The sequence below is a fragment of the Streptomyces sp. NPDC002870 genome (genome assembly GCF_042888505.1).
GTDB lineage: Bacteria > Actinomycetota > Actinomycetes > Streptomycetales > Streptomycetaceae > Streptomyces.
The window spans coordinates 56030-113700 of sequence record NZ_JBIAPW010000004.1; the positions used below are offsets into that span (position 1 = coordinate 56030).

At 71.0% G+C, this 57671-nt stretch carries 45 protein-coding genes and 1 riboswitch (2 of these 46 running past the window's edge); of the genes, 13 read left to right on the top strand and 32 right to left on the bottom strand.

Annotated elements, in window-relative coordinates; all coding sequences use genetic code 11:
• The 6 genes from ACFYWY_RS06880 to ACFYWY_RS06905 form a co-directional block, all read right to left on the bottom strand.
• Nucleotides 1-812, bottom strand: the 5' portion of a protein-coding gene (locus ACFYWY_RS06880) for an aldehyde dehydrogenase family protein (protein WP_389180855.1). Its footprint begins 682 nt before the window's first position; only the first 812 of its 1494 coding nucleotides appear in the window; it begins with the start codon at nucleotides 810-812; its stop codon lies beyond the left edge, outside the window.
• Nucleotides 813-1112: 300 nt separating this feature from the next.
• On the bottom strand, nucleotides 1113-2102 hold the full coding sequence (locus tag ACFYWY_RS06885; RefSeq protein WP_389180857.1) for a malate dehydrogenase: 990 nt from the start codon (nucleotides 2100-2102) through the stop codon (nucleotides 1113-1115).
• Between the two features lie 221 nt (nucleotides 2103-2323).
• Nucleotides 2324-3406 carry a DUF2690 domain-containing protein gene (locus ACFYWY_RS06890; protein ID WP_389180859.1) on the bottom strand — a complete coding sequence of 361 codons (1083 nt, stop codon included), beginning with the start codon at nucleotides 3404-3406 and terminating at the stop codon, nucleotides 2324-2326.
• 342 nt (nucleotides 3407-3748) lie between these two features.
• On the bottom strand, nucleotides 3749-4969 hold the full coding sequence (locus ACFYWY_RS06895; RefSeq protein WP_389180862.1) for an NADP-dependent isocitrate dehydrogenase: 1221 nt from the start codon (nucleotides 4967-4969) through the stop codon (nucleotides 3749-3751).
• Between the two features lie 125 nt (nucleotides 4970-5094).
• A complete protein-coding gene (locus ACFYWY_RS06900) occupies nucleotides 5095-5925 on the bottom strand; it encodes a DUF3017 domain-containing protein (RefSeq protein ID WP_389181518.1) in 831 nt (276 codons plus the stop codon).
• A gap of 260 nt (nucleotides 5926-6185) precedes the next feature.
• A complete protein-coding gene (locus ACFYWY_RS06905; RefSeq protein WP_389180865.1) occupies nucleotides 6186-7052 on the bottom strand; it encodes a bifunctional methylenetetrahydrofolate dehydrogenase/methenyltetrahydrofolate cyclohydrolase in 867 nt (288 codons plus the stop codon).
• A 287-nt stretch (nucleotides 7053-7339) separates the two neighbouring features.
• Between ACFYWY_RS06905 and ACFYWY_RS06910 the strand changes: the two genes are divergently transcribed.
• Complete coding sequence (locus ACFYWY_RS06910; protein WP_389180868.1) at nucleotides 7340-7960, top strand: hypothetical protein; 621 nt, start codon at nucleotides 7340-7342, stop codon at nucleotides 7958-7960.
• Between the two features lie 159 nt (nucleotides 7961-8119).
• On the opposite strand, the gene purH is transcribed toward ACFYWY_RS06910, so the two are convergent.
• Together purH and purN are read right to left on the bottom strand one after the other, a co-directional pair.
• Nucleotides 8120-9688 (bottom strand): bifunctional phosphoribosylaminoimidazolecarboxamide formyltransferase/IMP cyclohydrolase, encoded by a 1569-nt coding sequence (gene purH, locus ACFYWY_RS06915; protein ID WP_389180871.1) that lies wholly within the window; start codon nucleotides 9686-9688, stop codon nucleotides 8120-8122.
• A complete protein-coding gene (gene purN / locus ACFYWY_RS06920; RefSeq protein WP_389180874.1) occupies nucleotides 9685-10320 on the bottom strand; it encodes a phosphoribosylglycinamide formyltransferase in 636 nt (211 codons plus the stop codon). The genes purH and purN overlap by 4 nt, the downstream gene beginning before the upstream one ends.
• A gap of 277 nt (nucleotides 10321-10597) precedes the next feature.
• Here purN and ACFYWY_RS06925 point away from each other — a divergent pair, with 277 nt between their 5' ends.
• Entirely contained in the window at nucleotides 10598-11395 is a 798-nt protein-coding gene (locus ACFYWY_RS06925; RefSeq protein ID WP_389180878.1) for a hypothetical protein, read from the top strand.
• Between the two features lie 14 nt (nucleotides 11396-11409).
• On the opposite strand, the gene ACFYWY_RS06930 is transcribed toward ACFYWY_RS06925, so the two are convergent.
• Entirely contained in the window at nucleotides 11410-13125 is a 1716-nt protein-coding gene (locus tag ACFYWY_RS06930) for a DUF6350 family protein (protein ID WP_389180881.1), read from the bottom strand.
• A gap of 116 nt (nucleotides 13126-13241) precedes the next feature.
• Between ACFYWY_RS06930 and ACFYWY_RS06935 the strand changes: the two genes are divergently transcribed.
• Nucleotides 13242-14525: a sigma factor-like helix-turn-helix DNA-binding protein gene (locus ACFYWY_RS06935; RefSeq protein ID WP_389180884.1), complete on the top strand. Its 1284-nt coding sequence runs from the start codon at nucleotides 13242-13244 to the stop codon at nucleotides 14523-14525.
• A gap of 119 nt (nucleotides 14526-14644) precedes the next feature.
• Here ACFYWY_RS06935 and sucD read toward each other — a convergent pair whose 3' ends face one another.
• The 8 genes from sucD to ACFYWY_RS06975 form a co-directional block, all read right to left on the bottom strand.
• Entirely contained in the window at nucleotides 14645-15529 is an 885-nt protein-coding gene (sucD, locus tag ACFYWY_RS06940) for a succinate--CoA ligase subunit alpha (protein ID WP_389180887.1), read from the bottom strand.
• A 21-nt stretch (nucleotides 15530-15550) separates the two neighbouring features.
• Nucleotides 15551-16729 carry an ADP-forming succinate--CoA ligase subunit beta gene (gene sucC, locus ACFYWY_RS06945; protein ID WP_389180890.1) on the bottom strand — a complete coding sequence of 393 codons (1179 nt, stop codon included), beginning with the start codon at nucleotides 16727-16729 and terminating at the stop codon, nucleotides 15551-15553.
• A 322-nt stretch (nucleotides 16730-17051) separates the two neighbouring features.
• Nucleotides 17052-18050 (bottom strand): hypothetical protein, encoded by a 999-nt coding sequence (locus ACFYWY_RS06950; RefSeq protein ID WP_389180893.1) that lies wholly within the window; start codon nucleotides 18048-18050, stop codon nucleotides 17052-17054.
• 109 nt (nucleotides 18051-18159) lie between these two features.
• Entirely contained in the window at nucleotides 18160-19032 is an 873-nt protein-coding gene (locus tag ACFYWY_RS06955) for a hypothetical protein (RefSeq protein WP_389180896.1), read from the bottom strand.
• A 93-nt stretch (nucleotides 19033-19125) separates the two neighbouring features.
• Entirely contained in the window at nucleotides 19126-20307 is a 1182-nt protein-coding gene (locus tag ACFYWY_RS06960) for a VWA domain-containing protein (RefSeq protein WP_389180900.1), read from the bottom strand.
• Nucleotides 20304-22937: a DUF5682 family protein gene (locus tag ACFYWY_RS06965; RefSeq protein ID WP_389180903.1), complete on the bottom strand. Its 2634-nt coding sequence runs from the start codon at nucleotides 22935-22937 to the stop codon at nucleotides 20304-20306. Before ACFYWY_RS06965 ends, ACFYWY_RS06960 begins: the two co-directional genes overlap by 4 nt.
• Nucleotides 22934-24058: an AAA family ATPase gene (locus tag ACFYWY_RS06970; RefSeq protein ID WP_389180905.1), complete on the bottom strand. Its 1125-nt coding sequence runs from the start codon at nucleotides 24056-24058 to the stop codon at nucleotides 22934-22936. The genes ACFYWY_RS06965 and ACFYWY_RS06970 overlap by 4 nt, the downstream gene beginning before the upstream one ends.
• Before the next feature lie 120 nt (nucleotides 24059-24178).
• Nucleotides 24179-24616, bottom strand: a complete 438-nt coding sequence (locus ACFYWY_RS06975) for an MmpS family transport accessory protein (RefSeq protein WP_389180908.1) — start codon at nucleotides 24614-24616, stop codon at nucleotides 24179-24181.
• A gap of 133 nt (nucleotides 24617-24749) precedes the next feature.
• On the opposite strand from ACFYWY_RS06975, the gene ACFYWY_RS06980 reads away from it, so the two are divergent.
• On the top strand, nucleotides 24750-26150 hold the full coding sequence (locus ACFYWY_RS06980; RefSeq protein ID WP_389180911.1) for an SWIM zinc finger family protein: 1401 nt from the start codon (nucleotides 24750-24752) through the stop codon (nucleotides 26148-26150).
• Between the two features lie 16 nt (nucleotides 26151-26166).
• Nucleotides 26167-27852, top strand: coding sequence for a DUF5691 domain-containing protein (locus ACFYWY_RS06985; protein ID WP_389180914.1), 1686 nt, complete (start codon nucleotides 26167-26169; stop codon nucleotides 27850-27852).
• Between the two features lie 436 nt (nucleotides 27853-28288).
• Here ACFYWY_RS06985 and ACFYWY_RS06990 read toward each other — a convergent pair whose 3' ends face one another.
• Complete coding sequence (locus ACFYWY_RS06990; protein ID WP_307661610.1) at nucleotides 28289-28702, bottom strand: cobalamin B12-binding domain-containing protein; 414 nt, start codon at nucleotides 28700-28702, stop codon at nucleotides 28289-28291.
• Between the two features lie 385 nt (nucleotides 28703-29087).
• Between ACFYWY_RS06990 and ACFYWY_RS06995 the strand changes: the two genes are divergently transcribed.
• Entirely contained in the window at nucleotides 29088-29930 is an 843-nt protein-coding gene (locus ACFYWY_RS06995; protein WP_389180918.1) for an esterase/lipase family protein, read from the top strand.
• Nucleotides 29931-30262: 332 nt separating this feature from the next.
• On the top strand, nucleotides 30263-31885 hold the full coding sequence (locus ACFYWY_RS07000; RefSeq protein ID WP_389180921.1) for a M23 family metallopeptidase: 1623 nt from the start codon (nucleotides 30263-30265) through the stop codon (nucleotides 31883-31885).
• Between the two features lie 136 nt (nucleotides 31886-32021).
• On the opposite strand, the gene pcrA is transcribed toward ACFYWY_RS07000, so the two are convergent.
• Entirely contained in the window at nucleotides 32022-34463 is a 2442-nt protein-coding gene (pcrA, locus tag ACFYWY_RS07005) for a DNA helicase PcrA (protein ID WP_389180924.1), read from the bottom strand.
• A 307-nt stretch (nucleotides 34464-34770) separates the two neighbouring features.
• A riboswitch (cyclic di-AMP (ydaO/yuaA leader) is annotated at nucleotides 34771-34934 on the top strand.
• A gap of 2 nt (nucleotides 34935-34936) precedes the next feature.
• Between pcrA and ACFYWY_RS07010 the strand changes: the two genes are divergently transcribed.
• Nucleotides 34937-36127 (top strand): NlpC/P60 family protein, encoded by a 1191-nt coding sequence (locus ACFYWY_RS07010; protein ID WP_389180927.1) that lies wholly within the window; start codon nucleotides 34937-34939, stop codon nucleotides 36125-36127.
• A gap of 85 nt (nucleotides 36128-36212) precedes the next feature.
• On the opposite strand, the gene ACFYWY_RS07015 is transcribed toward ACFYWY_RS07010, so the two are convergent.
• Nucleotides 36213-36566 (bottom strand): hypothetical protein, encoded by a 354-nt coding sequence (locus tag ACFYWY_RS07015; protein WP_389180930.1) that lies wholly within the window; start codon nucleotides 36564-36566, stop codon nucleotides 36213-36215.
• A 389-nt stretch (nucleotides 36567-36955) separates the two neighbouring features.
• Here ACFYWY_RS07015 and ACFYWY_RS07020 point away from each other — a divergent pair, with 389 nt between their 5' ends.
• Entirely contained in the window at nucleotides 36956-38011 is a 1056-nt protein-coding gene (locus ACFYWY_RS07020) for an NlpC/P60 family protein (RefSeq protein ID WP_389181521.1), read from the top strand.
• Here ACFYWY_RS07020 and ACFYWY_RS07025 read toward each other — a convergent pair.
• The 3 genes from ACFYWY_RS07025 to ACFYWY_RS07035 form a co-directional block, all read right to left on the bottom strand.
• Nucleotides 38008-39129, bottom strand: a complete 1122-nt coding sequence (locus tag ACFYWY_RS07025; RefSeq protein WP_389180933.1) for an alpha/beta hydrolase — start codon at nucleotides 39127-39129, stop codon at nucleotides 38008-38010. The two genes, ACFYWY_RS07020 and ACFYWY_RS07025, sit on opposite strands and share 4 nt — an antisense overlap.
• A gap of 70 nt (nucleotides 39130-39199) precedes the next feature.
• Nucleotides 39200-39895: a LuxR C-terminal-related transcriptional regulator gene (locus ACFYWY_RS07030; protein ID WP_389180936.1), complete on the bottom strand. Its 696-nt coding sequence runs from the start codon at nucleotides 39893-39895 to the stop codon at nucleotides 39200-39202.
• Nucleotides 39892-41193 (bottom strand): PspC domain-containing protein, encoded by a 1302-nt coding sequence (locus ACFYWY_RS07035; RefSeq protein ID WP_389180939.1) that lies wholly within the window; start codon nucleotides 41191-41193, stop codon nucleotides 39892-39894. Before ACFYWY_RS07035 ends, ACFYWY_RS07030 begins: the two co-directional genes overlap by 4 nt.
• 152 nt (nucleotides 41194-41345) lie before the next feature.
• On the opposite strand from ACFYWY_RS07035, the gene ACFYWY_RS07040 reads away from it, so the two are divergent.
• Complete coding sequence (locus ACFYWY_RS07040) at nucleotides 41346-42662, top strand: PspC domain-containing protein (protein WP_389180942.1); 1317 nt, start codon at nucleotides 41346-41348, stop codon at nucleotides 42660-42662.
• 168 nt (nucleotides 42663-42830) lie between these two features.
• On the opposite strand, the gene ACFYWY_RS07045 is transcribed toward ACFYWY_RS07040, so the two are convergent.
• The 3 genes from ACFYWY_RS07045 to ACFYWY_RS07055 all read right to left on the bottom strand — a co-directional run bounded on the left by ACFYWY_RS07045 (nucleotide 42831) and on the right by ACFYWY_RS07055 (nucleotide 45687).
• Nucleotides 42831-43352 carry a DoxX family protein gene (locus ACFYWY_RS07045; protein ID WP_389180945.1) on the bottom strand — a complete coding sequence of 174 codons (522 nt, stop codon included), beginning with the start codon at nucleotides 43350-43352 and terminating at the stop codon, nucleotides 42831-42833.
• A 137-nt stretch (nucleotides 43353-43489) separates the two neighbouring features.
• Nucleotides 43490-44662: a hypothetical protein gene (locus tag ACFYWY_RS07050; RefSeq protein ID WP_389180949.1), complete on the bottom strand. Its 1173-nt coding sequence runs from the start codon at nucleotides 44660-44662 to the stop codon at nucleotides 43490-43492.
• A gap of 236 nt (nucleotides 44663-44898) precedes the next feature.
• Nucleotides 44899-45687, bottom strand: a complete 789-nt coding sequence (locus ACFYWY_RS07055) for a class II aldolase/adducin family protein (protein ID WP_389180952.1) — start codon at nucleotides 45685-45687, stop codon at nucleotides 44899-44901.
• Between the two features lie 69 nt (nucleotides 45688-45756).
• On the opposite strand from ACFYWY_RS07055, the gene ACFYWY_RS07060 reads away from it, so the two are divergent.
• A complete protein-coding gene (locus ACFYWY_RS07060; RefSeq protein ID WP_389180955.1) occupies nucleotides 45757-46197 on the top strand; it encodes a cupin domain-containing protein in 441 nt (146 codons plus the stop codon).
• A 62-nt stretch (nucleotides 46198-46259) separates the two neighbouring features.
• Here ACFYWY_RS07060 and guaA read toward each other — a convergent pair whose 3' ends face one another.
• Nucleotides 46260-47840 carry a glutamine-hydrolyzing GMP synthase gene (guaA, locus tag ACFYWY_RS07065; protein WP_389180958.1) on the bottom strand — a complete coding sequence of 527 codons (1581 nt, stop codon included), beginning with the start codon at nucleotides 47838-47840 and terminating at the stop codon, nucleotides 46260-46262.
• Nucleotides 47841-48151: 311 nt separating this feature from the next.
• Between guaA and ACFYWY_RS07070 the strand changes: the two genes are divergently transcribed.
• Together ACFYWY_RS07070 and ACFYWY_RS07075 are read left to right on the top strand one after the other, a co-directional pair.
• Complete coding sequence (locus tag ACFYWY_RS07070; protein ID WP_389180961.1) at nucleotides 48152-48478, top strand: chorismate mutase; 327 nt, start codon at nucleotides 48152-48154, stop codon at nucleotides 48476-48478.
• Nucleotides 48479-49179: 701 nt separating this feature from the next.
• Nucleotides 49180-50157 (top strand): LPXTG cell wall anchor domain-containing protein, encoded by a 978-nt coding sequence (locus ACFYWY_RS07075; RefSeq protein WP_389180964.1) that lies wholly within the window; start codon nucleotides 49180-49182, stop codon nucleotides 50155-50157.
• A 73-nt stretch (nucleotides 50158-50230) separates the two neighbouring features.
• Here ACFYWY_RS07075 and ACFYWY_RS07080 read toward each other — a convergent pair whose 3' ends face one another.
• The 5 genes from ACFYWY_RS07080 to ACFYWY_RS07100 all read right to left on the bottom strand — a co-directional run.
• Complete coding sequence (locus ACFYWY_RS07080) at nucleotides 50231-52036, bottom strand: GMC oxidoreductase (protein ID WP_389180967.1); 1806 nt, start codon at nucleotides 52034-52036, stop codon at nucleotides 50231-50233.
• A gap of 29 nt (nucleotides 52037-52065) precedes the next feature.
• A complete protein-coding gene (locus ACFYWY_RS07085) occupies nucleotides 52066-53682 on the bottom strand; it encodes a succinic semialdehyde dehydrogenase (protein ID WP_389180970.1) in 1617 nt (538 codons plus the stop codon).
• A 329-nt stretch (nucleotides 53683-54011) separates the two neighbouring features.
• Nucleotides 54012-55547, bottom strand: a complete 1536-nt coding sequence (locus ACFYWY_RS07090) for a serine/threonine-protein kinase (RefSeq protein WP_389180973.1) — start codon at nucleotides 55545-55547, stop codon at nucleotides 54012-54014.
• Nucleotides 55548-55576: 29 nt separating this feature from the next.
• Nucleotides 55577-57211, bottom strand: a complete 1635-nt coding sequence (locus ACFYWY_RS07095) for a serine/threonine-protein kinase (RefSeq protein ID WP_389180976.1) — start codon at nucleotides 57209-57211, stop codon at nucleotides 55577-55579.
• A 294-nt stretch (nucleotides 57212-57505) separates the two neighbouring features.
• Nucleotides 57506-57671, bottom strand: the 3' portion of a protein-coding gene (locus ACFYWY_RS07100; protein ID WP_389180979.1) for a protein kinase. The gene runs 2582 nt beyond the window's last position; the window shows 166 of its 2748 coding nt (coding positions 2583-2748); its start codon lies beyond the right edge, outside the window; the stop codon is at nucleotides 57506-57508.

Consider the following 57671-nt stretch of genomic DNA (forward strand, 5'->3'; position numbering starts at 1 on the left):
CCCTCGTCGCTCTCACACGCATCGGCGAAGACGACATTGGGGTTCTTGCCGCCGAGTTCGAGGGCGACCTTCTTGACGCTGTCGGCGGCGGCGCGCATCACCTTCGTACCGCTGGTGAGCCCGCCGGTGAAGGACACGAGATCCACGTCGGGGTGCTCGGCGAGCCTGGCCCCTACCGTGTCGCCCGCGCCGGTCACGATGTTCGCGACACCGGCGGGCAGCCCCGCCTCCCCGAGCAGCTGGATCAGCTCGACAGTCGTCAGCGGCGTGATCTCACTCGGCTTGATCACAAAAGTATTGCCCGCGGCCAGCGCCGGGGCAATCTTCCAGCTCGCTTGCAGAAGCGGGTAGTTCCATGGCGTGATCAGGGCGCAGACCCCGACGGGTTCATGCACCACCACGCTGTGTATCTCGTCGGACCCGGCGTCGACGACTCGCCCGCCGCTCTCGTTCATGACGAGGTCGGCGAAGTAGCGGAAGGCGTCACTCACGCAGTCGACGTCGACGCGGCCTTCCTCGACGGTCTTGCCGGCATCCCGGCTCTCCAGCAGCCCGAGCGCTTCGCGGTTGCGCTGGAGCAGGTCCGCGACCCGCCGCAGCAGCGCGGCCCGCTCGGCCACCGGCGTGCGGGACCACTCCCCCTGATCGAATGCCGCTCGCGCGGCGGCGATCGCGGCGTCGGTGTCCTCGACTCCGCCCTCCGCAACGACGGCCATGACGGTCGCGTCAGCGGGGTCGAGTATCTCGCGCGCGGCGCCGGAGGAGGCTGCGCGCCACTCTCCGCCCACGTGGATGGTCTGTTGTGCCGACACGTCGCGTTTGACCTTCCGTTCCCGATATGTTCCACGCTGGTGATAGCCAGCGGACGGGTCGCCTGCCCAAGGGTTCGGAAAGCATGCGCCTCACTGTCTCAAAGTGGCCCGTATCACTCTGCCGTGGTGGGGCAGGCATACTCCGGTCTCACGAAATGCGGTGCGTGCCACGAACAGCAGCACTGCAGTCACCGGGTTCACGACGGCGGGACGGACGGCGAACCCTGCCCGGGGTTCCGCGAATCACGAAACCGCCCCCGGCAGCCAGTCGGCTGCCGGGGGCGGTCGGGGTCAGATCCCTCAGATGAGGCCGAGCTCGCGGACCGCCGCGCGCTCCTCCTCCAGCTCCTTCACCGACGCGTCGATCCGCGCACGCGAGAAGTCGTTGATGTCCAGGCCCTGGACGATCTCGTACTTGCCGTCCTTCGTGGTGACCGGGAAGGACGAGATCAGGCCCTGCGGCACGCCGTACGAGCCGTCCGACGGAATACCCATGGAGGTCCAGTCGCCCTCGGCGGTGCCGTTCACCCAGGTGTACACGTGGTCGAGCGCGGCGTTCGCGGCCGACGCCGCCGAGGACGCGCCACGGGCCTCGATGATCGCGGCGCCGCGCTTGGCGACGGTCGGGATGAAGGTGTCGGCCAGCCACGTCTCGTCGTTGACGACCTCGGCGGCGTTCTTGCCGGCGATCTCCGCGTGGAAGATGTCCGGGTACTGGGTCGCCGAGTGGTTGCCCCAGATGGTGAGGCGCTTGATGTCGGTGACGGCGGCGCCGGTCTTCCGGGCGAGCTGCGAGATCGCGCGGTTGTGGTCGAGGCGGGTCATCGCCGTGAAGCGCTCGGCCGGTACGTCCGGGGCCGCGGCCTGCGCGATCAGCGCGTTGGTGTTGGCCGGGTTTCCGACGACGAGGACCTTGATGTCGTCCGCGGCGTTGTCGTTGATGGCCTTGCCCTGCGGCTTGAAGATGCCGCCGTTGGCGGAGAGGAGGTCACCGCGCTCCATGCCCTTGGTCCGCGGACGGGCGCCTACGAGCAGGGCTACGTTCGCGCCGTCGAAGGCGACGTTCGGGTCGTCGGTGATCTCGATGCCGCGCAGCAGCGGGAAGGCAGAGTCGTCGAGCTCCATCGCGGTGCCCTCGGCGGCCTTGAGGCCCTGCGGGATTTCAAGAAGGCGCAGCTTGACCGGCACATCCGCGCCGAGCAGGTGGCCGGAGGCGATGCGGAAGAGCAGCGCGTAGCCGATCTGGCCGGCCGCGCCGGTCACGGTGACGTTGACGGGAGTGCGGGTCATGGCGATCTCCGTAAGACAGCTGGCGGTGGGGGTCCCTGCCCCTGGTGCTGGACGGCTCTTCGCACCGGTTCCGTACGCTTTTGAACGTACGCTCCGAACGTCTTGAACGACGATCTGAACGGACGTTCGATCGGACGTTCTGAATCTTGACGTGAAGAGACATCCAGCGTCAGGCTATCGGACCCGCGACCCCGTACTCCCCCGCCCCCTTGTGGCGCGGCTCACTGCTGCCCGGTGCAGCCGGTGACCCCCGTCTTGAGCGTCGCGCAGGCCTTGGCCTCGGCCGGCGCGGCCACCGCGGTCATCGGGGTGTACGCGTCGTTGTCCGCGTTCACCAGCTCGTTCTGCGCACCCTTGCCGGCCGCGCTGATCTGCACTGCGTCGCCGGGGACCGCCCGGGTGATACGGGCCCAGGCCGCCTGGCAGGTCTTGCTGTAGCGGACCTCGATGAACGCCTTGCCGACGGTCGCGGACGAGACGGTCTTGGCCAACTCGCCGCCGCAGCCCATCCCTTCCGGGTCCTTGCCCGTGCAGTCCTTGCCGCTGCACTTCACGCCCGCGGGCAACTGCGGACTGCTGGTGGCCGGGGCTGCCGACGGGGGCTTGGCAGCGGGCTTGCCGTCCGTGCCGTCCCCGCCGAGGTCGGTCAGAAGCACGGCGGCGGCGATCACCAGCAGCGCGCCGACGAGGCCGGCGAAGAACATGGTGACTTTGCGCTTGCCGTCTCCCTGGTGGTCGGGGGAGGGTGCGGCGCTCAACGGCGCGGTCGGCGGAGCGGGGTGGCCGGGACCGCTCTGCGTCGGCACGTAGGGGGTAGGGCGCTGCGGCTGCTCCCGGCTGCTCGGGTCCCAGCCGCTCAGGTCCCAGCCGCTCGGGTCCCGGCCGCTCGCATCCCGGCCGCTGGGGCCACTGGGGTCCGCGGACGCGGCCGTCCGGCCGCCCGGGGCAACCGCCTGCGCCGGGCCGAACTCCCCGAGCGCCGCCCGCGCCTGGGATATCCGTATCGCTTCCATCGTCATGTCGTGGCGCATCTCGGAACGGCTCCAGGCGCGCTCCGCGAGCTCCCACATGGTGGTCAGATGGCCTGTGTTCGTCCCGGTCACCTCGGCCAGCGCGACGATCGCGCCCCTGGGCGCGAGCAGCCGCCCGTTCAGATACCGCTCCCACGACGTCTTGCTGTATCCGGTGCGGTCCGCGACGGCGGCGATGCTCAGCCGGCTGCGGTCGACAAGCCGGCGCAGCTGACTGGCGAACTCCCGGACCTGCGGGTCCAGTTCCTCCGGCAGTGCCTTCCAACGAGGCATGTACTTCCCCCCTTGTCCCCTTTTCCCCCCGAACGGACTACCCAATGGGATGCGCAGGCCCAGGATGTCAGTTCCTGTTATCGGTGTGCACGGGAGCATTCGGGATGGACTGCACGCCCCGTCGCGCGCCCCGCCCCGCCGCGCAGCCGCCCCGCCCGTCGCGCACGATCACCGCGTGGCGGAATGGTCACCTCCGTGCCACAGGCCCCTGTCGTCCCTTGTTCGCGCTTGGCGCGTCCATGACTCTTGAAAACACGACGGCGCCCGTCCTCCCTCGGGGGAGAGGACGGGCGCCGTTCCCTTTGCACCGGATCGGCGCCGCCTCAGGCGGGGACGCCTCGATCAGGCGGACGCCATCTTCTTCTGCAGGTTGGCGTCGAGCACGTCCAGGAACTGCTCCGTGGTCAGCCACGGCGCGTCCTTGGAGATCAGCAGTGCCAGGTCCTTCGTCATCTGGCCGGCCTCGACGGTCTCGACGCAGACCTGCTCCAGGGTCTCCGCGAAGCCGGTGACCTCGGGGGTGTCGTCCAGCTTTCCCCGGTGGGCGAGACCACGGGTCCAGGCGAAGATCGACGCGATCGGGTTGGTCGATGTCGCCTTGCCCTGCTGGTGCTGGCGGTAGTGGCGGGTGACGGTGCCGTGCGCGGCCTCGGCCTCGACGGTCTTGCCGTCGGGGGACATCAGGACCGAGGTCATCAGGCCCAGCGAGCCGAAGCCCTGCGCGACGATGTCGGACTGGACGTCGCCGTCGTAGTTCTTGCACGCCCAGACGTAACCGCCCTCCCACTTGAGCGCCGCAGCGACCATGTCGTCGATCAGGCGGTGCTCGTAGGTCAGGCCCTTGGCGTCGAACTCGGCCTTGAACTCGGCGTCGAAGATCTCCTGGAAGATGTCCTTGAATCGACCGTCGTACTTCTTGAGGATCGTGTTCTTCGTGGACATGTAGACCGGGTACTCACGGGCCAGGCCGTACCGGAACGAGGCGCGCGCGAAGTCGCGGATCGACTCGTCGTGGTTGTACATGGCGAGCGCGACACCGGCGCCCGGGAACTCGTGGACCTCGAGCTCGATCGGCTCGGAGCCGTCCTTCGGGGTGAAGGTCATGGTGAGCGTGCCCGGGCCGGGGACCTTCAGATCGGTGGCGCGGTACTGGTCGCCGAAGGCGTGACGGCCGACGACGATCGGCTTGGTCCAGCCCGGGACGAGCCGCGGCACGTTCTCCATGATGATCGGCTCGCGGAAGATCACGCCGCCGAGGATGTTGCGGATGGTGCCGTTCGGCGAGCGGTACATCGCTTTGAGGTTGAACTCCTCGACCCGCGCCTCGTCGGGCGTGATCGTGGCGCACTTGACGCCGACGCCGTACTTCTTGATGGCGTTGGCGGCGTCGACGGTCACCTGGTCGCTGGTGGCGTCGCGGTGCTCGATACCCAGGTCGAAGTACTTCAGCTCGACATCGACGTACGGCTGGATCAGCTTGTCCTTGATGAAGGACCAGATGATGCGGGTCATCTCGTCGCCGTCGAGCTCGACGACGGGGTTGGCAACCTTGATCTTGGCCATGAGGTGGAACATCCCTCTCACGCTGCGGCGGGGTCGGAGATGTCAGCGACGTCAGTGATGTTGTGGTCTCGGACTCGTCGATGTATCTCGTCGTCAAGATACTCGACAGGGTGCGACAAAGCGGGCTAACGCACGGTGAAGTGCACGGCGTCCTCCAGGAACGGAACGTCCAGCCACGGCTTCGGCTGCGTCACCAGCGCGAGCAGGACGATCAGGATGCCGAGCACTCCGTACGTGACCATGTCGGTGAAGCGGGAACGCACCGCGAGCATGCCCACGGAGGGCAGCATCCGGCGCAGCACTGCGCCGGTGAGCAGGGCGACGCCGATGAGGATGGTGCCGACCCGGAAGGCGTCGGCGAAGCCGTCGGTGCCGACGATCACGAGGCCGAGCCCGGCGAGCGAGAGCACTGTGAGCAGGGGCCACTGCCGCGCGGGCGCGGGAGCCCCGCCGGGAGCGGCCCGCCCGCCGCCTTCGGGCCTGGCGGTGTCGCGGGTGAGGGATGGCGGCCGCCGCGAAGGGGCCTTGCCGGGTGCGGCGGATTGCGAGGTGTCGGGGTACCCCGCATCCACGGCACGCGCCTCGATGCCGCTCCGGTCGCCGTCGTCAGGGCGGCCGGGCCGGGGATGGACGGCCGCGGCGAGCGCGGCGGCGACGGCGGCCCCGACGTCGGGCGCGGTGCGCTTGTGGTGGGGGCGGTCCTGCCCGCCGGGGCCGGTGGCGGCCGCAGATTCGGCAGCGGCGCGGCCGTCGGCGATACCGGAGGTGTGGCCCTCAGCCCGCGGCTCGGGCGCGGTCACGCCGTCGGCGTCACGGGCCGCGCGGCCATCGGCCTTACCGGCGGCGTGGCCCTCGGGCCCCGGCTCGGGCGCGGTCACGCCGTCGGCGTCACCGGCCGCGCGGCCATCGGCGTTACCGGCGGTGCGGCCCTCGGGCCCCGGCTCGGGCGCGGTCACGCCGTTGTCGTCACGGGCGGCCCGGCCGTCAGCCCCCGGCTCGGGGGCCGTCACGCCGTCGGCGTCACGGGCCGCGCGGCCGTCAGCCCGCGGCTCGGGGGCCGCGTCCGCGGTGCTCGTGTCCGGCTCGGCCTTCGCCGCCGATGCAGTGGCCCCGTCGGCAGCGGACGCCGCGCCCTCTGCGAGCGGCGCGGCCGCACCGCGATCGTCCGCCCCCGCTTCGTCGTTCGTGCGTACGCCCATGGGCTCAGCCTTCCCGGTCAGCCCGCGGCGGCGACGGCGGCACGCTCGGCCGCCTCGACGACGTTGACCAGCAGCTGCGCGCGGGTCATCGGGCCGACGCCGCCCGGGTTCGGTGAGATCCAGCCTGCCACCTCTGCGACGCCCGGGTGGACGTCGCCGGCGATCTTGCCGTCCTCGTCGCGGCTGACGCCGACGTCGAGCACGGCCGCCCCCGGCTTGACGTCCTCCGGCTTGATGATGTGCCGTACCCCGGCCGCCGACACGATGATGTCGGCCTGCCGCAGATGCATGCCCAGATCGCGGGTGCCGGTGTGGCACTGCGTCACGGTCGCGTTCTCGGACTTACGGGTCAGCAGCAGCGGGATCGAGCGGCCGACGGTGATGCCGCGCCCCACGACCACGATGTGCGCGCCCTTGATCTCGACGCCATGGTGACGCAGCAGCTGGATGATTCCGTACGGAGTGCACGGCAGCGGCGCCTCCACGCCCAGCACCAGCCTGCCCAGGCTCATCGGGTGCAGCCCGTCCGCGTCCTTGGCCGGGTCCATCAGCTCCAGCACACGGTTGGTGTCGATGCCCTTGGGGAGCGGGAGTTGGACGATGTAGCCCGTGCACTCGGGGTTGTCGTTGAGTTCGTGGACGACCGCCTCGATCTCCTCCTGCGTGGCGGTGTCCGGCAGTTCGCGCTGGATCGACGCGATGCCGACCTCCGCGCAGTCGCGGTGCTTGCCGTTGACGTACCAGCGGCTGCCCGGGTCGTCCCCGACGAGCAGGGTCCCGAGGCCAGGGGTGATACCCCGTTCCTTGAGGGCCGCCACGCGGGCGGTCAGGTCGGACTTGATCGCGGCTGCGGTGGCCTTGCCATCGAGAATCTGGGCAGTCATGGACCCATCCTCGCGGATGGACCCGCCCCGGTTCCAATTCGGGCCGCGACTGGACAGCCGCCGGGCAGTCACCGGGCCGTCTCCGGCCGCCTCCCGGCCCCCCGCCAGGACATCTTGAGGTTGCACTTGCACAACACATGTGGTCCCCGACTGGACAAAATGTCGACCTTAATACCACGATGAGCCGCGCAGTACCGCGGCAGTGTTGGGGGGCAAACCGCTGATCTTGTGACGTTCCTCCGCTCGGACCGCGTCGTCCCCGCACTTCCCAACGGAGGAAATCCGCCATGAGCTTCGGCGACCCGAACAACCCGTACGGGCAGCAGCCCCCGCAGGGTCAGCCCAACCCGTACGGCCAGCCGCAGGGCCAGCCGCAGCAGCCGGGCTACGGCTACCCCCAGCAGGGCCAGCCGCAGCAGCCCGGTTACGGCTACCCGCAGGCCCCGCCGGTCCAGCCGTACGGCGGTGGCTTCCCCGGCGGCCCGACCGAGATGCCGGGCGGTGTGAAGGCAGCCCGCGTGATGCTCTTCGTCATCGCCGGCCTGCAGGTCATCGGTGCGGTCCTGTTCGCCATCACCGGCGCGGCCATCAGCAAGGCTCAGGACGACCCGACCCTCAAGGACGACGTCCAGTTCCAGGACCTCGCCGACTTCTCGACCGGCGCCATTTACGGTCTCGCGCTCCTCGTCCTGCTGTGGGGCGTGCTCGCCGTCTTCCTGGGCGTCAAGTTCAAGAGCGGCGGCAACGGCATCCGCATCACCACGATGGTGTTCGGCATCATCACGGCGATCCTGGGCATCTACCCGTTCGTCATCGTGGGTCTGGCGCACACGGTGCTCGCCATCCTGGTGACGGTGTTCATCGGAAAGTCCGACGGCGACGCCTGGTTCAGCCGCCCCCAGCACTGAACCAACTGAACCATTTGACTGCACGAAGGCCGTAACACTCGCCGGCCGGCGGGTTTGCGGCCTTCGGCCGTTCTCACGTCCCGGCCGCGTAGGCCGACAGAGCAGACAGCGCGGACGGCCCGCCGGGAATCGCCGACGGGCCGTCCGCAGATGTGCGTGTCAGTGGAAGAAGTGCCGCGTGCCTGTGAAGTACATCGTCACGCCCGCCTTCTTCGCCGCCTCCACCACCAGCTCGTCCCGCACCGAACCGCCCGGCTGCACCACGGCCTTGACGCCCGCCGCGACCAGGATCTCCAGGCCGTCCGGGAACGGGAAGAACGCGTCGGACGCGGCGTACGAGCCCTGCGCGCGCTCCGCCCCCGCGCGCTCCACCGCGAGCTTCGCGGAGTCGACGCGGTTGACCTGGCCCATGCCGACGCCCACGGACGCGCCGTCCTTCGCGAGCAGGATCGCGTTCGACTTCACAGCGCGGCAGGCCTTCCAGGCGAAGGCGAGCTCCGCCAGCTGCTCGCCGGACAGCGCCTCGCCCGTGGCGAGCGTCCAGTTGGCCGGGTCGTCGCCCTCCGCCTGGAAGGCGTCGGACTCCTGTAGCAGCGCACCGCCGGAGACCGGCTTGAGGTCGCCGGGCTGCAGCGGGGTGCCCTCCACCCGCAGGACGCGGATGTTCTTCTTCCGGGCCAGGACCTCTACCGCTCCGTCCTCGTACGCCGGTGCGGCGATGACCTCGGTGAAGATGTCCGCGACCTGCTCGGCCATCGCCACGCTGACCGGGCGGTTGACGGCGATCACGCCGCCGAACGCGGAGAGCGGGTCGCAGGCGTGCGCCTTGCGGTGCGCCTCGGCGACGTCCGCGCCGATCGCGATGCCGCACGGGTTGGCGTGCTTGATGATCGCGACGCAGGGCTCCTCGTGGTCGAAGGCGGCACGGCGCGCCGCCTCGGTGTCCACGTAGTTGTTGAAGGACATCTCCTTGCCGTGCAGCTGCTCGGCGTTGGCGAGCCCGCCCGGCCGCCCGTCGGTGTAGAGCGCGGCGGCCTGGTGAGGGTTCTCGCCGTACCGAAGGGTGGCCTTGCGCTCCCACGCGCCGGCCAGGAACTCGGGCAGGGTCGCGCCCTCCTCGGGGGCGTACGCGTTGGTGAACCAGGACGCGACGGCCACGTCGTACGCGGCGGTGTGCTGGAACGCTTCCGCGGCCAGACGCTTGCGCGCGGCCAGGTCGAAGCCGCCGGCCTTGACGGCGTCGAGCACATCGCCGTACCGCGCCGGGCTGGTGACGACCGCGACCGACGGATGATTCTTCGCCGCCGCGCGGACCATCGACGGGCCGCCGATGTCGATCTGCTCGACGCACTCGTCAGGGGCGGCGCCGGAGCGAACGGTCTCCTGGAAGGGATACAGGTTCACGACGACGAGGCCGAACGGCTCCACGCCCAGCTCGGCGAGCTGCTCACGGTGCGACTCGAGCCGCAGGTCGGCGAGGATCCCGGCGTGCACGCGCGGGTGCAGCGTCTTGACCCGGCCGTCCAGACACTCGGGGAAGCCGGTGAGCTCCTCGACCTTGGTGACCGGCACCCCGGCCGCGGCGATCTTCGCGGCCGTCGAGCCCGTGGAGACCAGCTCCACGCCCGCCTCGTGCAGCCCGCGTGCGAGCTCCTCAAGACCCGTCTTGTCATACACACTGACCAGCGCTCGCCGGACGGCTCGCTTCGCAGCAGCCTCAACAGTCACGGGATAACTACCTTTCGTCCCTCAATGCGGTAGCCGTTACGGGCCAGACGCCCCACGACCTCGACGAGCAGCCGTCGCTCGACTTCTTTGATGCGCTCATGAAGAGCGTCTTCGTCGTCCTCATCCCGTACCTCGACCACGCCCTGCGCGATGATCGGGCCGGTGTCGACGCCGTCGTCGACGAAGTGGACGGTGCACCCGGTGACCTTGGCGCCGTACGCGAGCGCGTCGCGCACACCGTGGGCCCCGGGGAAGCTGGGCAGCAGGGCGGGATGCGTATTGACGCATCGACCGCCGAAGCGGGCGAGGAATTCCTTCCCCACGATCTTCATGAAGCCGGCCGAGACGACCAGATCCGGTTCGTACGCTGCGATGGCCTCGGTGAGTGCGTGGTCCCAGGCGTCGCGGCTCTCGTAGTCCTTCACCTTGCACACGAAAGTGGGCAGTCCGGCGCGCTCCGCGCGCTCGAGTCCGGCGATCCGGTCCCGGTCGGCCCCGACGGCGACGACGCGTGCACCGAAGCCCTGCGGATCCTCGTCGATCGCGTCGAGCAGGGCCTGGAGGTTCGTGCCGGACCCGGAGACAAGGACGACAAGGCGTGCGGGACGGCGGGAGGGGGGCGGGGAGGCCACGTCGGGTCTCTTTCTCGCGGGTGCGGTACGGCTGGCGGTGCGGCTTGCCGTAACCGCTTGCTGTGCGGCTTTGTGTGGTCGTACGAACGAATCGCGCCCCCCAATAGGGGAACTCTACGAAGGGGCCGACCGTCAGCAACGATACCGGCACACAGAACGGCCCCCACGGGACGGGGGCGGGGCCGGGAGGTAGCGTCAGGGGACAGTCCCGTCCTCTGACGGGCACTACGACACAAGACCCCATGTGCGCTGGGTCTGAGGGGAAGACGTTCACCACATGCCGGACCGACGCCGCCGTACGGACCTCCTGTTGCCGCGGGAGCGCCAGTCCACGGACGACAACAACCCCTTCGCGCCGCCGCCCGAGGGCAGGCCGGACCAGCCCTGGCAGCCGCGCCGCCCGGCGAACGACGGCAATGACGCCGACGACTCCTCCTCATCCGACTCGTCAGGCTCGTCCGACCCCTCCGGGTCCTCGGGCTCCTCCTCGGGCGGAGAGGGCTCCGGCTGGGGCAGCCAGTGGAGCAGCCGCCAGCCGGGTCGCTCCTCGGGCGGTGGCTTCGGCGGCCGCCCCGGCGGCCAGAACGGTCAGAACGGCCAGAACGGCGGCGGCCGGCAGGGCCCGGACAGCGGCTCCCCCGGCGGCCTCCGCTGGGACCCGACGGACCCGGCCCAGCGCAGGGCGCGCTATGCGCTGCTGTCGGGCATGTGGGCGTTCTTCTTCGCGCTGTTCGACTTCCCGGAGATCGCGCTGCTGCTGGGCGCGCTGGCGCTGTACTGGAGCATCAGCTCCCTGCGCGCCAAGCCCCAACCCCGCGCAACGGACGCGGTGACGTCACCCCAGCCGCCGCAGCCGACGCCGCCGACCTCGAAAAAGCCCCAGCTGACGGCGGCCGTGAGCGGCCTGGTGATGGCGAGCATCGCGCTGGTCATCGTGGCGGGGTCGTTCACGGCGCAGCTCGTCTACCGGGACTACTACACCTGCGTGAACGACGCCCTGACGAAGTCGGGCCAGCTCGCCTGCAACGACCTGCTCCCGGACCCGCTGCGCGGCGTGATCGGCGTCAAGGAGTAGCCCGCCCGGGCAGTTCACCGGGGGGGCGGGGGTTCGGCTCCCTCCCCCGGCGGCTCGGTTGCAGCCGACGGCTCGGCTGCGGCCGGCGGATCAGTTGCCGTCGGTGGCTCAGGCAGCGCCGACTCCCGCTCCCGCTCCGGCGTCGCCACCGGCTGAAGCCCCGCCGTCAAACTCCCCGATGCCTCCTTGAGCACCGCCGCCGGCTCCTCCCTGCTCTCCCTCTCCGCCCAGGAACCCGACGGCAGGAAGTCGTACGCCTCCGCCGCCCCATCGTCGTCGTCCGCCTCCGCCGCCCCGTCGTCGTCCGGCTCCGGCGGCCCGTCGTCGTCCGGCTCCGGCGGCCCGTCGTCGTCCGGCTCCGGCGGCCCGGCCGGCGCGGGCACCGAGGGCACCGGTGCCGCAGCCCCCGAGGCCGGCTCGGGCACCGGCTCCACCGCCCCGCGCCTCCACCAGCGCCCCGGCACCCGCACTCGCCACGCCCGCACCCCCAGCGCCCCCGGCACCGCGATACCCGCCGTCCATGCCAGCGCCGCCGCCCCCGTCAGCCACCACACCGGGCCGAACGCGGCCAGCCGGTCCGTGCCCATCGGGCCGCCCGCGGCCGCCGCCATCAGGGCCGTCAGGACCCCGCAGCCCACCGCACCCAGGAGCGCCGTCAGCGCGGTCTCGCGAACGCCCCACGCGCTCTCCCGTGCCCCGTGCCGCGGCGCCGCCGCCCGTACCGTGAAGCACGCGATCACCACCCCCGCCACCACCGGCACAGCCACCGCCGCCCAGTGCAGCGGCGTCCCCCGCCCCACGCCCGGGACCGCGGCAAGCAGCGGAAAATGCGGCAGCGCGGGGTCCCCAGCCAGCGCGAGCGGGGTGGCCGTCGCACCCGTACCGAGCGCGAAACCTGGCCCGAGTCCGTACGCAGCACCCCACACCGCTGCGTTCGGCACCAGCGCGAACCCCAGCAGCAGCACCGCGAGCCGCCCCGACCACGGCTCCGCCAGGCGCAGGAACGAATCCTGCACCGCGCCCGAGTGCAGGACCAGTGACACCGCGACCACCAGCGCCCCGCCGCCCAGCAGCGCCAGCGCCCCCGCCGCGGCGGACCGCAGCGCGACCGCCCCCCGGGTACGGGCGAGCGCCTCCCTTACCCGCCCGGGCAGCCAGGCGGGCAGCGGCGCGTGCGGCCTGCCGCTCGCCGTCCACACCCCGGCCGCCGCCGCGAGCGCGGTCACCAGCGGGAGATGGAACAGCGCGCTCAGCGGATCCGCCGCCAGCGGCCCGTCCGCCGTGTAGACCGCCGCACCCGCGCCGACCAGGAGATAACCCGCCGTCACCGCGCACAGCGCACCCGGCGCCGACGGCCGCAGCCGCCCCTCGCCCAGCTCCAGCGCGTCGCGCGCCGCCCGGTACACCAGCCAGGCCGGCAGCGCGACGAACAGCAGCGGCACGACCCCCACCGGCGCCGGGGCCCCGGAGAGCGTTTCGGCGCGTACGAGCTCGGTGCCGTGGGCCAGCAGCCACAGCACGGCGACGAGGCGCAGCGCCCCGTCGGGGCCGTTGTCCGGGTACGGAGAGCTGATCCACAGCGCCATCACCACAAGGGCGAGCGCGCCCAGCCCGAGCCCCGCCGCCATCGCCCCGCGCATGAAGGACGCGGCCAGGGCGGGCACAGGGCCGCCCTGCACGGGTACCGCCGTCTGCGGTACAGAAGGGCTGTGATCGGTCAATTGGGTCACGCGGCCATGCTGCCAACGACACGCGCCGTAATCGCGTAACAAGCGATCACCCGTTGTGTCGTTCAATATACGTTTATGTACTTTCTTGTCGAGTGCAGTGCTGCCGGGAGCCCTTCATGACTCAGAGCACCACACGCTCCGTGCACCCCCCGCTGCCCTCCCCCATGGAACGGCGCAGGCGGCGTGAGGCGAAGTTCCTGAGCGAGGAGGAAGCCGCGACCGTGATCGGCGTCACGCGGGCGACGATCAGGTCCTGGGAGACCGGCCGCACCAGCCCAAGGGGGCGCAACCGCGAGCTGTACGCGCGCCTGCTCGCCGACCCTGCCGAGAGAATCAGGGAGTACGGGGATTCCGGGGAGTACGGGGGCTCCGGGGAGTACAGGGATTCCGCAGAGTACGGGGACTCCTGGGAGTACGGGGATCCCTGGGAGTACGGCGCATTGTCCACCCGGCAGTGCGAAAACCCCGCCGAGCGCACGGCCGAACGGCCCACGGTCCCGGCAGACCCCGCCCCGCCGCACCCCGACCTGCCTGGATCACCGGCCCCCGCCGCCCGGGAGGCCCCGCCGCCGAAGCCGCCGGAAGAGCCGGCACTCCCCGAGTTCACCCCCGCCGAGGCCTTCGACGCGCTCTACGAGTTCGCCGCCCCCGCCCTCGTACGCCAGACCTACCTGCTCACCGGCCGGCTCCGGCTGTCCCACGAGTCGGTCGAGCGCGCCTTCCATCTCGCCTGGCAGCAGTGGCCCAAGGTCGCCGTCGACCGGGACCCCGCGGGCTGGGTACGGGCCGCCGCGTACGAATACGCCATCTCCCCCTGGCAGCGGCTGCGGCCCGCCCACCGGCACCCCGACGCCCCCCGCGTCGAGCGGGACCCGCACCGGCTGCTCGACGCGCTGCAGGAACTGCCTCCGTCGTACCGCCACACGCTGCTGCTCTACGACGGCCTCGGCCTCGATCTCCCCGAGACGGCCGCCGAGACCGAGGCGAGCACCCCCGCCGCGGCCAACCGCCTGATGCACGCGCGGGCCGCCCTCGCCGAGCGAGTGCCTGAGGTCGGCGTGCCCGAAACGCTGCACGAGCAGCTCACGGCCCTCGCGGACGCCTGCCCGGTGCCGCGGCTGAGCTCCGCCGGCGCGGTACGTACGGGCTGCGAGCGCCGGGCCCGGTTCTGGACGCGAACCGCCATAACCGTCACCACACTGATCATCGGCGCCACTGCCTACACCCTGGCCACCGCGCCGACGCGGTACGAACCCCCGATCGCCCCCGGGCAGCAAGTCGGTGGCGTACCGCCGCACAGCGGGCCGCAGCTGCTGACCCCGCGGGTCGTGGAGCTGCGCGCGAAGCTGCTCGCCGAGCCGGCATACGGTCCGGAACGACTACTGCCGCAGGAGCGCTGACTCAGGTGCGCAGGTGAGCAGCTGAGCAGCGAGCAGCTCAGTACGCGAGTGGGCCCGCCCCTCACAGGATTCACCTGGAGGTGCGGGCCCACTCGTACGTGACGTACCTGCCGCGAAGGTCAGGCGCCCAGGATCTCGCGCGCCAGCTTGGCCGTCTCGGTCGGCGTCTTGCCGACCCTGACGCCGGCGGCCTCGAGGGCCTCCTGCTTCGCCGCGGCCGTGCCGGAGGAGCCGGAGACGATGGCGCCGGCGTGGCCCATGGTCTTGCCCTCGGGGGCGGTGAAGCCCGCGACGTAACCGACGACCGGCTTGGTGACGTTCTTCGAGATGAAGTCCGCCGCACGCTCCTCGGCGTCGCCGCCGATCTCGCCGATCATCACGATCAGCTCGGTCTCCGGGTCGGCCTCGAACGCGGCCAGCGCGTCGATGTGGGTCGTGCCGATGACCGGGTCGCCACCGATGCCGACGGCCGAGGAGAAGCCGATGTCACGGAGCTCGTACATCATCTGGTAGGTCAGCGTGCCGGACTTGGACACGAGACCGATGCGGCCGGGCTTGGTGATGTCGCCCGGGATGATGCCGGCGTTGGACTGGCCGGGGGTGATCAGGCCGGGGCAGTTCGGACCGATGATCCGGGTCTTGTTGCCCTTGGCGGTCGCGTACGCCCAGAAGGCTGCGGAGTCGTGGACCGCGATGCCCTCGGTGATGACGACCGCGAGGCCGATCTCCGCGTCGATCGCCTCGACGACGGCGGCCTTGGCGAAGGCCGGCGGCACGAAGAGGACGGAGACGTCGGCCCCGGTCTTCTCCATCGCCTCGGCGACGGAGCCGAAGACCGGCACCTCGGTGCCGTCGAAGTCGACGGTCGTGCCCGCCTTGCGCGGGTTGACGCCACCGACGATGTTGGTGCCGTCGTTCAGCATGAGCTTGGTGTGCTTCATGCCCGTGGCGCCGGTCATGCCCTGGACGATGACCTTGCTGTCCTTGGTGAGGAAGATAGCCATGGTTCTGGAGTCCCTCTTCCCTTACTTCGCGGCCGCGAGCTCGGCGGCCTTGTCGGCCGCGCCGTCCATGGTGTCCACGCGCTGCACGAGCGGGTGGTTGGCGTCGGAAAGGATCTTGCGACCCAGCTCCGCGTTGTTGCCGTCGAGGCGCACGACCAGCGGCTTGGTGACGTCCTCGCCCTTGGACTTGAGCAGCGCCAGGGCCTGCACAATGCCGTTGGCGACCTCGTCGCACGCGGTGATGCCACCGAAGACGTTGACGAAGACGGACTTGACGTCCGGGTCGCCGAGGATGATCTCGAGGCCGTTCGCCATGACCTCTGCGGAGGCGCCGCCGCCGATGTCGAGGAAGTTCGCGGGCTTCACGCCGCCGTGGTTCTCACCGGCGTACGCGACGACGTCGAGGGTCGACATGACCAGACCCGCGCCGTTACCGATGATGCCGACCTCGCCGTCGAGCTTGACGTAGTTGAGGTTCTTGGCCTTGGCGGCAGCCTCGAGCGGGTTGGCTGCGTCCTTGTCCTCCAGCGGCGCGTGCTCGGGCTGACGGAAGTCCGCGTTCTCGTCGAGCGAGACCTTGCCGTCGAGCGCGATGACACGGCCGTCGGCGACCTTGGCCAGCGGGTTGACCTCGACGAGGAGCGCGTCCTCTTCGATGAAGGTCTTCCACAGGGTCACCATGATGTCGGCGACCTGGTCGGCGACATCGGCCGGGAACTTCGCGGCCGCGACGATCTCGCGGGCCTTGTCGAGGTCGACGCCCTCGTTGGCGTTGACCGGGATCTTCGCGAGGGCCTCGGGGTTCTCCTCCGCGACGACCTCGATCTCCACGCCGCCCTGGACCGAAGCCATGGCCAGGAAGGTGCGGTTGGTGCGGTCGAGGAGGTACGAGACGTAGTACTCCTCGGCAATCTCCGGCGCGGTCTCCGCGAGCATGACCTTGTGGACCGTGTGGCCCTTGATGTCCATGCCCAGAATCTGGCCGGCCTTCTCGACCGCGTCGTCCGGGTCGGAGGCGAGCTTGACGCCGCCGGCCTTGCCGCGGCCGCCGACCTTCACCTGCGCCTTGACGACCGACCGGCCGCCCAGACGCTCGGTCACCGCGCGCGCCGCCTCAGGCGTGTCGATGACTTCACCGGCCAGCACCGGTACACCGTGCTTGGCGAAGAGGTCCCTCGCCTGGTACTCGAACAGGTCCACGCGCGTCCGTCCCTTTTCTGATGATCGCGGTTCGTTGTCTGCGTGGGCGTGCCGCGAAGGGCAACGTGACTGCGCTGTCACAAGGGAGGCGTACACGGTGTCCGTGACGCGGCATGTCCGCCTCGCAGGTTATCCCCGTGGGACGTAGGTCCCTAAATCGCAGCTCACACCTGAGCGGTGATAACAGTCACAAGAGCGCCCCGACGGCAGAGCCGGAAACGGAACCGGGCGGTCCCCACCCCAATGAGGACCGCCCGTGGAGCTCCGTAGAACCGCGTGACTTCCGACCCGCCTGTCAGATGTCTGCGTCAGATGTTCTGCGTCAGATGCCCTGCGTCAGGTGCGACGCGTAACCCGGAGTGACCGCGGAGGCCATGCCCTGGGCGCCGGAAACGGCGTTGCCGGCGAGCGGGGCCGCCGTGACGGTGCCGGTCAGGTCCTGCGCGAACGGCTGGACCTCGGAGACCACACCGCCCGCGAACGGCGTCACGTCGCCGGCGACACCCTGCGCGAGGGAGCCGGCGCTGCCGCCGACGCCGTACGCGACCGGCGCCACATGGTCGACCACGGTGTGGACGAGCGGCTGGACCGAGCCGACGACACCGCCCGCGAAGGGCTGGACGTCGGAGACGACGCCGCCGGCGAACGGCTGGACCTCGCTGACGACACCGCCGGCGAACGGCGTCACGTCTCCGACCACGCCCTGAGCGAGGCCGCCGGCGTCGCCGACCGCCTGGCCGGCGACCGGGACGACGCCGTTGACGGCCCGGCCCGCTATCGGCGGCAGAACGTCCTGAGCGGCGGCGTCGACGACCGGAGTGGCGTCGGCGACAGCGCCCTGGGCGTAGCCCTGGACCTGGGTGGGAGCCTGATCGAGGTCCGCCGCGAAGGCGGAGAGCGGGCCGAAGAGGTAGTCGATCTCGCCCTGGACGTCGGCGACGTCGGGGGCGGCGGGCAGGTCGTACGCCGGGAGCTCGGCCTCGGCGTACTGGCGTGCCTGGTCGGCGGTGCCCCGGGCGTCGAGGGCGTCGACGTGCGCGGTCGCGCCCTGAGCGGCGCCCTTGGCTGCGGGTACCGCGCCCTTGGCGGTGCTCTGCGGGTCGTGCGCGGCGCCCTTGGCCTGGGCGGCAGCGTCGACGGCCTCGCCCCGGACGTCGGAAGCGACGTCCTTGACGTCCTCGACGGCGTCGGCGGCCTGGTCGGGCGTGGAGAGCGGTACGGAGACGGCCACCTCGTCGGCGCTGGCCGCGGCGGTCCCGAGGGCCCACATGCCGGTCGCCGTGGCGGCGACGGCGATGGAACGGCGGATGTTCTTGTGCATGCTTACGTCAAATCCTTCGAATTCGTTCGGCTGTCCGGAACTATCCGGGTTGGCGGGCAGACCTGTCCCGCCCCCGCGCGGCAGGTCTTGAGCGGGGGAACGGACTGCCCTAGCCGGGGAATTCGAGGATGTCGCGTGCTCTTTCGCGGGTCGGCGCATCGCCCGCCGCCCAGCCCGCGCCGGGTACCAGCGCGAACGGCCTGGCGTACGCACTCGTCGCCGCGTGCTGGTCGCCCTTCCGCTGCGTGTGCGTCTCGCTGGACTCCTGCAGCGCGCCCTGCGTGGAGTCGCAGGGCTTGCCGGGCACCTGAGCGGGTGCGGGCGACGGCTGCTCGTACCGGACTTCGGCCTGCTGCCGGCCTGCGGCGGTGTCGTACCCACCGGCCGATTGGAACGTGGTGACGGCCATGCCCGACGACCCGTCGAGCACCGCGAGGCCGCCGGGGCGCTCGGCCGCGGGCCGCGCCGCGGATTCGTCCACGGGCCGGTCGTCGGGGAGTTGCGGCGTACGACCCTCGTCCCCGCCGCCGACGGGAGGCGTCAGCGGTACGGGAAGTGGCCCGTTCGCCGTCGGTGGCAGGGGCAGGGGCAGGGGTTCGAGCACCGGCCGTACGACGTGTCGCACGGCGTCCACGGCGGGCTTGGCCGCCTGCCGCACGGACTGGACGGGTTCAACCGGCTGGACGGTCGAGTTCACCGCGTTCACGGAGTTCACCGCGTTCACGGAATCCGCTGCCACGCGCCGCAGTTCCCCCGCCGGGGCAGGCCCGGCGGGTGACGCGACGCCCGTCTCGGCGTCGGCCGACACCGGCGACGCCGACACCGGGTCCGTCACTTCCGCCGCGTGCGCCTGTCCGCCGTACAGGAAACCGACGGTCAGCAGGCCCCCGAGAAACAGCATCACCCGCAGCGCACGCCGCTCGCCCGCTGCCCGGCGCAGTACGCACAGGACAGCAGCAGAACGAGCAGCTGCGGCAGTCACGGTGAAGGGGCCTTCCCGGTCGGGCGGAAGGGGACCTTCCGCGGGGATCGGGACGATGCTCGCCGAGTCTCCCGGGTCGGCGCAAGTCCTACGTTACTGATGGGTCGCCATGTCCGGTATGGGCAGTGGACGCTTCTCGATCGCCGCCGCCATCACATCCGGGAAGAGGTCTGGCGTACATGCGAAGGCCGGTGCGCCCAGCGCCGCGAGAGCCGCGGCGTGCTCCCGGTCGTACGCAGGTGTCCCCTCGTCGGAGAGCGCGAGCAGCGCCACGAACTGCACGCCCGACGCCTTCATCGCCGCAACCCGCTTCAGCATCTCGTCCCGTATGCCGCCCTCGTAGAGGTCGCTGATCAGTACGACGACGGTGTCGGCGGGGCGGGTGATCTGCGACTGGCAGTACGCGAGCGCCCTGTTGATGTCGGTGCCGCCGCCGAGCTGGGTGCCGAACAGGACGTCGACCGGGTCGTCGAGCTGGTCGGTGAGGTCGACGACCGCGGTGTCGAAGACGACCAGGCGGGTGGCGATGGAGCGCATCGACGCCAGGACCGCGCCGAAGACGGATGCGTAGACGACGGAGGCCGCCATGGAGCCCGACTGGTCGATGCAGAGGACGACGTCCTTCTTCACCGACTGGGACGCCCGGCCGTATCCGATCAGCCGCTCGGGGACGACGGTGTAGGCACCTTCTCTTTCAGGAATCGGCAGAGCGTTCTTCAGGTTGACCCGGATGGTGCGGTCCCAGTCGATGTCCCGGTGGCGCGGCCGGTTGATCTTCGCGGAGCGGTCGAGCGCACCGGTGAGGGTGGACCGGGTGCGGGTGGCGAGCCGCTTCTCGAGGTCGTCCACCACTTTCCTGACGACAGCCCTGGCTGTCTCCTTGGTCGTCTCGGGCATCGCCTTGTTGAGGGAGAGCAGCGTGCCGACGAGGTGGACATCCGCCTCGACGGCCTCCAGCATCTCCGGCTCGAGCAGGAGCGTGGACAGGCCGAGCCGGTCGATCGCGTCGCGCTGCATGACCTGGACGACGGAGCTGGGGAAGTACGTGCGGATGTCGCCGAGCCAGCGCGCGACGGACGGCGCGGACGCCCCGAGCCCGGCCGAACGGTCACGTCCGCCGTGGTGGTTGCCGCCGCCGCTGCCGTAGAGGGCGGTGAGGGCGCCGTCCATCGCCGCGTCCCTGCCCGCGAGCGCGCATCCGGTGCCGTCGGCGGACTCCCCGCCGAGCACCAGCCTCCAGCGCCGCAGCCGTTCGTCGTATTCGGTTCCTGTCATCGGGTCACCCCCGCAAGGTCGTTGTCGTCGATTCCGAGGAGCAGCTGAAGGACGGGCAGCACCGCGTCCGCCCGCTCGCCGTCGAGGCCGGGGCCGAATCCGGGCATCGTGGGCCCGGCGTGCACCGGACCGGATGCCGCCGCGGGTCCGCGCCGGACCAGCTCGCCCAGCGTGCGGCGGACACCCGACTCGTACGCGGAGAAGGTGCGGCGCAGCAACGGCAGTACGTCGGTGAAGGCGTCCGCCGGCACGCCGGTCAGCCAGGCGTCGACGAGGGTGAGCAGGCGCTCGTCGTGGACGAGGAGCATCCCTCCTCCGGACGCCCCGCCGACGAAACCCTCGATCCAGGCGGCCGCTTCTGCGGGCGGCGTGCCCGGCGCGAGCGCGAGGGCCATGAGCCGCGCGGCCTCGTCCTCCGCGAGCCGGCCGTCGTCCAGCAGCAGCCGGGCAGCCCTGCCGCGTATCACCCCCGGCACGGTGTCGCGGGCCGCGAGCCGGTGCAGTACGGAGCCCCAACGCTCGCCCAGCTCCGGCGCCTTGGGCAGCAGCCCGATCGCCGTGTGCACCCCGTCCAGATGACCCCGCATCTCGGCCGCACCGTCCGCGTCGAGCCCGGTGCACGCGGGCGGCAGGCCGACGCAGATGCGCTCGGCGAGCCCGGCCGCGACCTCGCCGAGCGCGGCGGTGTCGGTGGACCGCACATCCCCGTACCGCAGGGAGCGGGCCAGGGCGGGCAGCGCCTGGGCGAGATGGCCGACGTCGGCGTCGAGGGCGGCGCGGTCGGCGAGCGCCCTCATCACGACGGGGAGCGCGTCGGGCAGTTCGGCCAGCAGGCACTGCTCGGCGAGTGCGGTGACTTCGGCGAGGGCGGTCGCAGACACAGCTGTGTTCTCGGCCTTCGCCGTGGCCGCGGTGAGCACCGTCGTACCCCAGACCCCGGCCTCCGCGACCCGGACGAACAGCTCGGGCTCCCAGCGCAGCCGCCAGCTCTCCCGGAACGTGCCCGTGCTCCCCCGCCCCGTGACGGGCTCGCCCCAGCCGATGGCCAGCAGCCGCAGCCGGTGCAGCAGCCGGCTCTTCGCCGCGTCGGTCTCCTTGCGCAGATCGAGGTCCAACTCCCGCTCCAGCGCCTCCGGTTTGAGCCGCAGGCTGCGCTGGAGCCGACTCAGGTCGCGCTGCAGCGGCACTGCGGGCGCGGCGTCCGGCACCTCGCCGAGCACGTCCCCGACGATCAGCCGGTCCCGGATGAGGTCGAGCGGCACGTCGGAGCCGTCGCACATCACGGCCCGGATGGCATCGGTCGTCTCGGTCAGCCCGGCGAGCGGACGACCGCGCATGGCGGCGAGCGTGTCGGCGAGCCGGACGGCCTCGATGACATGGGCCGAAGAGACCATCCGGTCCTCGTCCCGCAGCAGCCCCGCGACCTTCGTCATCCAGCGCTCGACGGGCCGGTCGGGCACGCCGAAGAGATGGCCGTACCAGCCGGGCGAGTCGATCCCCGCGCCGTACCCGCTGTGCCGGGCGAGCCTGCGGTGCGTCCAGGGCACCCAGGTCATCTCGGTCTTGACCTTGGGCAGGCCTTTGAGGAGGGCCTTGTCGGCGGCGAGGGTGGTCTTCGCGGCGAGCGCGGGCACGTGCCAGGCGCCGCAGACGACGGCGACGCCGTCCCCGAACTCCTTGTTCGCGGCGCGCAGTTGGATCCGCATATGGGCCTCGCGCGCGAGATCACGTTCGTGCCCGCCGTGCCCGTACATCTCGCGCAACGCGGCCATGGCCTCGCCGAGCGCCGCGAACGGCGCGCGGGGGTCATCTGCCTGGCCCCCCGGCCCGCGGTGCTCGATGACGTCCTCCCACCACCGCTCGGGGTCGTCGTACCCGGCGGTTTCTGCGAGGACGGCGATGGGATCGATCCGTACGCCCCGGGCTTCGAGAGACTCCTGCCCAGGCACGACATCCCACTCGGGGTCAGCCGCCTCCACGCCGACACCCGCAGATACCCGGCCCTCGAGAGACCCCTGCCCCGGCACAACGTCCCACTCGGGATCGGCCGCCTCCACGCCGACACCCGCAGATACCCGGCCCTCGAAGGACCCCTGCCCCGGCACAACGTCCCACTCGGGATCGGCCGCCTCCACGCCGACACCCGCAGATACCCGGCCCTCGAGAGACCCCTGCCCCGGCACAACGTCCCACTCGGGGTCAGCGGCCTCCACGCCGACACCCGCAGATACCCGGCCCAAGAGGGGCTCCTCTCCGTCCGGCGCCGGTCCCTCCGGTCGGGCCGCGTCCGCAGACTCCTCCGCCGCTGCCAGCGCCAGCGAGTGCGCCGCCGGGAGGTCGATGAACCGCACCGGCACCTCCCGCTCCAGCGCCCAGCGGATCGCCACCCACTCCGGGGAGAACTCGGCCAGCGGCCAGAACGCCGCCCGCCCCGGATCGTCCACGGCATGCGCGAGCAGCGCTACCGGCGGGCGCATCTGCTCGTCCGCCGCGAGCGCCACCAGCGCGTCTCCCTCGGGCGGCCCCTCGATCAGCACCGCCGGTGGCGACGCCGCATCCAGCGCGGCCCGCACCGCCCGCGCCGAACCCGGCCCGTGGTGACGGACGCCGAGCAGCAGTGGTCCGGTCATGCGCTCACCTCGCGGCAGGCACGGTAGAAGTCCTTCCAGCCCTCGCGCTCACGGACCACCGTCTCCAGATACTCCTGCCAGATGACCCGGTCCGCCGCCGGGTCGCGGACGACCGCGCCGAGGATGCCGGCCGCCACGTCGCCGGGCCGCAGCACCCCGTCGCCGAAGTGCGCGGCGAGCGCGAGACCGCCCGTGACGACTGAGATCGCCTCGGCCGTGGAGAGCGTGGCCGAGGGCGACTTGAGCTTGGTGCGGCCGTCGGCCGAGACACCGTCCCGCAGCTCCCGGAAGACAGTGACCACCCGGCGGATCTCCTCGAGCCCCTCCGGCACCGCCGGCAGATCGAGCGAGCGCCCTATCTGGTCGACGCGCCGCGACACGATGCCGACCTCTTCCTCGGGCGTCGCGGGCAGCGGCAGCACGACGGTGTTGAACCGGCGGCGCAGCGCGCTGGACAGGTCGTTGACCCCGCGGTCGCGGTCATTGGCCGTGGCGATGAGGTTGAACCCGCGCACCGCCTGCACCTCCTGCCCCAACTCAGGGATCGGCAGGGTCTTCTCGGACAGGATCGTGATCAGCGAGTCCTGTACGTCCGCGGGGATACGGGTGAGCTCCTCGACCCGAGCGGTCATGCCCTCGGACATCGCGCGCATGACGGGGCTGGGCACGAGCGCGTCCCGGCTGGGGCCGTGGGCCAGCAGCTGGGCGTAGTTCCAGCCGTAGCGGATCGCCTCTTCGGGCGTGCCCGCCGTGCCCTGCACGAGCAGCGTCGAGTCGCCGCTCACGGCCGCGGCGAGATGCTCGGAGACCCAGGTCTTGGCGGTGCCCGGCACGCCGAGGAGCAGCAGCGCGCGGTCGGTGGCGAGTGTGGTGACGGCGACCTCGACGATCCGGCGCGGCCCCACGTACTTGGGCGTGATCGCCGTGCCGCCGGGCAGCGTGCCGCCGAGCAGATATGTGGCGACGGCCCACGGCGACAGCTGCCAGCCGACCGGCCGCGGCCGGTCGTCGGCCGCGGCGAGCGCCTTGAGCTCCTCGGCGAATGCGTCCTCGGCATGCGGCCGCAGAACCTCGGCCCCGGTGGCTGCGCCGGCAGTCGCGCCGGTTTCGGACACGGTCATGGATCCCCCTCCAGATCGTTTGACCCGATGTGGGATCCACCGTGCACCATGCCACTGACAATCGACCGTCGCCGCAGGTCAGGGCCTCAATGGCCATGAGCCGCAGGGGAGTTGGGGGAGCTACTCCACGATCGGGGAGACCGCGATGCAACCGGCCGCCGCAGCCAGGCCCTCGCCCTTCTCCTCCTTGATGACCTTGCCCTTGTACGTGATCTTGCAGCTGACCTCGGAGCCGGTGACGTCCGCGGCGACCGGCATGACCGCGGGCGGCATGATGCCGCGCAGCGTGACCGTCTTCTTCCACGGCAGCGTGGGCTTCTGCACCGTCTCGATCTTCGGCTCCGTCGCCTTGCCGCCACCGCCGTGGAAGTCGATCGAGTCGACGTTCTTCCCGGTGACCTCGTACGTCACTTCGTACGTCTCGTTCGTGGCCTTGTCGACGGCGTCGACGGCCTCGGTGCAGGCGGAGAGGCCGAAGGCGAGGCCGGTGACGGCGACGGCGCAGACGGCGGCACGGGCGGTGCGGTTGAGGCAGATGGTGCGGATGTTGCTGCTCATGCGGAATCCCCCCGGATTTTTGAGGCTGTGACCCGCAGCCAATCGCAAGGGGAAGGTGCGGTCAAGCCGTTGCCGAGCGTGCGAATCCGCAGGTCATGACCCGTTGTCAGTGGTGCCCCGTAGCGTCTTCATCATGCTTCGATCTCACGGGGAAGAACCCCCGAACCCCCCGGAGCAGGGGGTGCGCTGGACGTCGGATCAGGTGCTGGCACTGGCTTCTGACGATGCGTCACGCAGGGCGGGAAACAAACTCGGCGCGGCCGGGCCGTGGTCCGGTGCGGGCAGCAGCGGCTCGGGGGCCGTGTGGGGCCTGTGCAAGGGCAGCGGCAGCAAGCCGTACCAGACAGTCGTCGACACCACGGGCCCGGCCTACAAATGCAGTTGCCCGAGCCGGAAGTTCCCGTGCAAGCACGCGTTGGGGCTGCTGCTTCTCTGGGCGGCGGACGCGGACGCCGCACCGGTCTCCACCACGCCGGACTGGGCCGGGGAGTGGCTTGAAGGGCGCAGAAAGCGCGCCACGGACAAGGAACAGAGCGACGCGGGCGCGGGACAGCCCGCGAAGACCTCCGACCCCGAGGCGGCCAGGCGCCGGGCCGAGCGCCGGGCGGGGCGAATCACCGCGGGAGCCACGGAACTGGAGCAGCGGCTCACGGATCTGCTGCGCGGCGGCCTGGCCGCGGCCGAACAGAGGGGGTACGGACTGTGGGAGGAGACCGCGGCTCGCATGGTCGACGCGCAGGCGCCCGGGCTGGCGGGCCGGGTGCGCGAGTTGGGCGCGATTCCGGGCTCGGGGCCGGGCTGGCCGGTGCGGCTGCTGGAGGAGTGCGCGCTGACCCATCTGCTGGACGAGGCGTGGCTCGGGCTGGAGAATCTGCCGGATCCGCTGGCCGCGACCGTCCGCACGCGGGTCGGCCTCACCTCGCCCGCCGAGGGCCCGCCGGTCAGGGACGACTGGCTGATCCTGGCTCAGTACGACTCCTCGGACAGCAAGATCACCACGCGCCGTATATGGCTGTACGGACGCGAGTGCGGGCATACGGCACTGCTGCTCTCCTTCGGCGCGGCGGGCCGCTCCCCGCAACAGGCGCTCCCGGTCGGGCTGATGATCGACGCCGAGCTCACTTCGTACGCGGGCGCGGGGCAGCTGCGGGCGGAGATGGGCGAGCAGTTCGGACCGCCCGTCCCGATCGGGTCCCCGCCGCCGGGCGGGCCGGCCGCGGCGGCCCTCGACGCATACGGCAAGGCTCTGCGGGACGACCCCTGGCTGGACTCCTGGCCGGTCACGCTGAGCGGGGTCATACCAGTCCCGGCGGGCGAGGGGTGGCAACTGGCCGATGCCGACGGCGAGTCCGCGCTGCCCATCGCGCCCGGCGCGCTGTCCCGCCCCGGGCTGTGGAAGCTCGTGGCGGTCTCCGGCGGTGGCCCGGTCACCGTCTTCGGCGAGTGCGGCCACCAGGGCTTCACGCCGCTCGCCGCCTGGGCGGCCCGGTCCGAGGACGCCACGGGTGCGGCCGAGACAGTCCCGCTCATCTGACCGTAGGGAGGACGTCATGACCAGCACCGTCAGCACCTCACCGTGGGAAGAGCTCGTCACCTCGGCCCTGCTCGGCACCGACCGCCGTACGCCGCCGGATGCGGTGCTGTCCCGGGGCAAGGACGCGCCGGTCGCGCTGTTGGACGCGGCGGCGGTCCAGACCATACGGCGCAGGGCGGGGCTGCTGCCCGCGCCCGCCGCCGACCGCCCGGAGCCCGCGCCGCACGACGCCCGCCCACAGCTGCCCGCGCCCGCCCGGCGCCGGCTCGCCCAGTTGCTGGCCGACCGGTCGGCCCCTTCGCACGCGGGAGGGCGAAGGGGCACGGCACCCGATCTCACCGAGCTGCTCCCCCAGTGGCTGGCCGCGGCCAACGAGCACGGGTACCAGGCACCGCCGTCCGTACTGCCCGCTCTGTTGGACGCGGCTCGTGCGCGTACGGATCTGCGGCCGCAGGCCCTCACCTTCGCGGGGCCGCGCGGGCTGTGGCTGGCCCGGCTCAACCCGGAGTGGAAGTTCGCGCTGCGCGGCGCGTCCGGCAGCGCCGTGCTGCCGGACGCCGGTGACGCCGAGGCGGTCCAACGACTGTGGGAGGAAGGGCTGTTCGCCGAGCGGGTCGCGCTGCTGGCGGCTGTGCGGGTGCACGATGCGGGGGCGGCGCTGGCGCTGCTGACCGCGACGTGGGCGACGGAGCGGGCCGAGGACCGGCTGATGTTCCTCGACTCCCTGCGTACCGGACTGTCCGACGCGGACGAGCCGTTCCTGGAACAGGCCCTGTCCGATCGCAGCCGCAATGTCCGTGCGACCGCGGCGGAACTCCTCTCGGCGCTGCCGCACTCCGCACTCGCCGGGCGGATGGCGGCGCGGGCGGCGTCGTGCGTCAGCCTGGACCGCAGTGGCGACGGCGACGCGGCGATAGGCGTGGAGGCGCCGCACGAGTGCGATGCGGGCATGCAGCGCGACGGAGTGGCGCCGAGCCCGCCGACGGGGCGTGGCGAACGATCCTGGTGGCTGGGCCAGTTGGTGGAGGCGGCCCCGCTGTCCAGCTGGCCGCGGCGGCTCGGCGGGCGTACGGCCCAGGAGATCGTCGCACTGCCCGTCGCCGACGGCTGGGGCGAGGAGCTGCACGCGGGGTGGTGCCGGGCGGCTGTGCGGCAGCGGGACGCGGAGTGGTCCCGCGCCCTGCTCGGTCCGCCGGCCAACCCGCCGGAGACCGGCCCCGGCACGTCGTCCCTCGCCGAACGGGCGAAGCTGCTCGCGACGCTGCCGGACGCGGAACGGGCGGTGTGGGTCGCGGAGTTCATCGCGGCGCACGGCCTGTCGGAGGCGTTCCAGCTGCTGGGCGTCTGCGCGGTGCCGTGGGGGGAGCCGCTCGGCCGTTCGGTGGTGGACGCGCTGGACATCGCGCGCGAAGCGGGGAGCTACCCATGGAGCTTCAGCGGGGTGATGGGCCTGGCGGAACGCTGCCTGGACCCGGCGGAGGCGAGCCGGCTGGAGCTGCTGACGGCGACCCCGGACGAGACGGAGGGGGCGTCGCCGGGGGCGGGAGGGTACTGGTCGGAGGCGTTCCAGCGGTTGGTGTCGACGTTGCGGCTGCGGGCGGCGATGCGGGTGGAGCTGGGGGGTGTTTCTTCCCCCACCCCGCCCTCCCCCTACGCCCTGGGGGCGTGGGGGGACCCCCATCCCGAAACGGGGAGCAGGTGAGATGAGCGCGGGGCTGCCGCCCCCGCCCCGCAAGGGCGGCAGCCCGCGGGCCGCAGCTACCCGGAGGCACAGGACGCAGGCGCTGCGTCACGCCCGCCGCCACCGGCACTGGCGCAGGCAGACAGGCCCTGCCCCGGTCCGGCTGGCGGACGCAAGGCTCAGACGGACACTCCGTCCGCCTGCCGCCGGACGACGTCAGGGGGGGCATTGCCAGGGCACGGACGGCGTCCGGCACCCGCGGACCGGCGGACCGGCGGAGGCAGCGAAACCGGCGCTACTCCCGCCCGATACCAGCCTCTGGCAGGCCCCGCAGGGCACGGGCGGGCGTCACGCTCGTCGCCGTCGGGCGCTGTTAGAACATCGGCAGACCGGCGGGCGCAAGGCGCATTGCACGCCCCGCGCCGTGGCGGCGTCAGGCGTCCGCAGGGCGCTGGCGTCAGGCGCCTGCGGGCTGGCGGACGTTTGCGTTGACCCAGTCAACGATCGACGCCGTCGTCGCGCCCGGCGTGAAGATCTCCGCGACGCCCTTCTCCTTCAGCGGCGCGATGTCCGCCTCGGGGATGATCCCCCCGCCGAAGACCTTGATGTCCTCCGCGTCGCGCTCCTTCAGGAGCTCGATGACCTTCGCGAAGAGCGTGTTGTGCGCGCCGGAGAGGATGGACAGGCCGATCGCGTCCGCGTCCTCCTGGATCGCCGTGTCCACGATCTGCTCGGGGGTCTGGTGGAGACCGGTGTAGATGACCTCCATGCCCGCGTCACGCAGCGCCCGCGCGATCACCTTGGCCCCGCGATCATGGCCGTCGAGCCCCGGCTTGGCCACCACCACGCGGATCGGACCGGTCACACCCATCACTGCCTCCACCTACTGATGCATACCGACTGCGCCGTCCTGGGCACGGGTCCCGAACCGCGGCGGCCCGGGGAAGTGAACGAACGTTATCTCCAGCATCTCGCAACCCGCCGTTTCACGGTGGATAGCGAGGGGGAAATCACATGTGGGACAACTTAGCTATGCGTCGTACCCGCACACGCGGCACACACGCCGCACCGCACCACCGCGGGGACGATCGCTACGGGAGCCGCTCAGGGTTCGTAGCCCCGTGCCGTCAGCCGCGCGGCACGGCGCTACGACCACCTTCGGCACTGGCCCGGAGCGGGCACAGGGCCTGAGTGGCGCCCACGAGGGCACACGGGGGACGGAGCCGTCCTCCCGCGTGCCGTACGGGAGGTAGGCCATGAAGGCTTTTCCCTTCTTTCCGCTGTGTCTGCGCCCCGTGCGACACCTACAAATCCCGGCCGTGCTGCTGCGTGCCGCCACCCTCGAGCTAGCGATCCTCGCCGGCCATCTGCTCCTCTACCCCGCCGGGCTCGTCCCGGAGCGTCGCGAACCGGACCCGGACCCCGCCCCAGGACCGAGCCCCCAGCTCCCGGCGCCGGGCGCGGACCGCCCTCCCGCCGTCCTCCTCCATGGCTTCGTGGACAACCGATCCGTGTTCGTACTGCTGCGCCGCTCCCTCGCCCGGCACGGCTGGCGGCACCTCGAGTGCCTCAATTACTCCCCGCTGACCTGCGACATCCGCACGGCCGCCGAGCTGCTCGGCCGGCACATCGAGGAGATCTGCGCGCGTACGGGCCGCTCCGAGGTCGACATCGTCGGACACAGCCTCGGCGGCCTGATCGCCCGCTATTACGTACAGTGCCTGGGCGGTGACCATCGGGTACGCACCCTCGTAACCCTCGGCACCCCGCACTCCGGCACCAGCGTCGCCCCGCTCGCCAGCGCGCACCCCATCGTGCGCCAGATGCGCCCCGGATCCGCCGTGATCGAGGAGCTGCGCACGCCCGCGCCCGGCTGTCGCACTCGTTTCGTGAGCTTCTGGAGCGACCTCGACCAGCTGATGGTCCCGGTCGAGACGGCCTGCATCGACCACCCGGACCTCATCGCGCAGAACGTACGGGTCAGCGGAATCGGGCATCTCGCGCTCCCGGTCCACCCCGCCGTCGCGGCCGGCATCCGGGAGGCGCTGGAGTCGAGCCGGCCGGCGACCGGCGCATCCGGCGCCGTCTCCGTCGCCTGAGTCCCGCGCCTGGGTCCCGCGCCTGGGTCCCGCGCCTGGGTCCCGCGCCTGGTTCCTGCGCCTGATTCCCGGGCGGGCGGCGCGTGCCACCACGCCCAGCCCCGGCAAACCGGGTAACGAAATGTCGAACACTTTTCGAACGTAGAGCCAAAGCTGTGCCCGCAGTCCGCCGAAAGGCATCCGAATGCCCGTTTCCTGATTGCCTAAAACCTGCGGAAGATTGTCGCCGTCGCATACCGCCGGGTACAGTCGCGCCACTGCTTTCCCTCTGGGACCCCTGCGCTCGACGGCCCCAGAACCCAGGTCCTGCTGCCGAGGCGAGAGAGAAGTTGGTGAACGACCAGCACGCCCACGCCGGGTACGTCGATTACGACGGCTACGCCACTGGCAGCTTCGACACCGACCCGCTCTTCGGTGCGCTTCCCGGCAGTTACGAAGCCGGCCACAGCGGCCAGTACGACACCACCCAGTGGGACACCGGGTCGCACCAAACCTCCGGTTACGACGTCTACGCCGCGCAGCAGGCACAACAGCCGCAGCAGCCGCAGCAATTCCCGCAGTACGAGACTTACGAGACTCACGCGCAGTACGACGGCACCGCCCAGTACGACGCCACCGCCCAGTACGACGGCACCGCCCAGTACGACGCCACCGCCCAGTACAACGCTGTCGGCCACTACGACACCGCCGCGGCCCAGTACGACACCACGGGCCAGTGGGACGCAGCCGCGTGGAATCAGACCGCGCAGACGGGTCAGTACGAAACCGCCGCGGCCACATTCGCCTACGACGCCACCGGGCAGTGGACAGCGCCCGCCTTCGACACCGGCACCTACGACGCCACCGCCTGGAACACGGGCGCGGAAGGCGTCGTACCGCACGTACCGCAACAGTTCACGCCGGAGCATGAGTTCATCCCGGACCAGGACTTCAGCCCCGCGGCGCCCGCCGACCCCACCACCGAATACCAGGCGGAGTTCCAGGCAGACTTCCAGCCGGACTTCCAGCCGGAGTCCCAGCCGGACCTCACGTACGAGTACGAGGAGTACCAGTACGAGGCCGAGCCTGAACCCGAGGCCCAGCCCGAGCACGAGGCCGTACTCGAGGCCGACCCCGAAGCGGAAGCCGAACTCGACGGCGAGTTCGAGCTCGCCCCGGAAGCCGAACCTCTCGCCGCCGTCATCCCCCGCCCCGTCCGCCGTTCCGGCGGGTCCCGCGGCCGTCGCCGTACCCCCGCGAAGCGCTCCGCGCTCCTCACCGTCGCCGTGCCCTCCGCCTGTGTGATGGGCGTCGCCGGCATCGCCGCCGCCTCCGTCGGCAGCCTCGGCGCCAGCGGCGACACCAAGGGCGACAGCAATGTGGAGGCGGCCGATCCGTCCTCCCCCAAGGCGATCGCGGCCAACAACAAGATGGACACGCAGCTCGCCGCTCTCAGCGCCGACGCCCGCGACTTCGGCGACCGCGCGTCGCGCACCCAGGAACGCCTCGACCTGAAGGCGCGCCAGGAGGCGGAGAAGAAGAAGCGCGAGGATGAGGCCAAGCGCCGCGAGGCGTTGCGCCCCAAGTTCGTGCTGCCGGTGAAACGAGACGGCCTGAGCGCGTACTACGGGCAGGCCGGCGTCAACTGGATGTCCGTGCACACCGGCATCGACTTCCCGGTGTCGTACGGCACCGAGGTGATGGCCGCGACCGACGGCACCGTCCGTACGCAGTGGAACAGCGCCTACGGCAACATGGCCATCGTGACCTCGTCCGACGGCACCGAGACCTGGTACTGCCACCTCAGCAGCACCAAGATCCGCTCCGGTTCGGTCAAGGCCGGTGACGTCATCGCGTACTCCGGCAACTCCGGCAACTCCACGGGGCCGCACCTCCACTTCGAGGTACGGCCCGGCGGCGGCTCGGCGATCGACCCGCTGCCGTGGCTTCGCAGCCACGGCCTCGACCCGACGTAAAGACCGCTCGGAGCACGGATCAGGGCAGCGCACGGACCAGAGCCCGCTCAGTGCACGGAGCCAGAGCCCCGCTCAGCGCACGGATCAGGGCAGCCCACGGACCAGAGCCCGCTCAGGGCACCGGCCAGAGCACCGATCAGAGCTTTTCGACCGGCGCGTACCGCAGCAGCAGCCGCTTCGGCTTGGTGTCCCCGAAGTCGATCGTCGCCTGCGCGTCCGCGCCCGACCCCGTCACCTCCACCACGGTCCCCAGGCCGAACTGGTCGTGCGTGACCCGGTCTCCGACCACCAGCGAGATCACCGGCTTGTCGGTCGTACGCCGCGTGGCGAAGCCCGAAGCAGCGCCGCCCGCGCGTGAACGCGAGGACGAGAGCGAAGAGGCGATGCCGGACGTCGGACCCGCGGGCGCAGCCATCGGACCGGTCCGCTTCCACTGCAGGTGCTGTCCCGGGATCTCCTCCAGGAAGCGCGAGGGGGGGTTGTACGAGGGCTGACCCCAGGCGCTGCGCATCGACGACCGCGTCAGATAGAGGCGCTCGCGGGCGCGCGTGATGCCGACGTACGCGAGGCGCCGCTCCTCCTCCAGCTCCTTCGCCTGGCCGAGGGCGCGCATGTGCGGGAAGACGCCGTCCTCCATGCCCGTCAGGAACACCACGGGGAACTCGAGGCCCTTCGCCGTGTGCAGCGTCATCAGCGTGATGACGCCGGAACCGTCCTCGTCCTCGTCCGGGATCTGGTCGGAGTCGGCGACGAGCGCGACCTTCTCCAGGAACTCGGCGAGCGTGCCCGCGCCTTCCTCCTCGGCGCGGTCCTGCTCGAATTCCAGGGCCACGGCGGCCAGTTCCTGCAGGTTCTCGATGCGCGTCTCGTCCTGCGGATCGGTCGACGCCTGCAATTCGGCGAGGTAGCCGGTCCGCTCCAGGACGGCCTCGAGCACGGTGGCCGGTCCGGCGCCCGACTCGACGACCGTACGCAGCTCCTCCATCAGCACGTTGAACCGTTTGACGGCGTTGGCGGAGCGGGCCGCCATGCCGTACGCCTCGTCGACGCGGCGCAGCGCCTGCGGGAAGGTGATCTTCTCGCGCAGCGCGAGGGCGTCGATCATCGCCTCGGCGCGGTCGCCGATACCGCGCTTGGGGACATTGAGGATGCGGCGCAGCGGGACATTGTCCTCGGGGTTGGCGAGAACCCGCAGATACGCGAGGACGTCCCGGACCTCCTTGCGCTCGTAGAAGCGCACTCCTCCGACGACCTTGTACGGCAGTCCGACCCGGATGAAGATCTCTTCGAAGACACGGGACTGGGCGTTCGTACGGTAGAAGACGGCGACATCGCCCGCCTTCGCGTCGCCTGCGTCCGTCAGCCGGTCGATCTCGTCGGCGACGAACTGCGCCTCGTCGTGCTCGGTGTCGGCGACATAGCCGGTGATCTGCGCGCCGGCGCCGGCGTTGGTCCACAGGTTCTTCGGGCGGCGGCTTTCGTTGCGCTCGATGACGGCGTTGGCGGCGGAGAGGATCGTCTGCGTGGAGCGGTAGTTCTGCTCCAGCAGGATCGTCGTCGCGTCCGGGTAGTCCTCCTCGAACTGGAGGATGTTGCGGATGGTCGCGCCCCGGAAGGCGTAGATCGACTGGTCGGCGTCGCCGACGACGCAGAGCTCGGCCGGGTCGTCGTCCGGGCCCGAGGGACCCACCAGCTCGCGTACGAGTGTGTACTGAGCGTGGTTGGTGTCCTGGTACTCGTCCACCAGGACATGGCGGAAGCGGCGCCGGTAGTGCTCGGCCACGTCCGGGAACGCCTGGAGCAGATGCACCGTCGTCATGATGATGTCGTCGAAGTCCAGGGCATTGGCCTCGCGCAGCCTCGCCTGGTACATCCGGTACGCCTCGGCGAGCGTCTTCTCGAAGCCGTCGACAGCCTGGTCGGCGAAGGTCTCCTCGTCGATCAGCTCGTTCTTCAGGTTCGAGATCTTCGCGCTGAAGGACTTCGGCGGGAACTTCTTGGGGTCGAGTTCCAGATCACGGCAGACCAGGGCCATGAGGCGCTTGGAGTCGGCGGCGTCGTAGATCGAGAACGACGAGGTGAAGCCGAGCCTCTTCGACTCACGGCGCAGGATCCGGACGCAGGCGCTGTGGAAGGTCATGACCCACATGGCGTTGGCGCGCGGGCCGACCAGCTGCTCGACGCGCTCCTTCATCTCGCCGGCGGCCTTGTTCGTGAAGGTGATCGCCAGTATCTGGCCGGGGTGGACGCTGCGGGTGCCCAGCAGATGCGCGATCCGGTGGGTCAGCACCCGGGTCTTGCCGGACCCGGCCCCGGCGACGATGAGCAGCGGCGAGCCGGTGTGCACGACGGCGGCACGCTGCTGCTCGTTCAGCCCCTCGAGCAGAGCGGCGGGGTCCACGACGGTGCGCGGGGCGCCGTCGCGGTGGTAAGGGTCCCGGGCCGGGGGGACGTCGTAAGCGCCCTGGAAGAGATCGTGAGGGATCTCCTCCGGGGCCGAGTCCTCGGGTGGCGGCGGGTGGTGCTCCGCGCTGGGCTGGAGGTCCGCCAGGAAGCTGTCGTCAAAGAGGCTGCTCATCGCTCTACGAGTCTAGGCCGCCGCACTGACAGCTCGCCGCCGCATTGGGATACGGCGGCGATGCGGCGGCGATACAGCGGGCATACAGCGGCCATACGGCGGCGCGATCCCGCCGGGCACGACGCCCGCGACCCTCCGTGATCGGGCCGCGTCGCCGGGTCATCATGCGGAAGGTATCGGTCCGACGATCACCAAGGTCACGAAAATGTATCGGACATATCGAACATCAACCTTCACAGCAGCCACACCAGTTGGCTAGCGTGCTCCCCCAGGTGGCCCGTATCCCCCTGGCGATCCACGCCACATCGGGCAGCCTGCGCCGAATTCGGGCTTTCCGCAAGGAAGTTCGGAACCGGGGACCCACCATGCACAACCGGGGTGAATCGGACCGTGCCCCATCCGGTCCGTAGGGCGATCTTCCGTTCCGCCCGAACCCGACAGCTAACCCGGTAGGCGGTCCACGGAAGAAGGAGATGCCGGCCTTGGCGTCGCATCGCAAAACGCGAACCGTTAAGACCTCCCCCGCCGTCGGGTTCACGACGGCAGCCCTCGCCTCCGTCACCCTGTTGTCGACGCAGAGCGCCAACGCCGCACCCGCCGAGCCGAAGCCCTCGGTCGAAGACGTCCAGAAAAAGGTCGACGACCTTTACCGGCAGGCCGGCACGGCGACCCAGAAGTACAACAAGGCCAAGGAAGCCACCGAGGAGAAGCGCCGCGAGGTCGACGAACTGCTCGACGACGCCGCCAAGCGCACGGACAAACTCAACGAGTCCCGCCGGGAGCTCGGCACCTACGCGGCCGCGCAGTACCGCACGGGCGCGGTCACCCCGACCGCCGCGCTGATCTTCGCGGACAGCCCGCAGGCGTACTTCGACCAGACGCAGCTGATGGACCGGATGACCGACCGTCAGCGCAGCGCCATCACGGACTACGAGACCCAGCGGGCCGCGGCCGCCGAGCAGCGAGCGGAGGCGACGAAGAGCCTCGAGTCGCTCACCCGCTCCCAGCAGGCTCTGCGCACCAGCAAGAAGGACGTCCAGGCGAAGCTCGCAGAGGCGCGCACGCTGCTGTCGAAGCTGACGGCCGAGGAGAAGGCGCGGCTCGCGGCGATCGAGCGCCAGAAGGAGGAAGAGGCCCGCCGCAGGGCCGAGGCCAAGGCCCAGGAAGAGGCAGAGGCCCGTGCTGCGGCGGAGGCCGAGCGCCGGCGCCAGGAGCAGGAGCAGAACCAGGGCGGCAGCACAGGCACAGGCACCGGGTCGGACACCGGCACCGGCACCGGCACCGGCACTGGCTCCACGGGTGGCGCCACGTACGCGGCCAAGGCCGAGAAGGTCCTGTCCTTCGCCCGCTCCCAGATCGGCAAGCCGTACGTCTGGGGAGCGTCGGGCCCGAGTTCGTACGACTGCTCGGGACTGACCCAGGCCGCCTGGAAGGCGGCGGGCGTGGACCTGCCGCGCACCACCTGGGACCAGGTGAAGGTGGGCGAGCGGGTCGAGACGAAGGATCTGCTCCCGGGTGACCTGGTCTTCTTCTACGACGACATCAGCCACGTCGGCATCTACATCGGCGACGGCAACATGATCCACGCGCCCAAGCCGGGTACGAACGTGCGCGAGGAGTCGATCTACTACATGCCGATCTACGGCAGCGTGCGCCCGGCCTGAGACCGGCTCACCGCACGAACGCCCGGGGCCGACAGCGGCGCCCGGGCGTTCTCATGGCCGGCTCACGCCCGGCTCACGGCCCCGCTCACGTCCAAAGCGTCGCGATGAAGATGTTCGCGACCGTCAGCCCGCCCACCGCGCCGAACAGCGCCTTCTCCGCCTTCTCTTCGTCCCGCTTGACGTACACCAGGCCCAGGATCACGACCAGCACCGCCAGCTTGATGCCGACCTTCAGGTTGTTCACCGGCTGATCGTCCGCCTGATTCAGGCCCACCAGCGCGACGCCCGTGATCAACATGGTCAGCGCGCCGTGCAGCATCGCCGGGGTGAAGCGGGCCGTCCCCGCGCCCATCGCCTTCATCTGAGTGAGGAAGCCGCCGAGCAGCGACGCGATGCCGATGATGTGCAGGGCGACGAAGACATTTATGAGTACGTCCATGTCGCGGAGCCTAGCCCTCCCCATACCACCGATCTCCAGGCAGGTATGCCTCATTCGCCGCATCGGTCACAGCGCCACGGGGATCCGGGCCGGCACCATCAGTTCCGCTCTCAGAAAGCGGTCTCACATGTCCAGCTTCGGGCAGTACCGGTCCACGCCTCATTCCCACGACTCCCAGGTTTAGCGTCCTTGCTCAGGTGACCGACTCCCCACCGCCGCCGAGCTCCTGGGCGGCAGTCGGCCACCCCCGCCGAGAACTCCGGCGGCGGGCCGCTCCCCTGTGCGGACCGCCGTCGGACTCGGCTCGGACTCCGCGTCTGGCTCGGCTCGGACTCGGAGCCGGACTCGGACTCGGACCACAGGGAAGACGGAAGGACGTGGACGCCCTCGTGGCAGCGCACCGGAAACCCAAGCAGCATCCGCTCAGCGGGCCCGCCGCACGGACCGCCGCCACCCTCGCGCTCGCCGGCGCAGCGACCGCCACCGCATTCGACGGGACCGGGCACGCCGAGCCCCGTCTCACTCCCGCGCAGATCAAGGCCAAGGTCGACAAGCTCTACCAGGAGGCGGAGGCCGCCACCGAGAAGTACAACGGGGCCAAGGAACAGACCGCGAAGTCCCGGGCGTCGCTGGACCGGCTGCGCGAGGAGGCCGCCCGCAGGACTGAGCGGCTCAACGCCTCACGCAACGCCCTCGGTTCGATCGCCACCGCCCAGTACCGCGCCAGCGGCATCGACCCGGGGTTGCAGCTCGCCCTCACCTCCGATCCCGACGAGTATCTGGAGCGGGCCGCGCTCGCCGAGCGGGTCGGCACACGGCAGGCGGACGCCATCGGCGGTGTGCACCAACAACTCGTGGAGATCGCCCGGTTGAGAGCCGAGGCGGGCGAGCGCATGGACGTTCTCAAGGCCCGGCAGACCGAGCTCGCCCAGCACAAGGCCACCGTCCAGGACAAGCTCGCGGCCGCCGAACGCCTCCTCGCCGAGCTCACCGCCGTACAGCGCGCCTCGTACGAGAGCTCGAACAGCGCGGAAAGCCCCGCGGACACGCGTGCCGACCGGTCAGCCGTCCCGCGCGGCTCCCTCGATGCCCCCAACCCCCGTGCCGCCCAGGCCGTCGCGTACGCCTACGGAGCGCTCGGCAAGCCGTACGTCTGGGGCGCGACCGGGCCCGCCTCCTTCGACTGCTCCGGGCTCACCCAGGCCGCCTGGGGCTCCGCCGGGATCGCGCTGCCACGCACCACGTACACGCAGATCAACGCGGGCCGACGGGTCTCCCGTTCCCAACTCGCCCCCGGCGACCTGGTGTTCTTCTACTCCGGTATCAGCCACGTCGGCCTGTACATCGGCGGCGGCCAGATGATCCACGCCCCGCGCCCCGGCGCCCCGGTCCGCGTCGCGCCGATCGACGAGATGCCCTTCGCGGGCGCGACCCGCCCCGCCTAGGCCGGCGGGGTGAGACCCGGCCGCAGTTGCTGCGTCAGCCACTCGAACGCGTAGGGCAGCTGCCTGCTCCACACCGGAGTGACATGCCCGCCCTTCGTCGCCCGTACATCCACCTTCGTCGGTGGCTTGGCCGCCCGCTTCAGCGCAAGTCCCGGCTCGTACCCGTCCGCGCCCTCACCCGTCGCCAGCAGCGAGACCCGCGGCGGGGTCTTGGCCGACTTCAGGATGTGCAGGACGTTGTTCTCCGTGCGCAGTCTCGGGTCCGCGGCAGTCAGCGAGTGGGACTCGGCGGCCGGGTCGTTGTAGCCGGAGAGGCTGACGGCCGCGCTGTAGCGGTCGGGATGGGCGAGGGCCAGCTTGGCCGCGCCGTGCGCGCCCGCCGAGTAGCCCGCGATCGCCCAGTTCTCGGGTGCCAGCGACACCCGGAAGTTGTCGGCGACCATCTTGCGTACGTCGACGGTCAGCCAGCTGTCCGCATTCACCTTGCCCGGTATGTTCGCGTACCCGGTGTCCGCGTCGCCCAGCATGGTGCGCGGCGACACCACGATGAAGGGCGCGACCCTGCCCGACTCGATCAGCGGCTGCACCCGGTCCTGGAACTTCAGCGTCCGGAACCAGTTCTTCGAGGAGCCGGGGAAGCCCGCGAGCACCTCGACGACCGGGAACTTCTGGTCGCGGTACGCGGGGTCGTCGTACTGCGGCGGCAGCCATACGTACACCTCGCCCACGACGCCCGAGACGGCGCCCTTGAGCTCGGTGCGCCGCAGACCGCTGCCGAGCGACGGGTCTTTGACCTTCTCCCACTTCTGGATCGCCTTCGGCAGCGCGGAGATCTGCTTGCCGCCGGTGCCGTTCGGCCCGAGGTCGAGCGCCGATTCGACATGGTCCGCCGTGCCGAGCAGATCGTCCCAGCTGTCGTAGAGGCCATTGGCGTTGTTGACCGCCACGAACACCACCAGGACCGCCGTGGCCTGCGCGAAGAGCACCATGAGCAGCCGGCCTGCGCCCCGCACCAGGGCGGGTCCGCGCAGCCGGCTCCAGAGCAGCAGCGGCAGCAGTACGGCAAACACGACCAGGACGATCGTGATCAGGAAGAAGGGTTTCCCCGTCAAATTCATCACGCAGAACAAGAGGTGAACATGGCATAGACGGTTGCCCGGCTATGTACCGGTTACCTCACGATGGAACCTAAACCAGACGACGGGCCGTCGCCCATCGCGTCAGCTCGTGCCGGTTCGAGAGCTGCAGCTTCCGCAGCACCGCCGACACATGCGACTCCACTGTCTTCACCGAGATGAACAGCTGCTTCGCGATTTCCTTGTACGCGTAACCGCGCGCGATCAGCCGCAGCACCTCGCGTTCCCGCTGGGTGAGCCGGTCGAGGTCCTCGTCCACCGGCGGCGCGTCCGTCGAGGCGAAGGCGTCCAGCACGAAGCCCGCCAGCCGCGGTGAGAACACCGCGTCCCCGTCCTGCACCCGGAAGATCGAGTCGACCAGATCCGTGCCCGTGATCGTCTTGGTGACATAGCCGCGGGCGCCGCCCCGGATCACCCCGATCACGTCCTCGGCCGCGTCCGAGACGGACAGCGCCAGGAAGCGCACCGGGTTCTCCGACGCCGCCATCAGCGAGGCGCAGCGGCGCAGCACCTCCACCCCGCCACCGCCCGGCAGATGCACATCCAGCAGGACGACCTCGGGCCGGGTCGCCGTGATCACGGTGACCGCCTGGTCGACGTCGGCGGCCTCGCCGACCACTTCGACACCGGTGCGGTCGGTCTGGCCGATTTCGGCCTGCACTCCGGTGCGGAACATCCGGTGGTCGTCGACGAGCACGACCCGTGCGCGCCGCTCGGCAGTCTCTCCAGCAGCCTCGGTCTCGGTCATTCGCCCGCCCTCTCCATCTCCAGCTCGACCTCGGTGCCCCCGCCGGGCACCGAGCGAAGCCGTGCCGTCCCGCCGTTGCGCTGCATCCGGCCGATGATCGATTCTCTTACGCCCATCCGGTCGCCGGGGACGGAATCCAGGTCGAAGCCCGGCCCCCGGTCCCGTACCGACACGAAGACCGTACGGCCCTCGACCTCGGCGTAGACCTGGACGGCCCCGCCCTCGCCACCGTACTTGGCCGCATTGACCATTGCCTCGCGTGCGGCCTGCATCTGTGCGGCCAGTTTCTCGTCCAGCGGGCAGTCGCCGACGACCACGACCTCCAGCGGGACGCCGTGCTTGTCCTCGACTTCGGCTGCGGCCTTCTTCACCGCCTCGGCGAGCGTGTCCGGTTCCTGGTCCTCGTCCTTGCCGGTGCCCTCCGGCTTGTAGAGCCAGTTCCGCAGCTCGCGCTCCTGGGCGCGGGCGAGGCGGCGGACCTCGCCCGCGTCGTCGGCGTTGCGCTGGATCAGGGTGAGGGTGTGCAGGACGGAGTCATGGACGTGCGCGGCGACCTCCGCTCGTTCCTGGGCCCGGATGCGCATCGTCCGCTCCTCGGAGAGGTCCTGGGTCATCCGCACCAGCCAGGGGCCGGCGAGCAGGGCGACACCGGCGATGACGGCGAGGGCCGCGGTCAGTACGTTGCCGAGCTGGGCGGCGGAGCCGCGTACCACCATGAAGACGCCGAGGCCCATACCGACCAGGGCGACGCCCGCGAGCGCGCGGCCCAGCTGCAGCAGCCTGCGGCGGCGGCCACCCGTCGACAGGGTGGCCCAGCGGGCGCGGCGGGCGTTGTCCGCCTGCCGCCACACCAGCACCACGCCGGCGCCGATCAGCAGCGTCGGCCAGACATAGCGGCCGGTGCTGCTGCCCATGTCGACACTGCCGGCGAAGATCGCGGCGCCGAAGAGCAGCGCGACCATCGCGAAGAGCTGTCCCTTGTCGGGCTTGCGCAGCCGGCGCCTGCCGTCGGGCGTGGCCTCGAACACGGAACGCGGCTCGGCGGCCCTGCCTCCGACGCCGAGCGGCACGACGATCCAGAAGACGGCGTACAGCAGCACGCCGAGACCGTCGGCCATGAACAGGCCGAGGAAGACGAGACGGACCCAGATGACGGGCAGTCCCAGATGCCCGGCGAGGCCGCGGGCGACACCACCGAGCATCCGGCCGTCGGCGCTGCGGTACAGCTTGCGCAGCGGCTGCTCCTCGGGCGCGGGGGCGCGTGAGGGTCCGGCGGATCGGGGCGTGGCGACTGGCATGCCCCGATCGTCACATGCAGGGGCGGGCCGTGGTATCAGGGTCGTCCCTTAATCCGACCCTGAATGCCGGGACCCGCGGCCGGGCCGATATCAGGGAAGGGCCAGGGTCGGGGTGGGTGCCGCCCCGGCGCGGGGCCCGTCACCATGTACGTATGACACAGCCGACCACTCCGCCTCCTGCGAAACCGGACGCGCCGCCCGAGGCGCGTGCCGAGACGCAGCCGCTGCGCCGCGCCCCGGACCAGAAGGTGGTGGCGGGTGTCTGCGGCGGGCTCGGCCGGTATTGCGACATCGACCCGGTCATCTTCCGGATCGTGATCGGTGTGCTCTCCGTGACCGGTGGCATCGGCCTGATCTTCTACGGCTTCGCCTGGCTGCTGATCCCCCTCGACGACGAGGAGGAGAACGAGGCGCGTCGCCTGCTGTCGGGCCGGGTGGAGGGCGCTTCGCTGACCGCCGTGCTGCTGGCCCTGATCGGCTGCGGACTGTTTCTGACCATGCTGAGCAACAGCGGGATGCTCGCCTTCGCCGCCCTCCTCTCGCTCGCGGTCGGCGGCGCGTCGGTGTGGTCGCAGCGCCGCCGTGTCGCCGCACCCGACGGCGCGTCTATGGACACCGCGACGGCGCACGCGGTGGCCGAGGCGCCGCCAGAGACGAAGGCGCCGCCCGTCCGCGACAGCCCGTCCTGGTGGCGGGACCCGATCATCAAGGACGGCACGACGGGCCCGGTGGCGACCGGCTATCTCTGGGGCCCGGAAGAGGCTGCGGCCCAGGTGGCCGCGGAGGCCGCCGCACCGCCCCAGCGGCGTCCTTCACCAGCTCCCCCGCAGACGCGCGGGCCGCGCGGAATCGGGGGCACCGTCTTCCTTTTCGCCCTGCTCGCGGGCGCCCTCGGCATCGGGCTCAGCTGGGACAGCAGTCCGCTGGGCACGAGTCTGCAGATCGGTCTCGTCTGCGCGCTCGCGGTGTTCGGGCTCGGCCTGCTGGTCAGCACGCTGCTGGGCCGAACCGGCTTCGGCACGATCATGATGACGATGATCACGGCGGGTCTGCTGGCGGGGGCTGCCGCGCTCCCCAAGGACATCAGCACCCACTGGGCGCGTACGGACTGGAAGCCGGCCTCGGTGGCCGCCGTGCAGCCGCGGTACGAAATGGGCTCCGGCGTCGCGACCCTCGACCTCTCGTCCCTCGCCGTCCCCGCCGGCCGGACGGTGTCGACGAGGGCGCAGGTCGGGGCAGGCCAGCTCAAGGTCGTGCTGCCGAAGGACGCGCCGGTGAAGCTGCGGGTCAAAGCGGGCTTCGGCGACATCCGGCTGCCCGAGGACGCGGCGAACGACATCGACGTCGCCCCCGGCCAGGACCGGCAGAGCACCCTGCCGGCGCCGGCCGGCGCGAAGCCGTCGGGCACGCTGGAACTCCGCCTAGAAGTAGGAGTCGGACAGGTGGAGGTGACCCGTGCCGCGTCGTGAACTCCGGCATGAATTCCGGCCGGGCAAGCTGATCGCGGGCCTCGCCGTGCTGGCCGCAGCGCTGCTGTACGCGGGCGATGCGGCCGGCTCCTGGCAGACACCCTGGTTCGTGGTCTTCCCGGTCGTCTTCGGCGGTCTGGTCCTGGCCGGGGCGGTGACCTGGACGCACTACGGCATTCGCCGCCGCCGGTCGGCCAGAAGGGCGTCGAGCGAGAGGAACGAGGCCCCTGCGAGCACCAACGGCAGCCAGGCCATCAAATAGGCGAGGTCGTTGCCGTAGTAGTACGGCTCGGTCTGCCAGCTCACCGTCAGCCACAGGCTCAGCGAGATGAGCGCCCCGCCGAGCGCGGCGAGCCGGGCCAGCAGCCCGACGAGGGTGCCGATGCCAACGGCGAGCTCACCGAGGGCGATCGCGTAGCCGAAGCCCTCGGGGTTCTTGAGCGCAAGGTCGACAAGAGCGGGCACGGCGGAGGTGTCGCGCACGCTGCGCATCAGATCGCCGACGGAGCCCTGCCCGCTCGCGGCCATGAACTGACTGTCCGTGAGCTTGTCGATTCCCGCGTAAATGAACGTCACGCCGAGGAAGAGCCGCAGCGGCAGGAGAGCGTAATGGCTCGCCCGTTCTTTCCAGCCACCACGCCTGCCGTCGATCGTGCCGTAGTCGGCCGTCGTCCGATATGTGTGTGTCATCACTGGTCCCGCCTTCGGTTGACCCGTCAACTGACCATACGTACGCCGAAGCGGAGCCGCTCACCAGGCGTGCGGCTCACTCTGTGACATCGGCGAGGGCGGGATCGGTCCGTTGAGCCGGCCGGGTCAGTCCGATCTCAGTCCGTCACCTCGATGAGGCAGCGGTTGCTTTCCATGCCCGAGGCCGTCACGACCTGGATGTTCACCGGCCCCGCCTCGACGTCCACCGGGACCGGCACGGTGAGCGCGGTGTCCGTCGGGTTGGCGAAGCCGCCGGAGACCGGGATCAGCGGGACATGGACATGAACCGCGCCGAAGCGCACGACCATCCGGGCGAGCCGGTCGGGCGTGCCCGCGCCCGGGGGCACGAAGCCGGCGCCGCGGATCTCGATGTCGTCGCCGGTCCGGATGGGGGCGTCCAGATCCCCTGCCTCGCGGGCACGGACGACCGAGAGCACGATCGGCCGGCCGCCCTCCGCGTACTTCCCCGCGAAGTACGTCGCCGCCGAGACCGCGACCAGCAGGGCAGCCCCCCACGGCAGATCGGGCAGTTGCTCGGGCCGGCGGGCGAGCCGTACCAGCGCGAAGACCGCCGCGACGGAGCTCACCAGGACGTACTGCACATCCGCGAAGCTGCCGCGCCCGCTGTCGTCGCAGAGCAGATCCGCCAGGCGCGGCCGGTCGGCGCGGATCTTCTGCAGCCGCTGGCCGGTGACGCGTACGGCCACCACGCGGCGTACGACGACGGCGATCGCGCACACGAGCGCGAGGACGAACAGCATCCCCGCGCCATGGGCCAGGTCGAGTCCTTCGATCAGCGCGTCCCGGTCGGCGGCGGACGATGCCCAGGCCAGCTGGAGGGCGAGCACCAGCACCGAGAAGACGACGAGCAGCACCCAGGCGGTGGCGACGGCGCGCGAGGTGGAGAGGCGGTTGTCCTCGCCGATCAGCGGGGCGAGGAGGCCGCCGCGCGACCGGTGCAGGCGGGCCGCGACGCTCAGCAGGGAGCCGACGACGAACGCGGCGAGCAGCCCGGAGGTGCGGGCGCCGGTCCAGCCCGCGCCGGTCGCGGTCACGATCTGGCCGAGCGCAAGGGCGGCGAAGGCCGTCCAGATGACCAGCAGCGAGCGTTGCCAGACGAGTTGGAGCCACGCGTCGCCCGCCTCACGGCTGCGGTCGGCGACCGTGCGGGCCGACTGGGTCAGCTCGTCCGACACCCACTGGCGCGAGGCGCCCGGCGAGTGGGCGACGGCGGCCGGCAGCCCCTGGCCGGCGGCGAACTCGTCCCGCTTGGCGAGGAATTCGGCCACTGCTCGCCGATGCCCTTCACGCGCGCCGTGCGTACTTTCGTCGCACTGTCCCGCTTCTTGCACCGCCACGAGTAAAAGCCGCCTTCCCCGCCCCGCACTGACTGAACTTCCGTGTAATTCATGGGAATTGTGCCGTAAGAAGGGGGCGCACGCCCCGTCGCCCGAGGCTACAGGGGGTGAATGTGCCGGTGCCCGATTGACCCCCTGCTGAATTGCTGCCGCTTGCTACTGCTTCGCTACTGCAGCAGTTCGGGTTCCGCCTGGCTGATCTGCCGCCACAGGGGCTGGTAGTTGATCCATGCGACCAGATCGCTGCCGAGCTGCTCGCGGGTGGCCACCGCGTCCCGGTGCTCGATCAGCACGGGCTTGCCCGCCGCCCGTGCGGCGAGCTGTATCTGGGCGCAGCGCTCCATGGAGATGAACCACCAGGCCGCGGCGTCGACCGAGTCGCCGACGGTCAGCAGCCCGTGATTGCGCAGGACGACGGCCTTGTACGCGGCGAGGGCGCCGGCGATCAGCCGCCCTTCCTCCTCGTCGACGATCACTCCTGTGTACCGGTCGACCAGGGCGTGGTCCTCGTAGAAGGCGCAGGCTTCCTGTGTGATCGGCTCGATCAGCTCGGCGAGCGCGGACAGCGCCCGCCCGTGCACGGAGTGGGTGTGCGCGACGGCGACGACCTCGGGCCGGGCCCTGTGCACCTGGGCGTGCACGGCGAACGCCGCCTGGTTGACGTGGTGCCGCCCGATGACAACCTGGCCCTCCCCGTTGACGAGGATCAGATCACCGGCGGCGACACGCGCGAAGGGGACGCCGAAGGGGTTCACCCAGAAGCAGTCGGTGAGCTCCGGGTCCCGCGCGGTGATGTGGCCGGACACCCCGTCCTCGTAACCGAACCGCCCGAAGAGCCGCAGCGCCCCGGCGAGCCGCTCCTTCCGGTACGCGCGCTCGTCCACGACGGACGCGTGCACGGGCGGCATGGCGAATCGCAGCTGCTCGACGGGGATCGGGGCGGGCGTCTCAGTCATGGCTGGGAAGCTACCTCCGGGTACCTCAACTGACCAGAGACGTCACGCGCCTTGCACGAGAATGCGTCCATGACCGAACCGACATCCCCCCTGGTCCCACTCCTCGGCCTCGAACCGCACGTGGAGGGCGGCTGGTTCAGGCAGACGTGGCAGACGGCGGGCACGACGACCCCGCCCGGCTACCCCGGGCCGCGGGCGTACGCCACCGGCATCTACTTCCTGCTGCACCCCGGCGAGAGCTCGCGCTGGCACCGCGTACGCTCCGACGAACTCTGGCTCTGGCACCGCGGCGGCCCGCTCCTGCTGCACCTCGGCGGCACGGACGAGAAGCCTTCGGCGGCCGAGACGCTCACCCTCGGCCCGTCGGTGGAGTCGGGCGAACAGCCCCAGCTCCTTGTCCCCGCGAACACCTGGCAGGCGGCGGAACCCGCGGGCAACGAGCCGGTCCTGGTGACGTGCATCGTGGCGCCGGGCTTCCACTTCGACGACTTCACGCTGCAGGAGTCGTAGAAACGCCGACGCCGACGCTCAGGACTGCTGAGCGGCGGCGTCGGCGGCGTCGGCGGCGTCGGCTATTCCCACTCGATGGTGCCCGGCGGCTTGCTCGTCACATCGAGGACCACGCGGTTGACGTCCGCGACCTCGTTGGTGATCCGGGTCGAGATCCTGGCCAGCACCTCGTACGGCATCCGCGTCCAGTCCGCCGTCATCGCGTCCTCGGAAGAGACGGGACGAAGCACGATCGGGTGGCCGTAGGTGCGGCCGTCGCCCTGGACGCCGACGCTGCGCACGTCCGCGAGCAGCACCACCGGGCACTGCCAGATGGAACGGTCCAGGCCCGCCGCCGTGAGCTCCTCGCGGGCGATGGCGTCCGCCTCGCGCAGCAGGTCGAGGCGGTCCTTGGTGACCTCGCCGACGATACGGATGCCGAGGCCCGGGCCCGGGAAGGGCTGACGCTGGACGATCTCGTCCGGCAGGCCGAGCTCCTGGCCGACCATCCTGACCTCGTCCTTGAACAGCTTGCGCAGCGGCTCGACGAGCTCGAACTCGAGGTCTTCTGGCAGGCCGCCGACATTGTGGTGCGACTTGATGTTGGCGGTGCCGGTACCGCCGCCGGACTCGACGACGTCCGGGTAGAGCGTGCCCTGAACCAGGAAGGCGACGTCCTCGCCGTGCGCGGCCTCGGCGATGATCTCGGCCTGGGCCTGCTCGAAGACCCGGATGAACTCGCGGCCGATGATCTTCCGCTTCTGCTCGGGGTCGGACACCCCGGCGAGCGCGTTCAGGAAGCGGTCGGCCGCGTCCACGACCTTCAGCTGGACGCCGGTCGCCGCCACGAAGTCCTTCTCGACCTGCTCGGTCTCGCCCTTGCGCATCAGCCCGTGGTCGACGTACACGCAGGTCAACTGCGAGCCGATGGCCTTCTGCACCAGTGCCGCGGCCACCGCGGAGTCCACGCCGCCGGACAGGCCGCAGATGGCGCGCTTGGCGCCGACCTGCTCGCGGATCAGCGCGACCTGCTCGTCGACGACATTGGTCGTGGTCCAGGTCGGCTCGATGCCGGCGCCCCGGTAGAGGAAGTGCTCCAGGACCTGCTGGCCGTACGTCGAGTGCATCACCTCGGGGTGGTGCTGGACGCCGTACAGCTTCTTCTCGTCGTTCTCGAACGCGGCGACCGGCACGACATCCGTGGACGCGGTGACGGAGAAGCCCTCGGGAGCGGCGGAGCAGGCGTCGCCGTGGGACATCCACACCGACTGCTCGGCCGGGGTGCCCTCGAAGAGCGTCGAACCGGGCTTGGAGACATGCAGCGGCGTACGGCCGTACTCACGCGCGCCCGTGTTGTCGACGGTCCCGCCGAGCGTCGTCGCCATCAGCTGGAAGCCGTAGCACATGCCGAGAACCGGGACCCCGGCCTCGAAGATCTCGCGGTCCAGCCGCGGGGCGCCCTCCGCGTACACGGACGACGGGCCGCCGGAGAGGATGATCGCCTTGGGGTTCTTGGCCAGCATCTCCGCCACCGGCATGGTGGACGGCACGATCTCGCTGTAGACCCGGGCCTCACGGACGCGGCGGGCGATGAGCTGGGCGTACTGCGCGCCGAAGTCGACAACTAGTACGACGTCGGTGGCGGCGGGGGGTGCTGCTGGCACGGGTGGCGGCCTTCCGGCGGGTGGGAGGGAGGGTCTGCTTTGTCGATTCTACCGGCGCGCCGGTAGAGCTTTTCGTCTCACCATCCGAACCCGGATTGGGCCCGCGCGGGCGGCCGGTCCATACTGTCGCCATGCACCAGCAGCTGACCTTCGTCTTTACCTATGGCACCGGCCCGTCCGGCTGCCATGGTCGTGCTGCTTGAGCCACTGACAAGCGACTTCCCAGGCGCCCCGGGCCGACAAGGCCCGGGGCGTTCTGTCATTTCCGGGCCTTGCCGCTCCGGGGCCGCCGCCCCCGACAAGGAGCCCGCATGACTGTCACCGAGACCGGAACCGGCACCGCCACCGGAGCCGGAGCCGACACCCGAGCCGACACCGGAGCGCGTACCGACGAGGCCGCGTGTGTGATCACCGGCGCCCGTGAACGCATCGACGCACTCGACGACCGCATCATCGGACTGATCCAGGAACGGATGGCGGTCTCGGCCGTCATCCAGCAGGCCCGCATCTCCTCCGGCGGCCGCCGCGTGAACCTGTCGCGCGAGATGGAGGTTCTCGGCCATTTCCGCGACGCGCTCGGAAAGCCCGGAACGGCGCTCGCGATGACGCTGCTGGAACTGTGCCGGGGCCGTATCTGAGTTCGGGCGCGTCCCTCACCCGTACGGCGCGTGACCGCAGCCGACGGGGCTTCGTTGGTACCGATGTCCGCGCCAGCCAGGGGCGGGCCCTCGAAGGAAACCACGCGTGGCTCCGCTGGAGCGTGTGACGTACCGCAGGTACGTCGTGGGACCTCGCCCCAGCGTGCGTGACCGGTCGGCAGGGGACAGCAGCCCGGTCACCCAAGGGCGGTCGGCTCCGGGGACGCCCGGGGCCGACCGCATCCGGTCCAAAAGGTTGCGCAGGCCGCAGCCCTTCCAGCACGATGCAAGAACAAGCGCGTCCCTCTCTGCGCGACAACAGTGCCAAAGGTCGATACCACCCGCGCGCCGCAAGTGCGCCGGGTCGGCGACCCTTCCCAAGCGGCGCTACCCCCCGGCGCCGCGCCTCGGCACCGGCGCTGCCCTGACGTCGGTGCTGACCCAAGGGCCCCGCGGATCACACATCCGCGGGGCCCTTGCGCATGCGCGGGCGCGCGCGACGGAGCGCGTGCGGAAGCGTGTGACGGGGGCCACATAAGTTTTCTGTGAAACCGAGGGCAACCATTTCGGCCATTCGCAAGTCATGCATGCGAAACAACGGCCTCTCCCGTGTACCCCCACCTCGGAAGGCCTCCAGACTCCGTGCCGTGTCAAGCGGTACGCCGGACTTCACTGAGGTCTTAATGAAGCTTCGCCGCGCCATGGCAGTCGCTGCCGCGACCGCTGTCATAGCCCCCGCCACTTTCCTGGCGGCGCCTGCCGCGTTCGCGACGACCCCGACTCCGACGCCGACGGAGACGGCCAGCACGTCCCCGTCGCCGACGGAGACCGCCACCACGTCTCCCTCGCCGACGGACACGGTCACCACGCCCCCCGCGCCGACGGAGACCGCTGCGTCCCCGAGCGCGCCGGCTAACAGCCCGAGCGCGCCGGCCACTTCGCCGAGCGCGTCGGCCACCACGCCGGACGAGACCTTCGGCTGTGACCTCGCCGAGAAGCCGACGTTCGACAAGAGCCTGCAGACCAGCCTCACCGGTCTGCCGTCGAAGATCGTCGCGGGCAGCGGTTACCACCAGTTCAAGCTGAACGTCGCCAACAAGGGCGAGAACAGCTACAAGCGCGTCGACCTCGGCGTCTTCACCGCCCAGGTCGACGACGACACGTGGGAGGAGTCCACCGGTCACCTCTCCCTCCAGTACAAGGACCCGGAGTCCGGTGTCTGGACCGACATCTCCCTCGACGAGGACGACGAGGGCGCCGGTTACCTCGGCTACACGGACGTCAAGGCGAAGGAGTCCTTCTCCATCGACCTGCGTCTGAGCGTGGACAAGGCCGCCCCCGCGGGCTTCGGCTACGCCATCAGCATCGGCGCCTACGCCGATGACAAGGGCAACTGCGTGTTCTCGGACGACGAGGCGTACTACGAGTTCGACATCCTCGCCGCCGGCACGGAGCCCGGTGACGTCGATGAGGCGGAGCCGCAGGAAGGTAGCAAGAAGCCGCTGCCGTCCACGAAGCCGGCCGGCAACACGGAGATTCAGCCGCAGGGCAACCTCGCTGAGACCGGTTCCAGCTCCATCCTGCCGACCGTCGGTATCGCCGGTGGCATCGCCATCGTCGCCGGCGCCGGTGTCGTGTTCGCGATGAAGCGTCGCCGCAGCAGCGGCGCCACCGCGTAACACCCGGCCACACAAGGCCAAGAGGCCGCTGCACTCGGAGGGGGGTGCAGCGGCCTCTTCGTGTCTCGTACGGTCAGGACTTCTTCGGCGGGACCGCCGGGATCCCCAGGAACGGCAGCCTCAGCGCGCCGAAGGCCGCCTCCGGGACCGCCGGGGACCTCGGCGCGATCGGGGTCAGGCGTTCGTACGCCGAACCCTGCGCCGGACGCGGGTCCTCCTCGCCCTTGTTGGGCCAGAACGACATCGCCCGCTCCGCCTGTGCCGTGATCGTCAGCGACGGGTTCACGCCCAGGTTCGCCGAGACCGCCGCTCCGTCCACGACCGAGATGCCCGGGTGGCCGTACAGCCGGTGGTACGGGTCGATGACGCCCGACTCCGGATCCGCGCCGATCGGGCAGCCGCCCAGGAAGTGGGCGGTCAGCGGCGTGCCGACGAGTTCGCCGACGTTGCTGCCGGGGAAGCCGTTGATCTCCTCCGCGAGGAGGGACGCCGCCCGCGTCGCCTCCGGGATCTGCTGAGGGTTCGGAGCGCCGTGGCCCTGGCGGGCGGTGAGCAGGCCCTTGCCGATGCCGCCCGGCTTGCGGAACGTCGTCAGCGAGTTGTCCAGGGACTGCATGACCAGGCCGATGATGGTCCGCTCCGACCAGCGGCGGTTGGACAGCGAACGGGCCGCCTGCACCGGGTGCCTCGCCGCGTTGCCCAGCCAGCCCAGCACCCGGTGGTCGCGGTAGGGCACCTGGAGGATGGACATCGCGCCCATCGCGTTGGAACCCTTGCCGTAGCGGACCGGCTCGATGTGGGTGTTGTCGTCGGGATGGATCGACGACGTGATCGCGACGCCCCGGGTGAAGTCGGCCTTCTTCACACCGTGGCGCTTGCGGTAGCGGCGGTTGTCGGTCTGGGCGCCCACGAGCGCCTCGGAGTTCGTCCGGGTCAGCTCGCCCAGCCGCGGCGAGATCCGCGGCAGCAGCCCTCGGTCCTTCATGGTGTGCAGAAGGGTCTGCGTGCCGTACGTGCCCGCAGCCACGACGACCTGCCGGGCGCGCAGCACCTTCGTCCTGCCCTTGCGGCGCGCGTCCGTCGGGACGGTCGTCACCTGGTAGCCGCCCTCCGCGTCCTCGCGTACCGCGGCGACCGTCGTCATCGGATGGATGACGGCCCCGGCCTTCTGGGCCAGGTAGAGGTAGTTCTCGTTGAGGGTGTTCTTCGCGCCGTGGCGGCAGCCCGTCATGCACTCCCCGCACTCGGTGCACGCCTTGCGGGACGGGCCCGCTCCACCGAAGTACGGATCGTCGACCGCCGCGCCCGGCTTCGCCTTCGACGTACCGTCGGCGTCCTTCCCGTCGCCGAAGAAGACGCCCACCGGTGCCAGGTGGAAGCTGTCGCCGACGCCCATCGCCTGCGCCGCCGCCTTGAGATGCACGTCGGACGGGGTCATCGTCGGATTGAGCCGTACGCCCAGCATCCGCTTCGCCTGGTCGTAGTAGGGCGACAACTCGGCCTGCCAGTCGGTGATCCCGGCCCACTGGCGGTCCTCGAAGAAAGCCGCCGGCGGTATGTACAGGGTGTTGGCGTAGTTGAGCGAACCGCCGCCGACCCCCGCGCCCGCCAGCACCATCACCTTGCCCAGCAGATGGACGCGCTGGATGCCGTACAGGCCGAGAGCCGGCGCCCACAGATAGTTCTTGATGTCCCAGGAGTTCCTGGGCAGGGTCTCGCGGGTGAAGCGGCGGCCCGCCTCCATGACCCCGACCCGGTAGCCCTTCTCGGTGAGCCGCAGCGCGGAGACCGAGCCGCCGAAGCCCGAGCCGACGACGATGACGTCGTAGTCGTAGTGCGAGTCGTCGTCCTGGATCTGGGCCTGGGTGTCCCGTGACATTGGCTCTCCTCGTGCGAAAAGGGCGGAAACTAGCGCAGGCGCAGGGCCTTCATCGCCTTCAGGCTGCGGCTCATGAACGCGGCGTACTTCTCGTCGTCCATGCCGAAGGACGGGGCCAGCGGGATCAGCCGCTGCTGGGCGACGGTCTGGGCCTCGGTGTACTTGAGGATGCCCTCCGAGCCGTGCCGCCGGCTGAGACCGGAGTCCTTCATGCCGCCCATCGGGGACTGCACGCTGCCGTACGCCGGCACGTAGCCCTCATTGATGTTGACCGTGCCGGTGCGCAGCTTCGCGGCGACGGCGTGGCCGCGCTTGCCGTCCTTGGTCCAGACGCTCGAATTCAGGCCGTACTGGGTGGCGTTGGCCTGCTCGACGGCTTTGTCCTCGTCCGTGAAGCGGTAGATGGAGACGACCGGGCCGAAGGTCTCCTCGGTGCATACGGCCATCGGGGCCTCGACACCGTCGAGGATGGTCGGCTCGTAGAAGAGCGGGCCGATGTCGGGGCGCGCGACGCCGCCCGCGACGAGGGTCGCGCCCTTGGCGACGGCCTCCTCGACATGGCGGGTGACGGTCTCCAGCTGGCGCTCGCCGACGAGCGAGCCCATGTCGGCGCCGTACGCGAGGGACTTGCCGAGGCGCATCGCCTTCGTACGGGCCGCGAAACGCTCCACGAAGTCGTCGGCGATCGACTCGTGGACGTACAGCCGCTCGATGGAGATGCACAGCTGGCCCGCGGAGGAGAAGCAGGCGCGGACCGCTCCGGCCGCCGCCTTCTCCACGTCCGCGTCGTGCAGCACCAGCATGGCGTTCTTGCCGCCGAGTTCGAGGGATACCCCGATCAGACGGGCCGCCGCGCCCTGGGCGACCTCGCGGCCGGTGCGGGTGGAGCCGGTGAAGGAGACATAGTCCGCGTGCTTGACGATCTCCGGGCCTACGACCGGTCCCTCGCCGATGACGACCTGGAAGACGCCGGCCGGCAGGCCCGCCTCGATGAGCAGGTCACGTGCCCACAGGGCGGTCAGCGCGGTCTCGGTGTCGGGCTTCATGACGACGGCGTTGCCGGAGACGAACGCGGGCAGCGCGTCGCCGACGGAGAGTTCGAGCGGGTAGTTCCAGGGGGCGATCTGGCCGACGACGCCGCGCGGCTGGCGCAGTTCGGTGGTCTTGGTGAGGACGGGGACGACGCCGGTGTGCCGCTTGGGCTTGAGGTAGGCGGGCGCCTTACGGCCGTAGTGGCGGGCGGCGACGGCGACGGCCAGGACCTCTTCGTGCGCGTGGAGGCGGGCCTTGCCGGTCTCCAGCTGGATGAGGTCGAGGACCTCGGCCTGGCGCTCCAGGACCAGATCGTGGAAGCGCAGCAGCACGGCGGCGCGGGCGCGCGCGGGCGTGGCGGCCCACACGGGCTGTGCGGCGCGGGCGCGTTCGAAGGCCTCGGCGACGTCCTCGGGCGTGGACTCGGGCAGGTCCGCCAGCTTCTCCCCGGTGAACGGGGTGTGGTTGGCGGTACGGCCGGAACCGACCACACCACGGGTGAGCTGGGCGACCACCTCGGGAGTGACCACGTCGGCAGCGGTGCGCGCACCGGCCGGGGAGGCGGCTGTCGGGTTGGTACCGAGGGCGGCGGCGGGGGCCTGCGAGTCCGTCATGGGGGCGAGAGTATGCCGCAAACGGAGCTTTGGGTACCCGTCGGTAACGGCTTTTCACCAGGGCCCACACCATCGCGCCAGCGATCGCTGGCAGATAAGGCCTGATCAGGGGCGCGTCTGGGCTCTGCCGAGCTTCAGCCGCTCTCGTACGCCGCGGAACAGATCCTGCCTCTTGGCCTCCTCCTTGCCGCCCTTGGGCATCTCGACGAGCACGGTGCAGCGCTCACCGGCTTCGGTCGCGACGTAGTCGGCGAGCGCGCCAACCCGCCCGTTTCAGGGCGTAGGAGGAGGGTCTGGGGCGGAGCCCCAGTTGCCGGAAGGTGCGGGCATCACTTTTGAAGGGTGAAGAAGTCGAGCGCGGTGTCGAAATCCCGCCGCGCCTCGTCGAGTCGCCCGACCGGCGACGAGACCCAGAGGTCGTACATCTTCCCCTCCTCGTCCCAGGAGAGATGGAACGTGTGCCGGGGCCCCTCCGCCTTGGAGAAGCCGTTCCAGGTGAACTCCCAGAGCGCGGCGGTCAGCCCGTTGTGCGTGGTCGCGGTGACCTTGCCCTCGCGATAGCCGGGGTTGGTGCTGGGCCCGTCGGCGTGCGAGCGCCGCATCACACCGAGCGGGCCTTCGGAGACCGGCTGCTGTATGCGCACGCCGACCCTGATGCCCTTGTCCCGCGCCATGTAGTAGACCCGCTTGTCGTCCGCGGAACGGGCGAAGCCTTCGGGGACGGCGAGCGAGAAACCGCGCGGGTCGGATGCCATGAGGTAACCCTTCGGCGCCACCGGTTTGACGGGTGGCGTCGTACGCACCGGAGGCGTACTGCTCGCAGGGGCGCCCCCGGCAGGCGCTTGGCCGCCGCCCCCGCCGTGGTCCAGGAGGAACGCCGTGGCCCCTCCCACCCCGGCCAGCGCGGCGACCAGGGCGGCCGCGACGACCAACGGCGTACGACGGCGAGCGGCCTTCACGGGCGCGCGCGGCGCGTCGGGACGAGTGGGTGTGTAACGCGCCGTGGACCCGGACCGGGGCACTCCGGACGTCGGAACGGCGCCAGTCCTGACGTACGTACGCAGCAACTCCTCCGCCTCCGCCGCGCTCAGCCTGCGCTCCGGATCCCGCTCGAGCAGCCCCAGCACAACAGGCAGCAGCGGCGCGGCCTGGGCGGGCGTGCGGATCTCGTCCTCGACGACCGCGTGCAGAACGCCGCCCAACGAGTCGCGGCGGAACGGCGATTCACCGCTCAGCGCCGCGCACAACAGCACCCCCAGCGACCACAGATCCGACTCGGGACCCGCGGTGACGCCCTGCATCCGCTCCGGCGCGGTGTACTCGGGCGATCCGACGAACGACCCCGAATCGGTGATCGTCGTCGACCCGGCGAACTGCGCGATGCCGAAGTCCGTGAGGACGACCCGGCCGGTCGACTCCTCGATGAGAACGTTGGCGGGCTTCAGATCCCGGTGCAGCACCCCGAGCCCGTGCGCCGCGCGCAGCGCGCCCAGCAGCGCCAGCCCGATGCGCGCCGCCTCGGCTACGTCGACCAGGCCGTGCCGCGCGATCCGTTCGGCGAGCGAGCCGCCGTCGACCAGTTCCATGACGATGTACGGGAGTCCGTCGTCCACGACCACGTCATGGACGACGATCACATGCGGATGCTTGAGCCGCGCGACGGCGCGGGCCTCGCGCAGAGGCGCGGCCGTGGAGGTGTACGGGGACGCGGAACGGCCCCCCTCGTCCTGCGGATGCAGCTCCTTGACGGCGACGCGACGCCCGAGCAGCTCGTCGTCCGCGCGCCACACGGTGCCCATGCCCCCGCGTCCCAGCCGGTCGAGGAGCCGGTAGCGGCCCGCGATCAGCCGCGTTTCCTGGGTCACGCAACTCCCTCTCGGTCAACCTGGGTTCATCATGCCGGAGGCCGCCAGCCCCGCAGCATGGTGTCGAACTGCTCGCGGGTCGTGGCCCAGTCGTCGGCCGGTCCCGACATGTAGAGCGCGTACTCGGTGCCGTCGTCCGTGTAGTAGATCTGGTCGATGGCCCGCCGCGGTCCGGGGAAGGTCGTCCTCTCGGTCCAGGTGAACTCCCACAGCGCGGAGTTCACCTGGTCACGGAAGGTGTTGGGGCCGAGCTTCAGCCTCTGGTACTCGGGCAGGCGCTTCTCCAGCCCCTTCTCCATGTCCAGCATGTGCATGTACGGATTCTCGAAGTCGGGCGATGTGTCGCTGCTGATCCGGATGCGATGGCGGCCGTTGTCGGGCGTGTAGTCGGTCTGGTCGCCGTCCGTCTGGCGCGTCCAGCCCTCCGGCACCCACAGGCTGAAGCCGTCCGGGTCCTCCACCCGGCGCCAGCCGGCCGGCACGCCCGACGAGGGGCCGGGCTTCGGCTTCGCGGTTGACGGCGTACCGGTGGGCTTGCCGCCTTGGTTGCCGCCGTCCGCTCCGTTGCCGCCGTCCGCGTACTTCATGGCGGCCAGTCCCGCGCCGCCGCCTACAACGGCCGCGAGTACGACGACGATCGCCGCCCTGCGCAGGCGGCCACCGCGCCGGGGCTGGGCCGCGGAAGCCGTGGTGGCGTGATGACCCGGGTGCGGGAGGGCGGGGGCGGGAGCGTCGGGCGTCGGGGACGGCGGCTGTGAGGTCACCGGCCGGGTGTGCTGCTCAGTCGTCCGCCGGGGCGGCACGTGCTTCCTCGTGGTGTCCGACGACGAGCCGCCTCCCATCGCCTCCAGCAGCAACTTCTCGGCCTCGCCGGCCGACGGCCGGGCCGCCGGGTCCTTGCGCAGCAGCGCCATGATGACCGGCGCCAGGTGTCCCGCCCGCTCGGGATGGCGCGGCTCCTCGTCCACCACGGCCTGCATCGTGGACAGCGGAGACGAGCGCCGGAACGGCGACTCCCCCTCCACCGCCGCGTACAGCGTCGCGCCGAGCGACCAGAGGTCGGACGCGGGCCCCGGATCGGCGCCGCGGACCCGCTCTGGGGCCAAGTAATCGATGGACCCGACGATTTCCCCGGTCCTGGTGATCGTCGCGTCGCCCTCGATGGCGGCGATGCCGAAGTCGGTGATCAGCACCCGGCCGTCGCGGTTGAGCAGTACGTTCGCGGGCTTGACGTCCCGGTGCAGCACGCCGGCCGCGTGGGCGGCGCCCAGCGCGCGCAGAACGTGCAGCCCGATCCGGGCGGCCTCCTGCGCGGGTATTCGCCCGGCCTCCTTGGCCGCGTCGGCGAGTGAGGGCCCGTCGACGTACTGCATGACGATCCAGGGGCGGGCGTCGTGTTCCAGCACATCGTGCACGGTGACGACACCGGGATGGCTGATCCGGGCGGCGGCCCGGGCCTCCTTCTGGGTGCGGGCATGCAGGACGACCCGGTCGGCCTCGGAGACATACCGCCCGGCCGTCAACTCCTTGACCGCGACGACGCGGTGCAGCACCTCGTCGTGTGCGCGCCAGACCTTGCCCATGCCGCCGCTGCCGATGGTCTCGCTCAGGCGGTAACGCCCAGCGAGCAGTAGACCCGCGCCCGTGCTTTGAGAGTGTTCCACGTTCCCCGCCCCGTTCCTTGGGATCACAGGTTACGGAGGGGAGTACGGCCACGGAACCTCGGACGGCTCAAGTGACCGCACTGTGATGCGCGTGACTCTGCGCAACCGGAGCCAAAACGCCCACTAACGGATTTCCGGTGGTGCCCTGGGTGTGTCCTGAGCAGATTTTGGGCAGGTCTTGGGCGCGTCTTGACCGCGTCTCCGATGGGCCCAACGGGTGGCGCGGGTCTAACGGCCGGGACTAACGGGTGGCCGCGAAGTACGGGTGCCGCGGGGTCTAACGGGTGGCCGGGTCTAACGGGTGGCGCGGTACGCGGTCGTGGCCGCCCGGAAGACCTCCGTCACCTTGTCGCGCTGGTCCTCGGGGCCGATCACCTGGACGACGTGGTAACTGCCGCCGACGATCAGAGCGAGGTTGCGTACGTACACCTCGCGGCCGTTGCCGTCCTGCCAGGTGAAC

Coding starts and splice junctions, on each gene's coding strand:
- ACFYWY_RS07040 (WP_389180942.1), top strand. CDS start 41,346: ATGACACAGCCGACCACTCCGCCTCCTGCGAAACCGGACGCGCCGCCC.
- ACFYWY_RS07035 (WP_389180939.1), bottom strand. CDS start 41,193: ATGCCAGTCGCCACGCCCCGATCCGCCGGACCCTCACGCGCCCCCGCG.
- ACFYWY_RS06995 (WP_389180918.1), top strand. CDS start 29,088: ATGAAGGCTTTTCCCTTCTTTCCGCTGTGTCTGCGCCCCGTGCGACAC.
- ACFYWY_RS06935 (WP_389180884.1), top strand. CDS start 13,242: ATGACTCAGAGCACCACACGCTCCGTGCACCCCCCGCTGCCCTCCCCC.
- ACFYWY_RS06965 (WP_389180903.1), bottom strand. CDS start 22,937: ATGACCGGACCACTGCTGCTCGGCGTCCGTCACCACGGGCCGGGTTCG.
- sucD (WP_389180887.1), bottom strand. CDS start 15,529: ATGGCTATCTTCCTCACCAAGGACAGCAAGGTCATCGTCCAGGGCATG.
- ACFYWY_RS06905 (WP_389180865.1), bottom strand. CDS start 7,052: ATGACTGCCCAGATTCTCGATGGCAAGGCCACCGCAGCCGCGATCAAG.
- ACFYWY_RS06985 (WP_389180914.1), top strand. CDS start 26,167: ATGACCAGCACCGTCAGCACCTCACCGTGGGAAGAGCTCGTCACCTCG.
- ACFYWY_RS07080 (WP_389180967.1), bottom strand. CDS start 52,036: ATGTCACGGGACACCCAGGCCCAGATCCAGGACGACGACTCGCACTAC.
- ACFYWY_RS07060 (WP_389180955.1), top strand. CDS start 45,757: ATGACCGAACCGACATCCCCCCTGGTCCCACTCCTCGGCCTCGAACCG.
- ACFYWY_RS07070 (WP_389180961.1), top strand. CDS start 48,152: ATGACTGTCACCGAGACCGGAACCGGCACCGCCACCGGAGCCGGAGCC.
- ACFYWY_RS06990 (WP_307661610.1), bottom strand. CDS start 28,702: ATGGGTGTGACCGGTCCGATCCGCGTGGTGGTGGCCAAGCCGGGGCTC.
- ACFYWY_RS06960 (WP_389180900.1), bottom strand. CDS start 20,307: ATGACAGGAACCGAATACGACGAACGGCTGCGGCGCTGGAGGCTGGTG.
- pcrA (WP_389180924.1), bottom strand. CDS start 34,463: ATGAGCAGCCTCTTTGACGACAGCTTCCTGGCGGACCTCCAGCCCAGC.
- ACFYWY_RS07085 (WP_389180970.1), bottom strand. CDS start 53,682: ATGACGGACTCGCAGGCCCCCGCCGCCGCCCTCGGTACCAACCCGACA.
- ACFYWY_RS06885 (WP_389180857.1), bottom strand. CDS start 2,102: ATGACCCGCACTCCCGTCAACGTCACCGTGACCGGCGCGGCCGGCCAG.
- ACFYWY_RS06925 (WP_389180878.1), top strand. CDS start 10,598: ATGCCGGACCGACGCCGCCGTACGGACCTCCTGTTGCCGCGGGAGCGC.
- ACFYWY_RS06950 (WP_389180893.1), bottom strand. CDS start 18,050: ATGCACAAGAACATCCGCCGTTCCATCGCCGTCGCCGCCACGGCGACC.
- ACFYWY_RS06910 (WP_389180868.1), top strand. CDS start 7,340: ATGAGCTTCGGCGACCCGAACAACCCGTACGGGCAGCAGCCCCCGCAG.
- ACFYWY_RS07015 (WP_389180930.1), bottom strand. CDS start 36,566: ATGGACGTACTCATAAATGTCTTCGTCGCCCTGCACATCATCGGCATC.
- ACFYWY_RS07025 (WP_389180933.1), bottom strand. CDS start 39,129: ATGAATTTGACGGGGAAACCCTTCTTCCTGATCACGATCGTCCTGGTC.
- ACFYWY_RS07010 (WP_389180927.1), top strand. CDS start 34,937: ATGCCGGCCTTGGCGTCGCATCGCAAAACGCGAACCGTTAAGACCTCC.
- ACFYWY_RS07055 (WP_389180952.1), bottom strand. CDS start 45,687: ATGACTGAGACGCCCGCCCCGATCCCCGTCGAGCAGCTGCGATTCGCC.
- ACFYWY_RS07045 (WP_389180945.1), bottom strand. CDS start 43,352: ATGACACACACATATCGGACGACGGCCGACTACGGCACGATCGACGGC.
- ACFYWY_RS06975 (WP_389180908.1), bottom strand. CDS start 24,616: ATGAGCAGCAACATCCGCACCATCTGCCTCAACCGCACCGCCCGTGCC.
- ACFYWY_RS06970 (WP_389180905.1), bottom strand. CDS start 24,058: ATGACCGTGTCCGAAACCGGCGCGACTGCCGGCGCAGCCACCGGGGCC.
- ACFYWY_RS06895 (WP_389180862.1), bottom strand. CDS start 4,969: ATGGCCAAGATCAAGGTTGCCAACCCCGTCGTCGAGCTCGACGGCGAC.
- ACFYWY_RS06980 (WP_389180911.1), top strand. CDS start 24,750: ATGCTTCGATCTCACGGGGAAGAACCCCCGAACCCCCCGGAGCAGGGG.
- ACFYWY_RS06890 (WP_389180859.1), bottom strand. CDS start 3,406: ATGCCTCGTTGGAAGGCACTGCCGGAGGAACTGGACCCGCAGGTCCGG.
- ACFYWY_RS07075 (WP_389180964.1), top strand. CDS start 49,180: ATGGCAGTCGCTGCCGCGACCGCTGTCATAGCCCCCGCCACTTTCCTG.
- ACFYWY_RS07030 (WP_389180936.1), bottom strand. CDS start 39,895: ATGACCGAGACCGAGGCTGCTGGAGAGACTGCCGAGCGGCGCGCACGG.